Origin of the sequence: Nakamurella sp. (assembly GCF_044224575.1) — a bacterium.
GTDB lineage: Bacteria > Actinomycetota > Actinomycetes > Mycobacteriales > Nakamurellaceae > Nakamurella.
Genome location: NZ_JBGAKE010000003.1, coordinates 344,306 through 392,302 on the forward strand (window position 1 = coordinate 344,306; position 47,997 = coordinate 392,302).

Here is a 47,997-nt window from a genome sequence, read left to right on the forward strand (position 1 = left end):
CCGCGGGGCCGGCGCGCCCGCGATGCTATGGCGGGCGCCGGTTCACCGGGCGGGCTCGGGCCGGACTCGGGAAGATAGGACTCTCCCGGGACCCGGACGTGGGCGGAGTGGCGATGACGCACAGCGGCGGCTGGCTGGACGACTCCTTCACCGGGCACTCGGTGATCCAAGCCTTCCTGCACAACCAGGCCGACGTCGCCGACCTGCTCGCGGCGGCAACCGGCGGCCGGCACGTCAGACGAGACGGTCTGGCCCTGGCCGACTCCGGTGGGCCGGTGATGTACACGAACCAGGCCACTCTCCTGCGGCCCATTCTGGGGCCCGACGACGCCCTGCTCGATGAGATCGAGGCGTTCTTCACCGGCGCCCATCCGGCAATGGTGCTGTCGGCGTGGCCCACCCCGAACCTGACGACGCGCGGCTGGACGCTGATCGGGCACCCGATGTTCGTGGTCCGGGCGCCCGGACCGCACGAGACGCCGTCGCCGCCGGGGGTGACCGTGGTGCGGGTGGACAACGCGGTCGAACTGGCGATGGCCGAGCGGGTCGCCATCGACGGCTACCCGCTGCCCGAGGCCGAGGGTCTGCCGGCCTACGCGCTGCTCGGCACCTCCCTGCTCGACGGGCCGCTCCGGATCCGGGTCGCCTACGTGGACGGGCGGCCGGCCGCGCTCGGTTCCGGGCACACCGGGCACGGCCTGGTGAACCTCTGCCTGGCCGCGACGTTGTCTACGGCCCGCCGGCGGGGAGCCTGGCGGTCGCTGGTCTGGGCGCGCGTCGACGACGCCGCCGACCTGCCCGCGGCCGCGTTCACCAGCGACGACAGCCGGCCCGGCTTCTTGCGTTTGGGGTTCCTGCCGATCACCCGGTTCACTCTCTGGCTCAAGCCGGGCGTCGCCGCCTGATCAGCGCACCCCGAGCTCCGGGGCGGGCCCGGGTTCGAGCCGGGGCACGCCGCGGCCCCTCCGGTTGCCGGCCACGCGACCGGCGCGCCACCGGCGCACGCGAACCGGCCACGCGCCACTCGCTCGGCCGATGTCGACCGGGCCAGGCGCGGCTCCCATGCGCCTCGAAACGAGTTCAGCCCAGCGTGCCCAGCACGGCGGCAGCCGCCGCGGACAACTGGTCGGCGGTGAGCCCGGACGGAATGGGCGCGATGCCCGTGGCCGGCCGTCCACCGACCTCCACCTCGTACCCGCTGCCGTACGCATAGACGGACAGGTTGCCGGAATCGTTGGACACGTACTGGTCGCCGCCGCGGGCGACGCAGCGTGCCCCGGTCTCGCTGGCCGACTGGGCACACGCCCCGGGGTCGGCACGGGTCACCCGGACCACGAGTTGGGTGTCCGGCGCGGTGCCGGCCAACTGGGCGCCGCCGACCGGGTCGGCCGGGCAGCCCAGGCCGAGCGCGCCGGGCGCCCCGAACGCACCCGCCGGGAGCGCGCCGACCAGCGCTGCGGACGCAGCATCGGACAGGGCCGGCCAGCAGCTCGCGACCGCGCCCCCGCCGGCGTCCGGACCGCCGGCCGCGGCGCCCTCGCCCGGCGCCGTCACCCCCGGAACCGGCACCGTCTGGCTCAACGCGCTCTCGCCGGGCGGCGGACGATTGGCGTCCGGGTTCGACGGGTCGACGGTCGGCGCCGCCGCGGCGCCGCCCGCACCCGCATCCGCGCCGGCCGGCGCCTCGGCATCGCCCGACGCCTCGGCATCGCCCGACGGCGCCGCGGCCGCCGCACCCGCGCTCTCCGCCCGGGCCGCGGTCTGGTCGGCCGCGGAGCCTGCCGACGTCGTGCTCGACGAGTTCGACACTGCGATCGGGATGACGACCGCCGCCACTGCCACTGCGCAAGCGGCCGCGAGGCCCCCGAAGATCATCGTCCGGCGCCGTTTGGCCCGCCGGTCGGCATCCTCACGGACCGACAACACGTGCAGCTCACCGACCGACGCACCCCGCTCCGGCACGGCGGTGGGCCCGGCGGATCGGACGGCCGGCACCCCGCCGGCCGGCACCCCACCGGCCGGCACCGAACCGGCCGACGACGGGCCCGCCGTTGCCCGGTCGGCCGGTGCCTTCGCCGCCGCGATGACCGACAGCGCGGACACTGACGAGGGCGGCGCGTCGGGATCGTCGGCCAGGTCGGTCAGCAACCGGCCCAGGCCGGCCCCGTCCACGTCTTCCGGATCGGTCATGGCCGGCTCCCGCCGCTGCCGACCGCACCCTGCCGGACCAGCGCCTGCTTCATGGCCGCCAGCCCTCTGGCGGTCTGCGACTTCACGTTGCCCTCCGAACACTCCATCGCGGCCGCCGTGGCCGCCACGTCCAATCCGTCGAAATACCGCAGCACCAACATCGCCCGCTGCCCCGGCGGCACCTCGTCCAGCGCACTGCGCACCAACTGCCGGTCGGCCACTACCGACGCCAGGTCCAGACCGGGCGACGGCGCATCCGGCACCGCGTCGACGGCCCGTTCCCGATGCCACGGCCGGCGCGACTCATCGACCGCGGCCCGCATCAGGCAGCGCCGGACGAAGGCATCGAGCGCCGCGTAGTCGCGAATGTCTGCCCAGGCTCCGTAGAGCTTGACGAAGGCGATCTGGGTCAGGTCGTCGGCCCGATGCCAGTCACCGCACAACAGGTACGCGATGCGACGCACCCGATCCCGGCGCGCGTTGACGTACACGGAGAACTGCGCCTCCTCCTCCGGGCTCACCCGACCTCCAACTCCAACAGTCCCAAGACGGACAGTGACCATTGAATGGTTGCACGAGTTCCGAAGGTCGGTCGTCACTCTTTCGGCTCAAGGACAGTGTCCGATCGGGCCCTGATTGACCGGTGTCAGGAAGTCAGGTCGGTCATCCAGACGATCGGGAGGGTCGGCGAGGCCGATCCACCGGCCGGTTCGGCGGTGATGGCCACCGCGTTCTCACCCGGCTGCGTCGGCTGGGTGACCGTCTGCGATTGCCCGGCCGCGGCTTCCGGCAACACGCCGAGCGACCGCGGTGTCGTGGTCGGTTGTTCGGACAACGCCCACAGCTGATAGGTGCGGTCGGCCGGCAGCGCCGGCAACCCCGTGACATCGACGGTCACCGCGGCACAGGACGGGGCGTAGAACACGGTGCCCGGGCCGCTCTCCGGCGTCAGTTGAGTCCGGTCGGTGGCGGTGGCGACGCACTGTTCCGGCGTCTGCGCCACTTGCTGCTGACCGCGGAACTGGTTGATCGCGACCAGCCCCCCGCCGAGGATCACCGCGGCCGCGGCCGCGGCGATCCACCTGGCCGGACGCCGGTACCAGGGCCGCAACGGGCGGACGTTGTCCGGCACGACCTGATCCGGCCCGACGATGTCCGGCCACTCGTCCGGCGTGCGGACATCGTCCCGGGACGGGCCGGGGTCACCGGGGTCCGGCGGCAGGTCCGGAGCGCGGTCGCGCCCGACGGTGGTCTGCGCCGACGTCCCGCTCGACCGGTCGACCGGCGGCAGCTGTGGCGTCACCGCGATCGCGGCCATCACCGCCTGCCGCAACGATGCCGGCGGCGCCTCGGCCGCCACCGCGGCGAGACGGATGACGGTCTCCCGGAATCCGGCGAGCTCCTCGCGGCAGGAGTCGCAGGTGCCGATGTGCTCCTCGATGGCGGGCAGCTCGTCCGCCGGCAGCGCCCCCAGGGCGAGCGCGCCGGTGTCCAGATGCATGTCCGGTGTGGTCACGCCGTCACCCCCTTCGGAGTCGCCGCGCCGGATCGGCCACCCCACCGGGGGCGCCGCCGACTGCGCTGATGGTTCATTCGGCAAGCCTCATTCACGACGTCACCCCCAGGCAGTCCCGCAGCCGGATCAGACCGTCGCGCAGCCTGGTCTTGATGGTCGGCAGCGGTGCGGTGAGCAGTTCGGCCACCTCGCGGTAGGTGTAACCGCTGAAGTAGGCCAGCGTGATGGATTCACGCTGCAGCTCGGTCAGCGTGCCCAGGCAGCGCTGGACGGCGCGCCGCTCGAAGTTCGATTCGACCGCTTCGACGACGGTGTCGACGTCCCGCTCGGTCGAGGCGTGGGCGACCTTGATCTCCCGGTCGGTCGACGCCTGCGCCGATCGCACCCGGTCGACGGCCCGGGCGTGGGTCAGCGTCATGATCCAGGACGTCGCCGACCCCTTCGTCCGGTCGTAGCGGCTGGCCCGCCGCCAGATCTCCAGGAACACCTCCTGGGCGACCTCCTCGGCCTGGCTGGGGTCCCGGACCACCCGGCGGGCCAGCCCGAACACGCGGGCGGCGAAAGCGTCGTACAGCTCTTCGAACGCGTCCTCCCGTCCCAGCGCGGTGAGCCGCAACAGCTCCTCGGGGGTTCGGTCGCGCTCGACCGTGTCGTCCGGCACCGCGGCCAGCGGCCGGCCGGGTCGAGCGGGTTCGGAATCAGGCATCGGCGGTTCCTTGCGCGGGGGTGATCATCGTCCGCCGGTGATTCGGCGGGCGGACCTCACCGGATGGGTCCGGACCGCCGGTTGCATCGGGTGATCGTACGTGTCCGCTGCGTGATCCGAAGTTCTTACGACCCGATGACGAGACGTTGCTTTCATCGTGGTGTTCGCCGTCGGGGGGCGGACCATGGAGGGCGTGGTCGTGTCCAATGAGTTCTCCGCCGGTCGGGCCGAGCCCGCCGCACCCCCGCCGACCCCCGGCTGGCGACCGGGCGTCGCCCTGTCCGGGCTGATCGGGATCGTCGCGCTCGGCCTGACCCTGGCGGTCGCCGAACTGCTGTCCGCGGCCGCGCAGCTCCTCGGGTGGCTGAACCCGGAGTCGTCGCCCTTCGGCTCGCTGGGCCAGACGTTCATCGCGCTCACCCCGGAATGGCTCAAACAGTTCGCGATCAGCACCTTCGGCACGAACGACAAGACCGCCCTGCTGGTCGGCATGGGCCTGACGCTGGTGGTCGTCGGGTTCGGCATCGGCGTCGTCGGACGGGACCGGCCGCGGGTGGCCGTCGGCATCGCCGGGATTCTCGTGGTGGTCACCGCGGTGGCCATCCTGGCCCGGCCCGGCTCCTCGGTGATCGACCTGCTGCCGCTGCTCGCCGGGGCGGTCGGCGGCCTGTGGTTCCTGGTCAACGCCTTCCGCCGGCAGACCGCGCCGACCGCGCCGACCGCGCCGACCGCGCCGACCGCGACGGTGTCCGCGGACCCGGTGGCCGCCGAGGACCCCGTCGACCCGGACAACCCGAAGCCGGACCGGACGGGGGCCGCCCACCCGATGGCCCGGGCGACCGCGGCCGAGGGTTCAGCGGGCGCGACCCGCCGGGACTTCTTCCGCTTCGCCGGGATCGGCGCGTTGCTGGCGGTGGCGGCCGGTGCGGTCGCCCGCTGGATTCCCAGCACCGCCGAGGTCGCGGCCAACCGCGGCGCCGTCGCGCTGCCCGCGGCCACCACGATCGACGCGGCGATCGCCCCGGCCGACACCCTCGACGACGTGACCGGGATCAGTTCGTTCGTCACCCCCAACGCCGACTTCTATCGCATCGACACCGCGTTCGTGGTGCCCCGGCTGACCACCGATCAGTGGCAGTTGCGCGTGCACGGTCTGGTGGACAAGGAGATCACGCTGTCCTGGTCCGACCTGCTGGCCATGCCCGCGGTGCAGCACATGGTGACGCTGACCTGCGTCTCCAACCCGGTCGGCGGTGACTACATCAGCAACGCGGTGTGGCAGGGCGTCCGGATCGCCGATGTGCTCGCGCTGGCCGGACCGCAGGCCGGCGCCGACTGCGTCTACTCGACGAGTGTCGACGGTTTCACCGTGACCACCCCGGTGGCGGCCCTGACCGATGGTCGGGAGGCGCTGCTCGCGTACGCGATGAATGGTGAGCCGCTACCGGTGGAGCACGGCTACCCGGTGCGGATGGTGGTGCCCGGGTTGTACGGGTTCGTCTCGGCGACGAAGTGGGTCGTCGACCTGGAGCTGACCCGGTTCTCGGAGGTGAGCGCCTACTGGACCGACCGGGGCTGGTCGGCCCAGGCGCCGATCAAGACCTCGTCCCGGATCGACGTCCCGCGGACCCAGGAGTCGGTGTCGAAGGGCCGGGTCGCGATCGCCGGGGTGGCCTGGGCGCAGCACACCGGCATCACCGGCGTCCAGGTGCAGATCGACGACGGCCCCTGGCAGGACGCCACCCTGTCCGGCGACGTCGGCGCGGACACCTGGCGGCAGTGGGTCTACTACTGGCCGGACGCGGCCTCGGGCAAACACACCGTGCGGAGCCGGGCGATCGACGCCACCGGGGCGGTGCAGACCGACGCCGTGCAGGGCGTCGTGCCCGACGGAGCCACCGGCCTGGACGAGCGCTCGTTCATGGTGACCGCCTGACCGCTGTTGATCATGGGCTGGCGGCCGTTCCGCCTCGGGCCGAACGGCCGCGAGCCCATGATCAACTTCGGTTGGGGTACGGGCTCAAGGCGGAGTGATCACCGGCAGCCGCCCGCCGTGCGTCCGCTCCAGCACCGCGGTCAGGTCGGCCCGCAGCGATTCCACGGCATCGGTGCCGATGAGCGCCGCCCAGGATGCCTCGAGCTCGGCGTAGATCTCCTCCACCACGGCCAGCAGGGCGACACCGCGTTCGGTGAGCCGGATCAACTTGGCCCGCTCGTCGTTCGCGTGCGGCTGCCGGATCACGTATCCGGCCTCCTGCAGGCCGTCGACGAGCTTGGACGCCGCCTGTTTGGACACCCCGAGCAGAGCGGCCACGTCGGCCCCCCGCAGCTCGCCGGACCGGGCGGCCAGCAGGACGAAGCCGTAGGTGACGCGGACATCCGTCCAGCCCCGCTCGGCCAGCCGCCGGTGCAACCCGTCGACCAGGACGCGGTAGCCGATGGCGAACAGCCGGGCCAGCGGGATCCGCTCGGTCGCCGGCGCTCCCGCCGGATCGATCATTGTGCCCAGGGCGGGGTGAACGGCTCCCCGCCCGGCAGCTGCGCCTGACCGCCCACCGGCAGCACGCACAGCGCCCGCATCGGCGCGTCGCCGGCCGCGGCCAGCTCGAACGGGACCCCGGGCGGAACGACGATCGACGCGCCCGGCCCGGCGATGTGCTCGGCGCCGCCGATCCGGACCCGCGCCGTGCCGTCGAGAACGACAAAGACTTCCTCCCGGGTCACCTGGTGCGGGGTCGCCGGCGTGGTCGGGTCGATCTCCACCCGCCAGACGCTGGTGTCGGTGCTGCCCCGGCTGGGCGTGGCCAGGGCGGTGAAGCGGGCCCCGGGCAGCTCATGGGTGGGGGCCGGCGGTGCGGCGATGACGGGCATGAAGCCTCCTCGGCGATGGTCAACCTGTTTGACCATCTTGTCCCCGACCGGTGCCTATAGTCAACCTCTTTGACCACCCACCCCCAGTTGATCATGGGCTGGTGGCCGGAAAGCGACAGCGAGAACGGCCGTGATCCCATGATCAACTGCGGAGCAGGGGCGGCCGAGGGGCCCGCACGGTGCCGGTGCGGTGCCGGTGGCGGACACGGCAGCGACACGAACCGCGTGTAGCGTCAATGACTTGCCACAGTGACTTGTGGGGCCGGCTCACCGATCGCGACCGGCCACATCCGTCCCGGGGAGGGCATCGTGTGCGGGCTGAGCGGTGAGTTCAGGTTCGACGGCGAGCCACCCGACCTCGAGGGGCTGGCCCGCATCTCCGCGGTGATGGAACCGCGCGGACCCGACGGGCACGGCCTGTGGCACCACGGGCGGGTGGCCCTCGCCCACCGCCGGCTCAAGATCATCGATCTGACCGAGGCCGGCGCCCAGCCGATGGTCGACGACGAACTCGGCCTGGTCACCGTCTTCAACGGTTGCATCTACAACTACCAGCAGCTGCGCGAGGAACTGTCCGGGTATGGCTACCGGTTCTTCTCCACCTCCGACACCGAGGTGATCGGCAAGGCCTACCACCGGTGGGGGGTCGAGTGCGTCGACCGCTTCATGGGGATGTTCGCGTTCGCCGTGTTCGAGCGCCGGACCGGCCGGCTGATCCTGGGCCGGGACCGGCTCGGCATCAAACCGCTCTACCTGGCCCAGTCCGCCGAGCGCCTGCGGTTCGCCTCGTCCCTGCCGGCACTGCTGGCCGGCGGCGACATCGACACGTCGATCGATCCGGTCGCCTTGAATTTCTATATGAGCTTTCACGCGGTGGTCCCACCGCCGTACACGATCCTGACCGGCGTCCGCAAGCTCCCGCCGGCCACCGTCCGGGTCGTCGAGCCGGACGGCACCAGCACCGACCGGCACTACTGGTCACCGGCCCACCAGCGGACCGATCGGTACGCCGGGCTGACCGAGAACGACTGGCAGGACCTCGTTCTGGACACCCTGCAGACCGCGGTGGAGCGGCGGATGGTCGCCGACGTGCCGGTCGGTGTCCTGCTGTCCGGCGGGATCGACTCCTCCGTCATCGTTGCCCTGCTGGCCAAGGCCGGACAGCATGACCTGCAAACGTTCTCGATCGGATTCGAGCGGGTGGGCGACCGGGAGGGCGACGAGTTCGAGTTCTCCGACATCATCGCCAAGGAGTTCGACACCCGGCACCACAAGCTGATGATGCCCTCGAGCACCGTGCTGGACGGGCTCGACGGCGCCGTCGGCGCGATGGCCGAGCCGATGGTCAGTCACGACTGCATCGCGTTCTACCTGCTGTCCCAGGCGGTCTCCCAGCACGTCACCGTCGTGCAGTCCGGGCAGGGGGCGGACGAGCTGCTCGCCGGTTACGACTGGTACCCGCCGCTGGCGGACGTCCAGCCGGAGCGCGCCCTGGAGGTCTACTCCGGCCGGTTCTTCGACCGGGACAAGGCCACCATGGACGGCATCCTGCAGCCGCGGTGGACGATCCCGGACGACGCCCCGCGCGGCTTCGTCGAGGCCCACCTGAACCGGGCCGGTGCGGACACCGCCCTGGATCGGGTGCTGCGGCTGGATTCCCAGGTGATGCTGGTCGACGATCCGGTCAAGCGGGTCGACAACATGACCATGGCCTGGGGTCTGGAGGCACGGACGCCGTTCCTGGACCACGAGTTCGCCGAGCTGGCCGCCGCCGTCCCGCCCGCGCTCAAGCTGGCCCAGGGCGGCAAGGGTGTGCTCAAGGAGGCATCCCGCAAGGTGCTGCCGTGGCAGATCATCGACCGGAAGAAGGGCCATTTCCCGGTGCCGGCGATCATCAACCTGGAGGGCCCGTACCTGGCCCGGGTCCGGGACGCACTGCTCGCGCCGGCGGCCCGCGACCGCGGCCTGTTCAACCCGGACTACGTGGCCACGCTGCTGGCCGACCCCAACCGGCGCCGCACACCGCTGGGATCGAACCAGCTCTGGCAGCTCGGCCTGCTCGAGATGTGGCTGCAGCGGCACGGAGTGGGCTGAGCGGTGCTGGACGCACGCCCCGGGCTGACCCCACTGCTACGGGAGAAGATCGAGAGCATCGCCGGCGTCGTCGGCTCCTGGTGCCCGTCGATCTCGCCGGACGGACGGCAGATCGCCTACGTCACCGACCGGTCCGGGCTGCCCCGGCTCGAGGTCGTGCATCTCGACCCGACCGGTGACGACGTCGACCTGCCCCCCCGCCAGGTCTCGCTGCCCGAGCAGGAGGTCATCTCGGTGGCCTGGTCCCCGGACGGGCAGTGGCTGGCCTACCTGGTCTCGCCGAACGGCTTCATCCGCGCCCAGCTGCATGCCATCCGGCCGGACGGGACCGACCACCGGGCGCTGGCCGGGATGGCCGAGCAGGAGACGGTGTTCGCCGGGTGCTGGACGAACCTGCCCACCACCTACGCGTTCTCCCTGGCCGATGGGCGCTCCCCGGACGCCGACATCTGCTTCGTCGACGTGCTGAGCGGCCACGTCCGGCGCGTGGCGACCGGCGGATTCCTGCTGATCACCGGTGTCTCACCGGACGCCACCCGGCTGGTGGCCCGGCGCGGCCCCCGGGGCTTCCGGCACCTGGTACTGGCCGACGTCCCCTCGGACCCGGACGCGCCACTGCCGCCGCCCCGCCGGCTGCTGCACGCCGACTTCCCGGCCGGCGGCGACCAGTCCGAGGACGGCCGGTTCGCCGTCGACGGCTCGGCGGTGTACCTGCGGGTGGGCGCCGGACGGGAACATCCGGCCCTGGCCCGGGTCCCGCTCGATGCGGACGGCACCCCCGGCCGCCTGCGGGTTCTCGCCGAACGGGACGATGCCGACCTGGACGCCTACGCGGTGCTCGACCAGGGCGCCCGGGCGATGCTGGTGTGGAACATGTCCGGGCACAGTGCCATCGAGATGCGGGACCTGGAAACGGGAGCCGGGCATCGCGTGGATATCGGCCGGCGGGTGATGCCCGGCTGGTCGGTCCTGCCGGACGGCCGGTCCGGCGTCCTGGAGCTGACCGAACCGGTCGCCCCGCGCAGCCTGTACCACGTCGACCTGGTCGACCACCCCGACGACGCCCCACCCGTCGCCCGGCGGATCAACGGGCTGCCGGTCCCGCGCCTGCCGGACGAGGAACTCTGTGTGCCGCAGCGGCGCCGCTACCGGGCGCCGGATGGGCTGCCGCTGCACGGGCTCCTGTACCGGCCGGCCGGCGAACCGCCGTTCCCCACCGTCGTCCTGCTGCACGGCGGTCCGGAGGCCGAGGAACGACCCGCGTTCTCGATCCTGATCCAGTCGCTGGTCGCCTGCGGGTTCGCCGTCTTCGCGCCGAACGTGCGCGGCTCCACCGGCTACGGCGCCACCTTTACCGCCCTGGACGACCTGGACCGGCGCGAGGGATCGTTCCCCGACGTCCGGACGAGCGTCGAGTACCTGATCGCGCAGGGTGTGACGAGCCCCGGCCAGGTCGCCGTCCACGGCTGGTCCTACGGCGGTTACCTGGCGATGATCGCGCTGACCCGGTTCCCGGACCTCTTCTCGTCCGGATCCAGCCACGCCGGGATGTCAGACTTGCGCACCTTCTTCGTGCACACCGAGCCGTGGATGGCCGCCGCGTCGATCACCGAGTACGGCGACCCGGTCACCGACGCCGAGCTGCTGGCCGGGCTGTCCCCGCTGGTTCGGTTCGACCGGATGCGGGTACCGACGTTCTTCATGCATGGCGAGAGCGACACCAACGTGCCCGTCATCGAGTCGGTGCAGGCCGCCCGCGCGCTCGCCGCCGCGGGGGTGCCGACCGAGCTGATGCTGCTGCCCGGGGAAGGACACACCATCGTGGGACGCGAGGGTCGGATCGCCTCGACCGAGGGCATCGTCGACTGGCACCTGCGCTGGACGAGCCGGACGGGAGACGCCAGGTGAACCTGCTCGACGGGTACGAACCCGGCCCGCTGGACGAGGCCGTCACCCCCGACGGGTCGGTCCGGCCCGGCTACGCCGCCATCATCGACGCCCTGACCCCGGGCGGCATCGACGGGTTGCGGGCCACGGCCCGGGATCTGGACCGGTGCCGGGTCGAGGAGGGCATCTCGTTCATCGCCGAGATCGACGGGGTGCCGACCGAGCAGCCGTTCCCACTCGACCCGATCCCCCGGGTGATCGGCCCGGCCGACTGGGATGCGATCCGCGCCGGCCTCCGGCAGCGGGCCCGGGCGCTCAACGCGTTCCTGGATGACGTCTACGGTCCGATGCGGATCGTGCAGGCCGGGATCATCCCCGAGGCGGTCGTCCGGGACTGTCCAGGGTTCCTGCCCGCCGCTGCCGATCTGGCCCCGGGGGGCCGACCACGGGCGACCGTGATCGGCTTCGACCTGCTGCACGCCCCGACCGGTGACTGGGTGGTGCTGGAGGACAACCTGCGGGTGCCGTCCGGGCTGGCCTACGCGGTGGCGAACCGGCGCACCGCGGCGGCGTCGCTGCCGGCGCTGCACCCGTGGCCCGGGCTGCGCTCCCCGGAGACCGTCGGTCGCGACCTGTTGGCGGCGCTGCGGCAGGCCCGCCCGCCGCGCTGCCCGCGCGAGATCCCGCACGTCGCGGTGCTGTCCGACGGCCCGGCCAACTCGGCCTGGTACGAGCACCGGCTGCTGGCCGACCTGATGGACGTGCCGGTGCTGACCCCGGACGACCTCGCCGGCGACGCCGACGGCGTCGTCGCGACGGGCCCGGCCGGGCCCTGGCCGGTCGACGTGCTCTACCGGCGGCTCGGCGACGACGAGCTGATCGCCGGTGAGCCGGTGGATGCGGCCGCCGATGCGCTGCTGGTCGCGGCCGCCCGGGCGGGCACTGTGGCGGTGGCCAATGTCCCGGGCAACGGCGTCGGTGACGACAAGGCGATCTACGCCTACGTCCACCCGATGATCCGCTTCTACCTGGACGAGGAGCCGCTGATCGGCGACGTCGGCACCTGGGTGCTGGGTCACCCTGGTCAGTACGAGGGAGTGCGCGACCGGCTGGCCGAGCTGGTGGTCAAACCGGTCGACGGATCGGGCGGTTCCGGTGTGCTGATCGGGCCCGACCTGACCGAGGCGGAGGTCGCGGCGATGGTCGAGCAGGTCGACGCCGCACCGCACCGGTTCATCGCGCAGGACGTGATCCGGTTCTCCTGCCACCCCACGCTCACCCGGGACGGACTTCGACCGCGGCACGTCGACCTGCGGGTCTTCGCGCTCGCCGGCCGGGACGGGTCCGTGGTGGTGCCGGATGTGGCGCTGAGCCGGGTCGCGCTGGAATCCGAGGGGCTGCTGGTGAACTCGTCGCAGGGCGGCGGGTCCAAGGACACCTGGCTGATCGACCCGGACGCCTGAGTGCGTGGCGCCCTCCGCGACATCCCCGGGCGGTCGGGGTCGTCCGGGGATGTCGCGCAGGGCGCCGAGCGCTACCGCCGCCCGGAGGTCACGACCCGTCGTCGGCCGCGGGGTTCCGCCCCGGGGACCCTGCGGCGCACCGCGTCGACGAGAGCCATCAACCGGCCGGACGTCGTCACCCGACGATCGCCGACGGTGCGCACCGGCCGATCGTCCCGGCCCGGTGGCCCCACGACCTTCGCCATTCCGGTTCCCCCGATCCTCGTTCCCTACCCATCAATTCCGACGCCCGCCCGCGACCGTCATGGTTCGGCCGCCGGCACGTAGCGGCCATGGGCGATGTCCTCGATGACGGTGAGCGCCAGCCGGGCCGCCGCCACCGCGCCCGACGCGGTCCCCAGCGGATAGAGCCGGTCCGGCCGGCCGATCGCCGCCGATCGGGCACGCATGACGCAGCTCCAGTGCGCGGGCGAGGCCAACTCCCCGAGGGGGAACCCGGCCCGGCGTGCGTGGAACGTCAGCCACTCCCGGACGTTGGCCGCGTTGTAGGCGAGTAGAAACTGGCTGGCCGCCGCGAACCCGAGCGTGGTCAGCGCCCAGCCGCCCGGGCTGTCGATCCGGTCGTTGGCCCGCAACCGGCCGTCCGTGTCCAGAACGGCCAGGTCGATCGCGGTCGTCACCCCGGCGGGTATCGCGATCCCCACGACCACCGCCGCCCCGGGAGTCAACACCGAACGGGCCCACCCCACCGCCTCCTGCGAGGTATGGGGCGGGGGCACCAACTCCGTGGTCAACGCCGGCCGGCCCGAACTCGTCGCCGTGGATACGCGCGGCCGACTACCAGCACAGGTTGCCGAGATCGGAATCCCGGTCGGGCGCCGGCGTCACCGCGGCGGCCGATTCCACCGGCCGGGTCTCCTCGGTCGACCACTCGTGCAGAACGATCTCGCCGACCTCGCTCCCACCCACCCCCGGGGTTGGTGCCAAGATGGACAAAAGACACTCCAAGTGATTCAACACCGATACCTCCGGTGGGTTGGGTGCGTGGCTCAGTGATCCATCGGTGCTCCTGGCAGCGCTCGCGGTCACCCCTCGTACGAATCCCCGCCGACCGTCAGATGGCGCCAGGACTCGGCGGCCGTGAACGCGCGCCAGAGCAGTCAGCCGACCGCGACCGGACCGGCCCGCGGCCAGGGTCCCGGAACGCGACGACCCGCGGCGACGCGCACCATCGGCACCCACTCCTTCCGTCCCGTCGACCAGCCCCCCGGAGCGACGGGATCATCGAACGACGGCCCGGTGGGACGCCGGTGGGACGCTCGAGCCCCACCCCCGGCGGCCGGCGATGACGGGGCCGACCTCGGCACCGGGCACCCAGGGACCGGGCATCGAAGGACCGGGCATCGACCTGCTCGGCCCGGTCCGCATCCGGGGCGGCGCCGACCTGCAGACGCTGACCCGTCGTCAGGAGATCGGCGTGCTGGCCCTACTCGCGCTCCACGCCGGCAGCGCGGTACCGGCGGCCCGGCTGGTCGACCTGCTCTGGCCCGACGACCCGCCGCGAACCGCGACCAAGACCCTGCAGGGCTACATCAAGCGGGTCCGTGGCCTGCTGGCCGACACCGGAATCGGCCTGACCCACACCGGGCCGGCCGGCTACCTGCTCGACCTGGCCCCCGCGCAGGTCGACGCGGTGCGGTTCGAGTCACTGGTCGCGTCCGCCCGGACCGGGCACGATGACGACGACCGGGTGCGTCGACTGGACTCCGCCCTGGCCCTCTGGCGCGGAGAACCGTTCGGCGGCTGCGACCTGGACGGGCTGCGTCCGTTCCGGGAATGGCTGGAGCGGCTGCGCAGCGGCGCCCGGGTGGAACGGGCCGCGACCGACATCAAACGCGGGATCACCTCCGACACCATCGGCGCGGTCCGGGGGCTGGTCACCCAGGAGCCGACCAACGAGCGGTTGTGGCTGCACCTGGTGGCGGCGCTCTACCTGTCCGGCAACCCCGTCGCCGCCCTGACGACCACGGCCGAGGCCCGCCGGGAACTCGACGAACGCGTAGGGGCGACGCCGGGTCCGGAACTGTTGGAGATCGAGCATCGGATCGGCGTGCACGACGACGTCGAGGGCTGCTACGCCCGGCTCACCGGCGTCACGCTCCGCCCGGATCGGTCCGGTGTCGCCGCGCCCCGCCCCAATTCCGCGCTGTCCCTGCCCATCTGGGCCGGCGAGCTGATCGGCCGGGACGTCGTCGTCGACGAGATCGTCCGGCTGATCGACACCGGCGCCCCGGTCCTCACCGTGGCCGGTGCCGGCGGCCTGGGCAAGACCCGCTGCGCGGCCGAGGGCGCCCGGCGGGCCATCACCAGGTGCGAGGGCCTGATCGACCTCAGCGGCATCACCACCGGCGACGACCTGGCCGTCCACCTGGCCGGATCGTTGGGCGCGCCGGGCCGGGACGACCCGGTCGCCGCGATCGCCGACCAGCTCGCCGGCCGGCGGTGCTGCGTGCTGCTGGACAACGCCGAGCAGGTGGCGGGCGGCGCCGCCGTCATCGGACGGTTGGCGCTGCAGTGCCCGACGGTGACGTGGTTGGTCACCTCCCGTGCCGAACTCGGTCTCGCGGCGGAGCAGGTGGTGCGACTGGCGCCGCTGCCGTCGGATTCGACCGCGGACCGGCCCAGCGCGGCCGCCCGCCTGCTGACCGCCGCGGCCGGCCGCCGGGGCGTGGAACTGTCGGCCGAGGCCGCCCCGGTGATCGATCGGGTGGTGGCCGCGATCGGCGGGATCCCGCTCGCTCTGGAGCTGGCCGCCTGCCAGCTGCAGGCGTTGAACCCGGCCGCGCTGCTGCGATCGCTGGACGAGCCGCTGACCACCCTGGTCGACCGGCGTCGCGAGGTCGACCGGCACCGGTCGATGCGGGCCTGCGTCCAGCTCGGCCTGGACCGGTTGTCCCCGGCGGCGGTCACCCTGATGGCCCTGCTCTCCGAGCGGGCTGGCGGTGCCCCCTACGACGACCTGGCAACGGCCTGGGAGTCGCCGGCCGCCCTGTCCGGGGTGGTCGCCGAGCTCGTCGAGAACGGTTTCGCCGAAACCACCACCGATACGGCAGGGGCGATCCGGGTCACCCAGCTTCCGTTGATGCGGGCCTTCGGCCGGGAACTCACGCCGCCGGATGACCCGATGCCGCTGGCGGGCGCGCTGGATGCCGCCGTGCTGGCCCGCGCGGCGGCGGTGGCCACCGGCGCGTCGACCGCGAGCGTCGAACCCGACCTGGCCGACGTCCGCCGGCTGCTGCAGTTCGGGATGGACGACGACGCCGGGCTGGAAACGGCCCTCGGCCTGGCCGCCGGTCTGGTCATCTACTGGTGGTCGCACCGGCTGCTGGAAGGCCGCGGCTGGCTCGACGCACTGCTGAAACGGCCGGTTCCCCCGGCGCCCTCGGTCAACCGGTTGCTGGCCCTCAACGCGGCAGTGTTCCTGGACTACGGCATGGGCGATGCCAAATCGGCACAACGGCGGGCTGCGGAAGCGCTCGCCTGCGGCGCTCCGCTGGTGCCCCCCATCCATTCCATGCTGCTGTCCCGCATGGCCGTGCTGGACGCCGCGGACGAATCCACCGAACTCGCCAGGTCGCGGGCGGCGGAATCGATGGCGATCGCACGGGCCGTCGGTGCAGGACAGGTCCTCTGGTCGGCATTGGGCAATTGCGGTGACGTGGCCGCCGCTACCGGCGATCCGAATGGTGCGCGCGAGCTGTACCTGGAATGCATCGACCAGCTCCGGCGCGCCGGGATCACGTGGTTGTCGGCGGCGCCGTGCGCACGGTTGGGTGACCTGGAGCTCAGCGCCGGGCACCTGCGGGAAGCGCGTATGTGGTTCGACCGGTCGCTCGCGCTCTGGCTGGATCGGGAACTCGGCGCCGGCGCGGGTCAGGCGCTGGCCGGGGCCGCCCGGCTGGAGGTCCTGGAGGGCCGGTTGGACGAGGCCCGCAACCACCTGACGACCGGTCTGGCCGCCGCCGAGCGATCGGGTAGTCGCGTCGAATACCCGTTCCTGGCCATCGGCTCTGCGGCGCTGGCCGCCGCCCAGGGCGATGCGCCGGCGGCCCGCGCACTTTTCGCGATGGGTCTATCGCATGGGAAGCGATCTGGCGTGACCCTCCGGCCAATGGTCGAAGCGGAACTGGCGACGCTCTACCGCGCAACCGTGGGCGGGCATCCCGAACGATCCGACGAGGCGCTGGCTCTGGCGACACCTCTGGAAGACCTGCCGGCCGCGATCCGCAAGATCATCGCCTTGTAGCTGCCGTCCGGCTGTTGCGTCCCCTATGCTCGCATTCCGCATCAACCGCGTTTCTCGTCTGCAGGGGGATCCGGTGACCGACAGTTCGTCACGCGAAGCGCATTATCGCTCCATCCGGAGCCGATTTCTCGAGGACCCCGAGTTCCGCGATCAGCTGACCAAAGACCCGGCGGGCACGCTGGAGTCCATTCTCGGACCGTTGACCGAGCAGGAACGCGACCGGGTCATCGCCGCCCCCACCGGAGCGGATGAGTTGCTCGACCAGGTCAAGCAGAACCCCCCACCGCTGGGTTACTGGTAATCGACGTGACCGTCGAGTGATCGGCCAGGTACTGCCAGCCCTGGTCGGTGGTGCGCCCGAACACCTCGAACGCGGACACCGTCATGGTGAGCCGCTCACCGGTCGCCTTCACCGTCATGGTCGATTCGAACGTCCCCACCCGGGCGGCCTGATCGGGTCCGTGATACTCGAACGGAGCTGCCGGCACGGTCTGGTCGTCGACGGTGTACGTCGCCATCGCCTCGGCGATCATGGCGACGATCTGGTCCCGGCCGACCACCCAGGACGAGCCGAAGGGCCCGCCGGTGGTGGTCAGCACCGCCGACTCCACATAGAGCTCGCCCAGACCGCCGGCGTCACCGGACTTCAGCCGGTCCAAATAGACGGCCGAGAAATCGTCCAGCGACCGCACCGGTGTCCCCATGGCGATCACTATGACAGGCCGGGCGCCCCGGGTGAACGGCACTGACGATGGGCGGGTGGGCTCGGTGAGCGCCGACCGCGGGGACCTCGACGAGTGGCGAGGGATGGCCACCGACGCCCTGCGCGGGGCGTTGCTGGCCTGGCGCGGCGAACTCCGCCCGCTGGCCGAGGAACTCGTGGAGCACCTCGGTTCGATGCTCCGACGCGGTGACGGTTCCCAGATCGCCGCCCTGGCCCTGCCCCGAGCCGTTCACATCGGGCTGCGCGGAACCGACCCGCCGGACTGGCTCATGGCCGCGGCGAGCGCGACCTACCTCGCCTGGGACCTGCTGGACGACGACATGGACGGTGACCCGGTCAAGTTCTGGTGCGCGCGCCCGGCCGCGGATCGCACGATCGGGGCGCACCTGCTGCTCGCGACCGCTGTCGCGCAGGCGCCGTTGCACGCGGGCCCGGCCGGCTCGGCCGGCCTGACCCGGCTGTACCTGGACATGGTCTCGACCGTGACCGAGGGGCAGCTCCGGGCCGAGGTGCCGCTCCACGTGGGGACGACGCCCGAGGCCGTCGCCGCCGGCAACGACGCACGCAGCGGTGCCATGCTGGCCGGCCTGGCCGAGCTGGCTGCGAATGTGGCCGGTGCGGACGGACCGACCTGCCGGGCGGCCGCACGATTCGGCCGAGAATTGGCCCTGGCTCGGCAACTGGTCAACGACCTGACCGAGCTGGCGTCCCCACGAACCTCCGACCTGCGCAACCGGACAGCGACGATGCCGGCCGCCTTCGCCCTCCAGCGCACCCCGCCGGCCGACCGGGCGGCGCTGGTCCGCCGCCTCCATGCCGCCGCGACCGACGCCGACCTGCGACGCCGGATGGTCGATCGCGACCTTCGCCCGGCCCTGGCTGACACCCGGATGCTGGCCCGGCTGCACCTGGCCGAGGCGATCCGGCTGGCCGGGTCCTTCGCCCGCCGGGCCCGCGGCCGCGCGGCCGTCCGGAGCCTGATCGACTACACGGCCAGCGGTTTCCCGGTCTCCGGGGACGGACGGTCGGCACCGGCCGGTAGCGCGGTGGCCTGGAAATAGATCAGCCGCGGGCCGTCCGGCGTCGCCCGCCACACGGCCACCGCCCGGCTCCGGTAGGGCTCGGGCACCCCGGATCGGACCAGTTCCGCGCGCATCTCGTGCGGAACGAGCATCGCGTCACCGGCCCGGATGAAGATGTGCTCGGCGGTGCCGATCCACGTGTAGGCCAGGGCACCCGACTCGATGGCTGCCAGGTAGCTGTCCTTCGTGTCGCTGACGCCGGTGGAGTGCACGTACCGGCAATCGTCGGCGATCAGCTCACGCAGGGTGGGCAGGTCACCCGCGACCATGGCCGCCGTGCGCCGGTCGTCGACGGCCCTGATCTGTTCCTCGTCGATCACCCGGTCCACCCTAGGGTGCCGTCCTCAGTTCGCGCCCCAGATGTCCTCCAGGTACCGATGTTCGCGACGCAGCCCGGTCAGCCAGTCGTCGGCCGCCGCCCCGCCCAGACCCTGCTTGTCGGCGGCGATCTCGGTGAGCGCCGCGCGTACGCCGGGCGCCAGGGTCCGCGCGTTGCCGCACACGTACACCACCGCGCCGGCCTCCACCAACGGCCAGATCTCGTCGGCGTGGGTGCGCATCTCATGCTGCGCATATCGCCGCGCGCGACCCGGCTCCCGCGAGAACGCCGTGTAGGTGGTCAGATTCGCGGTGTTCGCGAAGTCGGCGAGTTCGTCGACGTAGAGCCGGTCCTGCTCCGTCCGGCACCCGAAGAACAGCAGTGACGGTGCCACCGGGGCCCCACCGGCGGCCTGCGCGGCCCGCTCCTGCAGGAACCCGCGGAACGGCGCGAGCCCCGTCCCCGCCCCGACCATGATCATCGGCACGGACGGGTCGGCCGGCCGGAACGGGATCGTCGGTTCCCGCCGGAACACGAACACCGTGCTGCCGGCGTCCATCTGCGCGAGGTAGGTGGAACACACCCCGTCGAACCGCCCGGTGCCCGAGCGGGCCGGCCCGGCCAGCACACCCTCGGTCACGCACACGGCGCCCGGGCTGACCAGCGGCGACGACGAGATCGAGTAGTAGCGCGGGGCCAACGCGGGCAACAGGTCCAGGAAGACCGGGAACGGCACCGCGCACGCCGGGAACCGGTCGAGCAGGTCGAGCACCGACAGGTTCGGCTCCCGGACCCGCGTCCGGTACTGCTCGTCGTCGGCGGCGAGGGCGCGCAGCGCGGCCTGCTGCTCCGGGTCGCCGGTGTGGCCGGCGAGCACCTCGATGTCGGCCCGGGTTGCGGTGGCCTGCAGTTCCACGCAGCTGCCGAGCACGCCGAGCAGCGGCGACGGTTCATCGACCGGCAGATGGGTGTGCGTCCCGCTGTTGGCGGTGATCGTGACGTACGTCCCCATGTCCAGACCGAACCGCCGCATGACGCGGCGGATCTGCGCCTGACTGTTGCGTGGCAGCACGCCCAGGTGGTCGCCGGCCCGGTAGGTCACCCCGGCCGGCAGCGCGACCTCGACGTGCCGGGTCGACCGGACGCCGGCCGCCCCGGTGGCGGTCAGCTCGACGTTGCGGGTGACCAGCGTCGGGGTCGCGTCGTAGGAGACGATGACCGGGTTGGTCAGCTGGCGGTTGACCGTGGCGATCGTGAGTCGCGGGCCGCCGGCCGTCACCCTCGCCTGCTGTTCCGAAAGGCCCAGCGCCGCCGCCACATCGGACCACAGGTCGGCGTGCCAGGCCCGGTACTGGCCGTCGAAGTCGGCCTGCGCGTCACCGGCCCCTCGGGGATGGATGCGGCTGCCGCCCAACCGTTCGAACTCGGCGTCCAGCAGGATCGGCACCGCCTGGTAGGTGGCCGCCCAGTCCGTGTCCCCGCAGCCGAACACCGTGAACTTCACTCCGGCGAACGCCCCGTCGGGCACGGCATCACTGCGCAGCTTGTCGACGAACGCGGTGGCGTTCTCCGGAGGTTCACCGTTGTACGAGGCGCTGACCACCAGGACGGCGCCCGCGGTCGGCAGATCCGGGCCGTGGTCGTCGAGCGCGGCCACCGTCACCGTGTACCCGCGGTCGCCGCCCTCCCGGCCGAGCCGGTTGGCGATGCCCTCGGCGGTGCCCAGGTTCGAACCGAACAGCACCAGCAGCGGGGTGCCGTGGGCGGCCTGCGACACGGCCGCATCGGGCTCGGCCGTGGCCTCGTCGGTCGACGCCCCGACCGATACCTGCTCCCGGCGGACTCCGGCGAATCCCGCCCGCGGGCGCAGCCGGATCCACATGTCTGCCGGCTTGACCGTCAGCGTGGCCTTGGTGTGCAGCTGGTAGTTGCGGTGATCGATGATGTCGAACCGTTGCAGCAGCATGCCGAGCACGAGAGTGGCTTCCTGCAAGGCGAACTGGCGGCCGATGCACGCGCGCAGGCCGGTACCGAAGGGCCGGTAGGCCAGGGGCGGGACGTCCTTGAACATGTCAGCGTCGAAGTGGTGCGGGTTGAAGTCCTCCGCATCATCGCCCCACACGCTGCGGTCCCGGTGCAGCGTGGGCAGCAGTACCGAGATCCCGACATCCTTGGGGGCCAGGTACTTCCCACCGATCACGGTGTCCTCGCGGGCGGCCCGGGTGAACATCGGCGCGGTCGGCCAGAGGCGCAACGACTCGTCCAGGATCTGCCGCACGAACGTGAGCCGGTGGACCTGCTCGTACGTGGGCGCCGCGGTGTTGCCCAGCACCTCGTCGATCTGCACCCGCGCCTCGTCGATGTACTGCGGGCTCTTCATCAGGTAGTGGATGGCGAACGACAGCAGGCCGCTGGTTGTCTCGTGCCCGGCAACCAGGAACGTCATGCACTGCGCGATGATGTTGTCGTCCGGCAGGCTCTCGCCGCTGGACTTGTCGACTCCGGTCAGCATCCGGCCGAGCAGGTCGGTGTTGTCGGCCGCGTCGCCCTGCCGGCGGCGGTCCTCGATCAGCCCCTTGACCAGATTGATCTGGAACTCGCTGTCCTCGCGGGACTGCCGGCGGGCCTGCACCCGAAGCTTGCGCTGGATCGGTAGCTCCTTGGCTTCCTTCTGCGCCTCCAGCAGGTTGCGGACCATCGCCGCGACGAACGGGTGCGGGGTATCCCGGTACAGCGAGTTGAAGCGGTAGCCGAAACCGCACAGCGCGATGGTGTCCAGCGTCAGCGCCGTCATGTCGGCCGGCACGTCGACCTCGTCGTCGGGATTCAGCCGCGACCACTTGTCCATCAGCTGCCCGGCTATGTCCACCATCCGCGGCAGGTACCCGCGCATGCTGGATTGACTGAACGGCGCCATCAGGATGTTGTGCGCGCGGCGCCAGAGCGGGTCGCTGGTCTCGGACAGGAACAGCCCGGGGGTGCCGGTGCCGCGCGCCGCGACCAGGCCGGGGCCGAGTTGCTTGTCGAAGCGGTCGTCGTCGCAGATGTCCGGCATCAGATCGGCCGCGGACACGATGATCCGGGTGGTGCCCGGGACGGCCAGCTTGTAGATCGGGCCGTACTCCCGGGCCCAATCCATCAGGGTGTCGATGGGGTGCGGATTGTTCAGGTCCAACAGGTTTCCCAGGATCGGGACGCCGTGCGGCCCGGGCAGTTCATCGACGGTGATGGGGGCGGGCATACGTCCTCCGCAGGGCGCGAGTGACCTGACCGCCTGGGTCGGTTCTCGGTGGGCGGGACTGCGGCGCACCGCCCAGCCGGGCACGAATACCCTACGACCGGACCGGCCGTCCGAGCGAGGGTTCGACCGGACAAAGCACCCCAGGTGACGGGCGACTCCGGTCAGCCCACCAGCCCGCCGGCCACGGTGCCCAGCAGGTAGGTGACGCCCATCGCCAGCAGGCCCCCGCCGACGTTGCGCAGCACCGCCCGCAGCGGCGGCGCGCCGCCCAACCGGGCGCTGACCGACCCGGTGACCGCCAGCGCGATCGCGACGGCGACCACGGTGATCCAGGCGGCCGGTGTGATCACCACGCCCAGCAACGGGATGGCCGCGCCGACGAGGAAGGCCAGGAAGCTGGCCCCGGCGGCGTGCCACGGGTTGGTCAGGTCGTCCGGGTCCAGGCCGAGTTCGGCCTCGGCGTGGGCGCGCAGCGCGTCCTTCGCGGTGAGCTGCTCGGCAACCTCGCGGGCCAGCGCCGGTTCGATGCCCTTGGCCTCGTACAGGCCGGCCAGCTCCTCGAGCTCCTCGTCCGGCGTCTCGGCCAGCTCGCGCCGCTCCCGATCCAGCACCGCCTTCTCGGTGTCCCGCTGGGTGGAGACGGACACGTACTCGCCGGCGGCCATCGACATCGCGCCGGCCATCATGCCGACCAGCCCGGCGAGCACGATGGAGCCGCGGTCGTCGGTCGCGCCGGCCACGCCGAGCACGATCGCCGCGGTCGACACGATCCCGTCGTTGGCCCCGAGGACACCGGCCCGCAACCAGTTCAGCCGGCTGGCCAGCCCGGTGTCGTGCGGCTCATGATGGTCTGCCCGCGCGGCGTCGGTTTCGCTCACACGGCTCAGCTTGACCCCCTGACCTGCGCATTTCCAGCCAGCCAAGCCTTCCCTCACCGCCGCCCACCTCCCCCGGCCGGGCGCAACCCCACCCCTCCCCGCGCGGATCAACTAGGCCGGCGCGGATCAAATGACGCCGAATGTGACTGGTGGGGCGGATGTCAACGACTTCATCCGCGCGTCCATCCACCCGGTGGCCGGTGGACAACTGCGCGGATCAACCGACGCCGGATGTGACCGAAGTGACACGAGTTGCCGACTTCGGACGCGCCGGCCTAGTTGATCCGCGCGGGGGGACGGACCTCGGGTGGCGCGCGGCCCGGGGCGGGAACGGGGGGCCGGGAGCCGGTCAGGGCCCGGTGGGGTCGGGGTGGATCGGTCCGGGAACCGGGAACGGCGAGCCCGGGTTGGGGTCGCCCGGCACCGGGTCGACCGGCCGCGGCTCCGGGTTCGGTGGGGGCTCCAACGGCACGGGCGGGCGATCCGGTGCGGGGGTCGGTGGATCCAACGGATTCGGCGGCGGCGGTGGCGACCCGGGTATCCCCGGCGACCCGGGCGGCGGTGTCCCCGGCGACCCGGGTATCCCCGGCGACCCGGGCGAACCCGGCGACCCGGGCGGCGGCGACCCGGGCCCGGTGGGGTCCGGGACGGTCATGCCGGCACGGTCGACGGAGCGGGCCCGTCCGGTCGGGCCGGTGACGGGTCCGTCGGCACCGGCGGACCCTGCGGGTCGGTCGGGCCGGGATTCGGGTAGGGATCGGGCTGCGGCTGGGGTGAGCCGGGGGCGGTGGGATCCGGGATGGTCATGCAAGCTCCTCCTTGGCGTACGCCTCGGCGCGTCGACGATGACGACAACGCCGAGTCAGTGCCCCCGCCGGCAGGTGCGCACACATCCGGCCGGCGATGTCGACCACCGCCGAGGTTGCTGTTTCGCCGCCGACCCCCCGGGTACCCCCACTGCACGGTGCGGGAACCGCCACCGGCAACGACATCGGGAGGTGCGGCGCAATGACTGCAGCCGGCCGCGGGGGCCCCCAACCGAATCACGATCCGTACGACATCGCGGGCGCGCCGACCCCGCCCGGTGGCATGCCGGGCGCCGCACCCGGCATGGCCGTCCCCGGCATGACTGCGTCGACAGCCGGGGGGCCGGCCTTTCCGGAGCAGTACACGGAGCCGGTGCCCTCGGCGACCGGCACCTGGGACCCGACCGCCGGGCCATCGGCCGGCGTGATCGCGTCACCGCCTGCGCCGGGCGAATCCGGAACCAACCGCACACCCGCGACCAAGAAGCACTCGCGCACGGGCGCCGCCTGGGTGGCCCTGGTGGTGGCCGCGATCGTGATGATCTTCCTGCTCATCTTCATCGTGCAGAACTCGGACCCGGTCCAGGTGCGGTACTTCGGCTTCGAAGGCACCCTGTCCCTCGGCGTCGCCATGCTGTTCGCCGCGATCGCCGGCGCGCTCACCGCCGGCCTGCTCGGCACCGTTCGCATCCTTCAGCTCCGCGCGCGGGCCCGCCGGGCGACCGCGGGCTGACGGGCCCCGCCGGGAGCCACCCCGGCATTGACCCCCATGACCACCGCAGGACCGACAGAAAGTAGGGAAACCGACAATGAGCCAGCCCGGATCCACCGACCCGGCCGCCGACGAGACCACCTCGCGCGCACAAGAGGCCCTCACCTCCGACGAAGGGGTCGGCGCCACCACGACCGCCGAGCCGGACACCTTCGAGCCGGAGGAGCCGACGGACTGACGCACATCGCCTCCGGCGCCGCCGGCCTCGGGGCTCTGCTGCGCGCCGCGCACATCGGCCCCGCGGTCGCCGTCACCGTCCTGTCCGGCGCGCTCGCCGTCGCCGCCGGCACGTCGCCGGCGCGCACCGTCCTGATCGTCGCCGCGGTGCTGTCCGGCCAGCTCACCATCGGCTGGACCAACGATCTGCTCGACCGCGGCCGGGACCGGACCGTCGGCCGCTCGGACAAGCCCCTGGCCACGGGTGAACTGTCGGTCGGCCGGGTGCAGGCTGCCTGCGGGATCGCCGTCGCGGCCACCGTGCTGCTCTCCTTCATGTGTGGGCTGGCCGCCGGCCTGGTGCACCTCGGTTGCGTGGCCGCGGGCTGGGCCTACAACCTGGGCCTGAAGTCGACCGTGTGGTCGTGGGTTCCGTACGCGGTGGCCTTCGGCGGCCTCACCGTCTTTGTCGCCCTGGCCGGGCCGGCCGGCGCGCTGCCGCCGGCGTGGATCCCGATCGTGGCGGCGCTGCTCGGGGTGGGCGCGCACCTGGTCAACGTCCTGCCCGATCTCGACGACGACGAAGCCACCGGCGTCCGCGGCCTGCCGCACCGCCTCGGTGCGCGGCGGACCCGGGTCGCCGCGGTCGTCGCGCTGGGCGGTGCGTCGCTGATCGTGGTGATCGCCGGCGATGCCCCGACCGGCCTGCGGCTCGGTGCGTTGCTGCTGGTGGCGGCCCTCGGCGTGGTCGCCCTGGTCACCCGGGGCCGGGTCCCGTTCTGGGCGGCGGTGGGGATCGCCCTGGTCGACGCCACCCTGCTGGTGCTGGCCCGATGACCCACCTGCTGACCGTCCGCGGCGCGCTGCCCGCGCACCGCCGCGACCAATCGGACATCACCGACGCCTTCGCCGCGGCGGTCGCCGGCCGCGGCCTCGACGAGCGGGTTCTGCGCACGCTGCACCGCAACTGCGGAGTCCGGCAGCGTCACCTGGTGCTGCCCCTGGCCGAGTACGACCATCTCGATACCTTCGACCGCGCCAACGACCTGTTCCTGGAACACGCGGTCGCCCTGGGGGCCCGGGCGCTGGAGGACGCGCTCAAGGCGGCCGGGCTGACGCCGAGCGACGTCGACCTGATCATCTCGACCACGGTCACCGGCCTGGCGGTGCCGTCCCTGGACGCCCGCATCGCGTCGGTCGTCGGGCTCCGACCGGATATCCGGCGGGTGCCGCTGTTCGGTCTGGGGTGCGTGGCCGGCGCGGCCGGCATCGCCCGGCTGCACGACCATCTGGTCGGCCATCCGGACCAGGTCGCGGTCCTGGTCGCCGTCGAGTTGTGCTCGTTGACCGTGCAGCGCGACGACGTGTCCATGCCCAACGTCGTCGCCAGCGGGCTGTTCGGGGACGGCGCCGCCGCGGTCGTCGGAGTCGGGGCGGGCCGCGCGCCGGGCCCGGTCGACGGATCGGCCGCGGTGCAGGTGCTGGACAGTCGTAGCCGGCTGTACCCGGACTCCGAACGCACCATGGGATTCGACATCGGGGCCCGCGGCCTGCGCATCGTGCTCGACGCCCGGGTCCCGGAGATCGTCGGCCGCTACATCCGCGACGACGTCGACGAGTTCCTCGCCGGGCACCGATTGACCCGGGCCGACATCGGTTTCTGGGTCTGCCATCCCGGCGGCCCGAAGGTGATCGACGCGGTCCGCGACGCCCTCCAGGTCGGCGATGACGAGGTCGCCCTGACCCGGTCCTCACTGGCCCGGATCGGCAACCTGTCCTCGGCGTCGGTGCTGCACGTGCTGGCCGACACGCTGCGCGAACGGCCGCCGGCCCCGGGCAGCCACGGGGTGCTCCTGGCGATGGGGCCGGGGTTCTGCTCGGAACTGGTGTTGCTGCGGGCGGACGGGGATCCGTCGTGACGTCGCTGGCCGCGTTCGTCGTCCTGGTCGGGCTGGTCGCCCTCGAGCGGCTGGCCGAACTGGTGGTGTCCAAGCGCAACGCCGCATGGAGCCTCGCGCACGGCGGGGTCGAGTCGGGCCGCGGCCACTACCCGGTGATGGTCGTCCTGCATACCGGTTTCCTGGTGGCGATGCTGGTGGAGGCGGTGGTGCGCCGGCCCGTCGTTCCCGGGTGGTTGGCCTGGTCGATGCTGGCCCTGGTGCTCGGCGCGCAGGGTCTGCGCTGGTGGTGCATCGCCACGCTCGGCCGGCGGTGGAACACCCGGGTGATCGTCGTGCCCGGCCTGCCGCCGGTGCGCACCGGCCCGTATCGCCGGCTGGCGCATCCCAACTACGTGGCCGTCGTCGTCGAGGGGGTTGCGTTGCCCCTGGTGCACGGGTGCTGGATCACCGCGGCGGTGTTCACCGTCGCGAACGCCGCGTTGCTGACGGTCCGGATCCGGATCGAGAACGACGCGCTGGCGGCCCTGCCGCGGGCGGGGGCGCCCGCGCGTGCGTGACGTCATCGTGGCCGGCGGCGGGCCGGTCGGGCTGGCCGCGGCCTTGTATGCACAGCGGGTGGGCCTGGACGTCGTCGTTCGCGAACCGCGGACCGGGCCGATCGACAAGGCCTGCGGCGAAGGGTTGATGCCCGGCGCGGTCGCCGGCCTGCACGATCTGGGTGTGGCGCCGGCGGGGCATCCGATCGCTGGCATCCGCTACCTCGATGGCCGCCACCAGGTCGACGCCCCGTTCGGCCGCGGGCCGGGCCTGGGTGTGCGGCGCACCACCCTGCACGCCGCGCTGCTCGACGCCGCCGACCGCGCCGGCATCGCCGTCTGCGGCCCGGCGGTGCGTCAGGTGCACGACCGGGGCGACCACCTGCTGGTGGACGGCGAGCCGACCCGTTACCTGCTCGCCGCCGACGGCCTGCATTCCCGGGTCCGCCGCCTGGTGGGGCTGGATGGCCCGCAACGACCCGGCGGGTATCGGCGGCACGGCCTGCGCCGGCACGTCGCCTGCCGACCATGGACCGATTTCGTCGAGGTGCACTGGTCGGCCGTTGGCGAGGCCTACGTGACCCCGATCGCCGAGCGGCAGATCGGGGTTGCTCTGCTCACCACCCGGACCGGCCGGTTCGAGGACCTGATCACCGGCTTCCCGGGCCTGGCCGAACGACTGGCGGGCCTCGATGCCGGCCCGGTCCGCGGCGCCGGACCATTGCGGCAGCGGGTGCGGGGCCGGGTCCGCGGACGGGTGCTGCTGATCGGTGACGCCGCCGGCTATGTCGATGCGTTGACCGGGGAGGGGCTGGCCCTCGGCCTGGCCCAGGCGCGCGCGGCGGTGGCCAGCGTCCGGACCGGCCAGGTCGAACGGTATGAGGCTGCGGCCCGCCGTCTCGGCCGCCGGCACACTGCGCTGACCCTGGGCCTGCTCACCGCCACGCGACTGCCGGCCGTCCGGCGTGGGCTGGTGCCCGCGGCCCACCACCTGCCCGCGGTGTTTCGCGCCGCTGTCGATCAACTGGCCCGGCCGGCCTGAGCCGGCTGGCAGGATCGACGGCATCCTCGATCAGGAACTTCATTCAGGGAGGAATCATGCCCAGGACGATCGCCACCGCCCGCTCGGTGGCCCGCGACGAGGTGCTGGACTTCGCCCGGGCCCGGCATCATCACGTGCTGCTGACCACCCGCTCGGACGGGTCGGTCCAGGCGTCCCCGGTGACCGCGGGCGTCGACCCGCAGGGCCGCGTGGTCATCGCCAGCTATCCCGAGCGGGCCAAGGCGCGCAACGCCCGCCGCACAGGGACCGCCTCCGTGCTCGTGCTGTCCGACGACTTCGACGGCGCCTGGGCGCAGATCGACGGCGACGCCGAGGTGCTGGACATCCCCGATGCGATCGAACCGCTGGTCGAGTACTTCCGGTGCATCTCCGGCGAACATTCCGACTGGGACGAGTACCGCCGGGCAATGGTCGACCAGGGCAAGTGCCTCATCCGGATCACCCCGACCCGCTGGTCACCGATCGCCACCGGCGGCTTCCCGCCCCGGCTGGCGAACGGCTGAGGCGGATCCGCCGCGCCGCGGACCAACATCCACCGGCCTCAGCCCGGCCGACCGGCCGCCCGGCCCGCCGCGCGGCGGGCGCGACCCCCGCCGCACCCGGTCAGCGCTTGTAGCCGACCTGGTTCTTCCGCTTGTTGCTGATCGCCGCGACGGCCCAGATGGCCCCGCCGATGACGGCGACCCAGAACAACAGGCCGATGGTCTTGCCGATCAGCCACAGCACCAGGCTGATGCCGATCCAGATCACCACGACGGCGCCCACGATCTTCAAGAACTTGTCCATCGAACTTCCTCCACTGTCCTCGACTGCCCTGCTCGACTTCCACTGTCCGCCTCGGGACCGTGGACCGCCTCAGGTGAGAACCCTGATCTTCGCCTCGGGGTACCCACTGGGTTCAACGCTCCGGCGCCGCGCATCGTTCCGGCGTCAGGGCCGGAGAAACTGCTCAAGCGCGACCAGCGCGCCCTCGATCGTGCGGGTCGACCCGGCGAACGAGAACCTGATGTACCGGTGGCCGTCCACCACGTCGAAGTCGACGCCGGGGGCCGCGGCCACCCCGGCCTGGGCCAGCAGCCGCGCGGCGAACTCCGCGGAGTCGTCGGTCAGGTGCCCGATGTCGGCGTACACGTAGAACGCGCCGTCGGCCGGCGCAAGCCGGTCGATGCCCAGCTCGCGCAGCCCGTTCAGCAGCAGTCCCCGGTTGTGCGCGTAGCGGTGCACGTGCGCGTCGCACTCGGCGTAGCCGTCGAACGCGGCCACCGCCGCGTACTGCGCCGGCGCGGGCGGGCAGATGGCCAGGTTGCCGACCAACGCGTCGACGACATCGATCAGGTCGTCCGGCACCAGCAGCCAGCCGATCCGCCAGCCGGTCATCGAGAAGTACTTGGAGAAGGAATTCACCACGAACCCCGAGCGGTCCGTCTGCCAACTGCTCGACGTCCGACCGGCATAGGTGATGCCGTGGTAGATCTCGTCGGACACCAGCCGCACCCCCTGACCGGCGCACCAGGAGGCCAGGGCGTCGAGTTCGCCCGGTTCGAGCATGGTCCCGGTCGGATTCGCCGGGCTGGCCACGATCAGGCCGTCCAGGCCGAGGTTCTCGACCATCCCGACGGTGGGCTGGTACCGGGTCCCGGGGCCGCAGGGCAGATCGACGACCTCACAGCCCAACGCGTGCAGGATGTTCCGGTACGCCGGGTAACCGGGCCGGGCCAGTCCGATCCGGCTGCCGACGTCGAAGGCGGCCAGGAAGGCCAGCAGGAACCCGCCGGAGGATCCCGTGGTGACGACGACATTGTCGACGTCGACATCCATCTCGTATCGATTCCGGTAGTGGCCGGCAATCGCCCGGCGCAGCGGTTCGATGCCCGGCGCCTCGGTGTAGCCCAGGATGTGCCCGTCGAGCGCGGCATGCGCGGCCCGCCGCACCGGCTCCGGCGCGGCGGTGGACGGCTGGCCGGCCGCCAGATCCCACACGACGCCACCCGCTCGACGCCGCCGGGCCGCCGCGGCGAGCACCTTCATTACATAGAACGGCGCCACCCGGGACCGTACCGACGGCTCGAAACCCTCCGCGGCAGTGCGGGCCCCACCGATGGCCACGGCTCAGGCCGTGCCGGGCACGTGCACCCGGCCCTCGGCGGCCGCCAGGGCGATATCGGTCCGGTAGTGCGAACCGCGCAGGTGCACCGATTCGGCCAGGGCGTAGGCGTTCTCGCGGGCCTTGGCCAGATCCGCGCCGGTGCCGACGACCGAGAGCACCCGACCGCCGGCCGAGACCACCAACCCGTCGTCGGCGAGTTTCGTTCCGGCGTGCAGGATCCCGTCGCCATCGGCGCCGGTGATCACGTCGCCCGTGACGGGTGGGCCGGGATAGTTCTCCGCGGCAATCACCACGGTGACCGCGGCCGCGCCACGCCAGCTCAGCAGCACGTCGCCCAGGCTGCCGGCGGCGGCTGCGGCCAGCAGCCTGCCCAGCGGGGTGTCCAGCAGTTCCAGCACCACCTGGGTCTCCGGGTCGCCGAACCGGCAGTTGAACTCGATGACCTTCGGTCCGGCCGCCGTGATCACCAGCCCTGCGTACAACAGACCGGCGAAAGGCGTTCCACGAAGGGACATCTCGGTCAGCACCGGGTCCAGGACGGTGCGCTGTACGGTGTCCACCAGGCCGGCCGGCGCCCACGGCAGCGGGGCGTACGCACCCATGCCACCGGTGTTCGGCCCGCTGTCGCCGTCGCCGACACGCTTGAAGTCCTGGGCCGGCAGCAGGGGCACCGCCGTCCGGCCGTCACACACCGCGAACAGGGAGACCTCCGGCCCGGCCAGGAACTCCTCGACCAGTACCGGGTGGCCGTGATCGAGCACCGCCCGGGCGTGTGCGGCGGCGACCGACCGGTCCTCGGTGACGACGACTCCCTTGCCGGCCGCCAGCCCGTCATCCTTGACCACGTACGGCGACCCGCAGGCGTCGAGCGCGGCGTCGATCCCGTCCCGGTCGGTGACCGCGACCGCCCGGGCGGTCGGCACACCGGCGGCGGCCATGATGTCCTTCGCGAAGGCCTTCGATCCCTCGATCCGGGCCGCCGCCGCGCTCGGCCCGAAGACCGCGAACCCCTGCTTGCGCAACGCGTCGGCCGCGCCGTTGACCAGTGGCACCTCCGGGCCGATCACCACCAGGTCGGGTTGCACCTGCTGGGCAAGCCCGGCGATCGCGTCCGGGTCGGCGACGTCCACCGGGTGCGCCTGGGCGAGGGCAGCGGTGCCTGCGTTCCCCGGCGCGATGTGAAGGTCGGCGACGTCCGGGTCGCGCCGCAGGGCCCGGAGCAGGGCGTGCTCGCGGGCGCCCGAGCCGATGACGAGAATGCGCACGTCGGGAGAGTACTGCCTCACCGGCGACCCCTGGGCATCCACCGAACCGACCCGTGCGACGCTGAGGTCCATGCCTCATCGGTTGCCCCAGGCGGACCTGCTCGCAACACTCGACACCGAGGCCGCCCGGTTGGCCCTGGAGGCGGACCGGGTACTGCCGTCGGACCCCGTTCCGACCTGCCCGGGATGGACCGTGCGCGACCTGGTGACGCACATCGGCGGCGTGCACCGGTGGGCGGCCGCCATCGTGACGCAGCGACGGACCGCGCCGACCGACGACGTCGACGAATTCTTCGAGGCCCCGGATGACGACGATGGGCTGCTCCCCTGGTTCGTCGACGGCAGCAGCACCCTGATCCGCACGCTGCGCGCGGCGCCCGATGACCTGTCCGCGTTCGTGTTCCTGAAGAACGCCCCGCCGGCCAAGACGTTCTGGACCCGCCGGCAGGCGCACGAAACGACCATCCACCGCGTCGACGCCCAGTCCACCCGACTCGGTCGGATGCCGACGACCGCCGAAGCCGGCATCCCGACCCCGCTGGCGGTCGACGGGCTCGACGAACTGCTCACCGGGTTCGTCCCGCGCCGGAGCAGCCGGTTACGCACCGACGAGCCGTTCCGGACGGTCGTCGCGGCGACCGACGCACCGGCCGCCTGGACCGTGTCCGTCTCCGCCGATCCGCCGGTCGTCGTGGAGGGCGAGGATCCGGCCGCCCACTCCCGGCTGACCGGCACCGCCGCGGCGCTGTACCTGGGACTGTGGAACCGCGGCGACGACGTCGCCGAGTTCGGGACCGTCGACCTGCTGGGCCACTGGCGCGAGCAGGTCCGGGTCACCTGGGCCTGAGCGCATCCCTGCCCGCGCCCCACGCTGCGGTCGCCCGCCCTGCGCTCGCCCCGCCCACCCCCGAATCCTGTTGATCATGGGCCGGTGGCCGTTCTGACCGACGGGGAACGGCCACCGGCCCATGATCAAGTGCGGATGGGTACGCCCGACAGATGCTTCTGCCAGCCGACCGCGCTGCACACCACCCGGTACCCCAGGGCCTCGTTCACCGCGATCATGGAGGAGTTCGAGGCGGCGTTCCACGTCGCCAACGTCCGCACCTGCGGCTCCGCATCGGCCAACTCGCGCAGCATGGCGATCTTGAGGGCCAGCCCGAGGCGGTGCCCACGATGCCCCTTCACCACGCTGGTGTCGAGCTGATGCGCGTACCAGGGCTGCACGGCCGGGACGACGACGATCGTCTGTCCGGCCAGCTCACCGGAACGGCGGTGGCGGGCAACGAGCCGGTACATCCGCCGGTCGTAGGCGAACTGGGATCGCTCCAGTGCGAGCACCCGGTCCGGGGTGAAGACCTCGTCCTCGACGTCCAGGTCGTCGGTCGGCGCGTCGTTGATCGCGGCGGTCATCAGGGCGATCGACTCGAGCAGGTCCGGCGGTGTGGGGTAGCCGATCGGCACGATCTCGTAGTCGGCGTGACGTTCGGCGGCCTCGGCGGCGAGGACGTCCAGCCCGGCCCGGTCCAGGGACCACAGGTTCTGGACGCGCCGGACCTCCACGCTGGCCCGATCGAGTCCCATCGCCGAGGCGAATCCCATCCCGGCACCGCCCTCCTGGCACGAAGCGGTGATCAGCGTTCGCCCGTCGGCGACCGCCCGTTCCACGCCCGCCTCGAACAGCCGGCGGCCAAGCCCCTGGCGGCGCACGGACGGATCGACGGTGATGCCGAGGTCCGCAACATGATGGTTGTCGTACTGCGACGAGCCGACGTCGAGCACCCCGACCGCCCGTCCGTGGCCGTCCCGGAGGACGGCGGTCTGCGCGGGATTCAGCTCCCAGCCGTCCGCGAGAGTGGTGCGGACGGACAACGCGGTCAGCGGCAGATCGTGCGGGGCGTCGGCCGCGCGGGACATCTCCCACACCGCGGTGACGGCGTCCACGTCGCGGCGATCGAGTGCGTGCGGGTCGAGCCAGTGCAGGTGCATGCGGCCCACGCTCCACCCGCAGGCGCCGGACGCGCCACCGATTTTCCCCCACCCCTCCACCCTGTTGATCATGGCCCCGAGGCCGTTCTGAGCGCCGCGGAGCGGCCGCGACGCCATGATCAACAGGGGTGCGGGATTGGTCCGGGGCGCCACCCGGCATCGATCAGCGCGCGCCGCACACGCCCGATGCACGCCTCCCGATCACCGAAGAACGACCGTTTGGCGATGCGGACCACCCGCCAGCCCGCAGCTGCGAAGTCATCGAGCCGACCGATATCGCGGTCGAACTGCACGCTGTCGACCCGATGGTGATCGCCGTCGTATTCGATGGCCAGCCGGTAGCGGCGATAGAGCAGGTCGGCGCGGCCGACGAAGATCCCGCTGGAGGAGTAGACGTCCACATTGAGTTCGGGCTCGGGGAGGCCGGCCGCCAGGATCGCCAGTCGGACCAGACTCTCCGGTCGCGACTCCGCACCGGGCCGGACCAGCTGCAGGGCGCGGTCGGCGCGGGCCTTGCCCCGTCCGCGGAAGCGTTCCACCCGGTCGCGGAGCGTCGGCAGATCGAGCCAGGGCCGGTCGCCGGAGTCCGTCGCCCGGCGCGGCGCGAGGACCAGGGCATCGCCGACCGCGACCAGATCCTCGACCTTGAGAACGGCACCGAGCTGGCAGAACAGGGTGGCCGGATCGATCAGCAGATGGTCGTCGCGCCGCACCGTGAACGCGAGCGGGTCGGAAATCGCGTGGCCCACCACGTCGGACCGCCGGGGTGGGTGCTCGGGCAGCATCACGCCGATATGGATCGGTTCGTCGGCCGGCAACGTCGGCAACGCCGGCAGCGGGAGGGGCCACAATCGGGCCGCGGTGCGGTGGGTGAAGAAGGCGCCGGGCGGCACGATCAGTCCGACGGCGACGCATCGGTCGCGAAACCGAGCCTCGGCCGTCCGACGGGCGTCGGCTGACCCGTCCTGATCGAGCGACTCGGCGCCCGGCTGCGCAGGCGCCGCGGCCTGCCGGACTCCGGGGAACGGTCGATCCAGGTCGTTCGCTCGCATCCGCCGCCTGGTCAGGCCCATCCGTCGCCCCTGATCGACGGTGAAGGCAACCTTGCCCAGATCCGGCGGTAGCTCACTCGGTATTCGGGTCATCGACGAATGGTGAAGGATTTCCGGGAATCGGCCGCGGAGTTATCCACAGGGCATCCCCAACGCCCCTTTTTTGGAGTGGTTATTGCCGGGTGGTTATTGCCGGGTGTTCGCGGCGAGCACGTCGTGCAGCACGATGGTCTGATCCCGCCCGGGCCCGACGCCGATGGACGAGACGCGGGCCCCGGACAGCTCCTCCAGCCGGCGCACGTAGGCCTGCGCGTTCGGCGGCAGCTGCTCGAAGGTTCGGCAGCTCGAGATGTCCTCGAACCAGCCGGGCATCATCTCGTAGATCGGCTTGGCGTGGTGGAAACCCGATTGGGTGGGCGGCATCTCGTCGCAGCGGGTGCCGTCGACGTCGTAGGCGACACAGATCGGCACTTCTTCCAGCGAGGACAGCACGTCCAGCTTCGTCAGAAAGATGTCAGTGATCCCGTTCACCCGGGATGCGTACCGGGCAATGACCGCATCGAACCAGCCGCAGCGGCGCAACCGCCCGGTCGTCACCCCGACCTCGCCACCGGTCTTGCGCAGGTACTCGCCCCACTCGTCGTGCAGCTCGGTCGGGAACGGGCCCGAACCGACCCGGGTGGTGTAGGCCTTGAGGATGCCGAGCACCGCGGTGATCGACGTCGGCCCGATCCCGGCGCCGACTGCGGCCCCACCGGCGGTCGGGTTGGACGAGGTGACATACGGGTACGTGCCGTGGTCCACGTCCAGCAGAGTGCCCTGCGAGCCCTCCAGCAGGATGTTGTCCCCACGGACGACCGCCCGGCCCAGCTCCAGCCGGGTGTCGGCGATGCGGTGCTTGAACCCCTCGGCCTGCTCCAGGACGTCGTCGACGATCCGGTCGGGATCCAACGACTTGCGGTTGTAGATCTTGACCAGGATCTGGTTCTTGATGTCCAGCGCGGCCTCGACCTTCTGCCGCAGGATCGACGGGTCCAGCAGGTCCTGCACCCGGACCCCGAGCCGCGCGACCTTGTCTCCGTAGGCCGGCCCGATGCCGCGGCCGGTCGTACCGATCTTGGCCTTGCCCAGGTAGCGCTCGGCGACCTTATCGATGGCCACGTGGTAGGGCATGATCAGGTGCGCGTCGGTGGAGATCATCAGCCGGCTGGTGTCCACGTCACGAGCGTCCAGCCCGCCCAGCTCGGTCAGCAGCACCCCGGGATCGATCACCACCCCGTTGCCGATCACGTTGGTGACACCGGGCGTCAGGATCCCCGACGGGATCAGGTGCAACGCGAACGACTGACCGTCCGGCAGGACGACGGTATGCCCGGCGTTGTTGCCACCCTGGTAGCGAACGACCCATTGCACCCGCTCGCCGTAGAGGTCGGTGGCCTTGCCCTTGCCCTCATCCCCCCACTGGGCGCCGATCAGCACCATCACCGTCATGGCACACTCCCATCCGTCGACGGCATGCCACCCGACGCCGGACCGAAGCCGTCGGGCGCCTCGAACCACGACGGTCCGGCCGCGATGCGCCAGAGAGAAAGGGTAAACGGTGGGCGAACGCGATGCGGTCACCCTGCTGTGGTGCGGCGAGGATTCTGCCCCGCCCGAGCGGTTTGCCCCGATCTTGACCGCTTTCCCCCCTGCGCAGATCCGGCCCGTCGGACCGCGCCCCGGCACGCAGATCGATGCGTTGCTGACCGGGCGGGTGCTGGTCGTCGGCGACGACGCCGATCTGGCCGCGGTGACCCTGCGCCTGCTGCGCCGGGACCTGCTGGGATCGGTGGAGTTGGCCTACGCGACCCCGGCGGCGACCTCGTTCACCCGGTTGCACGGGTTGCCGACGGGTGCCGCCGGAGCCGATCTGGCCCGCCGGGGCACGGCCCACGAGGTCACCCTGGTGCGCGACGACGTCGGCGGCGTCCTGGTCGGCGCCGGCGAGCTGGGCCCGATCACCAGCGGCACCGTGTACGTGGATGAGCAACGGGTGCTCCGCGGCGGCGCCGAACGGATCCGGGTGGTCCCCGACGCCGCGAAGGGCCTGACCGTCACCGTGGTCCAGCGGCGGGTCGCCGGGGTCTTCGGTCCCCGCCCCCGCACCACCGCGGGGCGGGCCGTCCAGCTGGGCATGGCCCCGACGACCGTCCGGTCGGACGGCCGCGACTACCCCCGACTGATGGACCGGTGGACGTTCTACAAGCACACGGCGCCGCTGCGACTGGTCTGCCTGCCGGGCTGACCGATGCGGGTGGCACCCTTGGACCATGCGCCTCGTCACCCAGAGTCTCAAGCTTCGCGGAGTCCGCTACGACGTCCGGGGTCCGATCCTGGAAGAGGCCGAGCGGCTCGAGGCCCAGGGCCACAAGATCCTCAAACTCAACATCGGCAATACCGCACCGTTCGGGTTCGACGCCCCCGACGCGATTCTGGCCGACATGATCCACAACCTGCCGGAATCCCAGGGCTACAGCGACTCCCGCGGCATCTACTCGGCGCGCACCGCGGTCGCCCAGTACTACCAGTCGCACGGCCTGCGGCAGATCGACGTCGAGGACGTCTACATCGGCAACGGGGTGTCCGAGCTCATCTCGATGGTGTTGACGACGTTCGTCGACGAGGGCAATGAGGTGCTGGTGCCGGCGCCCGACTACCCGCTGTGGACGGGGGCGGTAACCCTGGCCGGCGGAACCGCCGTGCACTACCGCTGCGACGAGGCGAACGGCTGGATTCCCGACCTGGCCGATATCGAGGCCAAGATCACCGCGAACACCTTCGCGATCGTGCTGATCAACCCCAACAACCCCACGGGCGCGGTGTACGGCGCGGACGTCGTGCGCGGCCTGATCGACATCGCCCGCAAGCATGACCTGGTCGTGATGGCCGACGAGATCTACGAGAAGATCATCTTCGATGATCACGTGCACCACCACGCTGCGACGTTCGCCGGCGACGACGTGCTGTGCCTGACGTTCAGCGGCCTGTCCAAGGCGTACCGGGTGTGCGGGTACCGGGCCGGCTGGGTCGCGGTGTCCGGCCCCAAGCACCTGGCCACCGATTTCCTCGAGGGCCTGACCCTGCTGGCCAACATGCGGATGTGCGCCAACGTCCCCGGTCAGCACGCGATCCAGACCGCGCTCGGCGGCTACCAGTCGGTGAACGAGCTGATCGTGCCCGGCGGCCGGTTCTACGAGCAGAGCAAGCTCGCCTGGAACCTGCTCAACAAGATCCCCGGCGTCAGCTGTACCGAACCGCAGGGCGCGCTGTACTGCTTCCCCAAACTCGACCCGGACGTCTACCCGATCGAGGACGACCAGGAGTTCGTCATCGACCTGCTGCGGGCCAAGAAGATCCTGGTCACCCACGGCACCGGGTTCAACTGGTTCGAGCCGGACCACTTCCGCCTGGTCACCCTGCCGAATGTGGAGATCCTTGAGGAGGCGATCGGCCGGATCGCCGCCTACCTGGAATCGCTGCGCGAGTAGTGGCCGATCCGGCGGTGCCGCTTGGAAACGGTCGACCCGGGTGCCGCACCGGCCGGAGAAGCACCCGGACAGGGCCGCTCCGTCGGTCCGCTCGCGCCGGGGTGGCCGGACCACCGGCCGCGTCCTGATCAGTCGACACCATCGGCGACCTATATGCCCGAAATGCGCCGTTGTTGCGCGTTCGTTGTGGTAACGGGCTGATCAGTCGAAACCAAAGGCGACCGATATGCCCGTAATGCACCGTTGCTTTGGGCTGGGCCGACCGGTGCGCTGATCGAAGTCTCGAATTGACGCCCGATTTATCCGTATTGATGGGACTTGGACGCTTCTATGTTTGTCAAGCCCTGTTGATGATCTTGTTCGCGTTCGGCTTGGCGTCGGGTGCGCGCGCCGGCGTCTCCGGACGCGCGGCTCCGGGGCCAAAGAGCGGGCATGGCTGAGCAGCCCCTGCCCGGTCCGTGGAACGAGGGGGCGTCGTCATCCCGACGGCCGGGCTTGGCCTCGGCTCGCCAGGCCCGCTGGGGGTGGGTCAGGCGGCCAGCGGGGCCCGCTCGCCGGTCGGGTTCAGGGCGTCGACGGTGCGCAGGATCTTGAACATCTCCCGGGCGATGTACCGCTTGAGCATCCGGCGGATCTCCTTGGCCGTCAGCTGGCCGCTGCGCCGACGGATGTAGGCCTGGGTTCGCTCGTCCCACTGCGCGCGGGTAACCGCGACGGTGTGCAGGGCCCGGTTCAGTTGGCGGTCGCCGCCCCGGTTGAGCCGGTGCCGCACGATCCGGCCGCTGGACGCCGGGACCGGGCTGACCCCGGCCAACGCCGCGAACGCCGCCTCGTCCCGGCAACGGCCGTGATGGCTGTAGGACACGATCAGCTGGGCAGCGACGACCGGGCCGACGCCGACCTGCTCGAGCAGCTGCGGAGCGACCTCGGCGATGATCGTCTTCAGGCTCTTGCCGTTGTCCCGGATCTGCTGATCCAGCCGCACGATCTCGCTCGCCTTGCGGCGCAGCACGGCCACCCGGGCCTGCTCATCGATCGGTCGCCCGCTCCGGCAACGGGCCTTGGCCAGCTTCTCCAGATCCGTTCCACTCAAACTCTTCCGGCGCATCGCCTGGTGCTCAGCGGTGCCCGTCAGCAACTCGGCCAGCAACTGGTTGTTCAGCTGGGTCCGTTGCCGGGTCATCTGTTCCCGGTCCACCACCAGCAACCGCAACGCCTCCCGCACCCCGTCCCCGGTCCGCGGCTCCGGCACCCGCTCCACCGCCATGGCCAGCACCTTCCGAGCGGCCAGCACCGCATCACCCGGATCGGACTTGCCCCGCCTACCCCGCTCCCCACGAGAGGGCCGCTCGACCTCGACGACCCGGACCCCGACCGCTTCCAACGCCCGGCACAGCCCCGCCCCGTAGCTGCGAGTGCCCTCCAACCCGACCAGGAACCGCCCCGACGGCACCACCCGCAGGATCCAAGTCACCACCTCGGCGTAACCCTGCTCGTCGTTGTCGATCGTGATCTGGTCCAGCACCGCCCCGACCGGGGACACCACACACAAACTCGTCGTATCCACATGCGTGTCACCGCCGACGACAGCGTCGACAGAATCTGCCACAGTAGGCATCAGCTCGCGCTCTCCTTCCAGAGCTCGGGTCAACAAGTCGACGCCGGCCTGGAGGACCCACCCACGGCACATCTGTGACGGGTCACCCAGTTCCCCGCCTGAACGGGGAACCAGGGACAGGCTTCTAATCAGGCCAACAGGTGAGCAGGCCGGCGTCGGCGCCCGGGACGACACGTCCAAATGAAGGCACACAGAAGTGGCCGAATCAGCGCCGAGCCAATCCCGAACACCAACCCCGAATCCTGGCTCTTGATCCACCAGAACCGGCCCACCAACACTCACAGATCAGCGCAGCCGGCCCGGAGGCGCGAGGCCCCAGCCGCACATGGGTTCAGCCCGAGGGGACGGCCCCTGCGGGGCCGACCGCCGTTCATCTCGGCACCAGGCGCCCGAAATGTCGGACTTGGTGCCGAGTTGATCAGCCTGACGCAGATTCGCCGACCCGCAGACGGTTTCAACCCGAGCGGACGGCCCCGGCGGGGCCGACCGCCGTTCAATTCAGCAAGAAGCGCCCGATATGTCGCATCTCCCGCCGAGTTGATCAGCCCGAGGCCGCGGCGGCGACGCGCCGAGACGGCCGGGATACCGGCGGACGACGCGAAGGACGGGGGTCCGGGTCAGGGCAACAGTTCGGCCGGAATTTGCGGATCGGCGTCGAGCAGGAACGCCTGCACCCGGGCGACCTCGTCCTTCTCCTCGAACAATGCCGCGGCCTGACCCAGCGCGGACAACGAGCGGAGGAAGCCGCGGTTGGGCTCGTGCGTCCACGGGATCGGCCCGGCCCCCTTCCACCCGTTCCGCCGCAACATGTCGAGCCCACGGTGGTAGCCGACCCGGGCGTAGGCGTAGGCGGCGACGTCGTCGCCCCGATCCAGCGCGGCTTCGGCCAACTCCGCCCAGGCGAGCGACGACGTGGGGTTCTGGCGCGCGACGTCGCCCGGCGGCTCGCCGGCGGCCAGCAGATCGGCCGCCGGATCGGCCGGCAGTTTGACCGGTGGCGGACCCAACAGGTTCCCGGAAGTCATGTCCTGATCCTGCCATCGGCGCCCGATGCGGCGGACGGCGGACGCCCCGCTCCCCCGAGCTGATCGAGCGAGGCGTCCGCCCGCCCCGGACGGTCGGTCTGCGAAGCCCCACGGGACCCGGACCGGCGTCGCCCCGGACCGACGGGCCCCGGACCGACGGGCCGGGACCGACGGGCCTGGACCGACGGGCCTGGACCGGAACCGCCGGCCGGTCCCGGGGTCGATGTCGGCCGGCGGACCGGGCGCGCGCCGGGTGGCCGGCGCCGGGCACCGGGCGGCCGGCGGCGGGCACCGGGCGGCCGGCGGCGGGCGGCCGGCGGCGGGCGGCGGGTGGCGGGTGGCGCGTCAGCCGAACTGGGCCGCCATGGTCGCGTCGACGGTCCGGTACTGCTCGCCGGCCCGGCCGACCAGGTTGGCCAATCCCTGCAGAACCAGCTGCCGGTCCTGGGCGGCGGCGTCCCACCGCGCCTTGAGCGCCCAGTAGCTGGTCAACGTCTCGGCGTCCATGTCCGCCGTCGCCGCGATCCGGGAATCGAGTTCGGCCAGGTGACCCTCGATCCGGTTCCAGGTGGCCACCAGGCCCTGTTGACCGTCGGCCAGCGCTGCGTAGTTGACCGCGATCGTCGTCATCAGATCGCCGCCGGGATGGCCTGGGCCAACGCCACCTCGGCCTCGCCGAACCGGGAGGCCACCGCGGTCAGCGCCGACCCCTGACCGACGAGCGCTTCCTTGAGGCTGGTCGCATCGGCCAGATGCTGCTCCATCGCCGCGACGAACCGCGGGGCAGCGTCGCTGGACTGCCAGCCGGCCCGAATCTGATCCAACTGCTCGCGCATCGAGGAGATCTCCCTGGTCAGCGCGCCGGCCACCTCGGTGACCGCGTTCCCGGCCCCGGCGATCCGCTGGGTGTCGATCGTCAATCCCGCCACGGGTTCCACCTTTCTTCGCTGTGCCGGCCGCAGCGGCCGGGCATCTGGATCCTCGCCCGGCCGGCCGCTCGTCGATGCGTCGTCTTCGCCGAATGTGGACACAATTCGGACGTGTGGACAAAGTGCCGGGTCAGTTGCCCGGCCAGGATTCACCGTCACCAGGGGCGGGTACCGTCCGTTCCGACGGCCCGAACACGGTCCCGGTCCACGAACGAGCTGAGCAGGGGTGGGTCATGGCACTACCGCCGTCATCCGATACGGGCGCTTCCGCCGGTAGTCGCAGCATGAACTCCACCGTCCTGGTGACCGGCGCGTCCGGCTTCATCGGTTCCCACCTGGTTCCTGCACTGATCGAACGCGGCCGGCAGGTGCGCGCGATGACCCGCCATCCCGACACGTACTCGGGGGCGGGCGAGCCGGTCTACGGGGACGTCGCCGACCTGGACAGCCTGCGCACTGCGCTCGACGGGACCGGGGCCGCCTACTACCTGGTGCACTCGCTGGCCGACGACGATTTCGAGCAGCGGGACGCCGAGGCCGCCACCGCGTTCGGGCACGCCGCCGCCGATGCGGGGGTTCAGCAGATCATCTATCTCGGCGGTCTCGGCGACGTCGACGACCACCTGTCCCCGCACCTGCAGTCCCGTCGCGACGTGGAGCAGCTGCTGGGTCTGGGCGGGGTACCGGTGACGGTGCTGCGGGCGGCCGTGGTGATCGGGCACGGCGGGATCTCCTGGGAGATCACCCGGCAGCTCGTCGACCACCTCCCGGCGATGGTCACACCGAAGTGGGTGAGCACCAGGACCCAGCCCATCGCCCTGCTGGACGTCATCCGCTACCTGGCCGACGTGCTCGACAACCCCGGCGCCATCGGCGAAGTGTTCGAGATCGGCGGGCCCGAGGTGCTCAGCTACGCGGAGATGATGCGCCGGGCGGCCCGGATCCAGAACCACCGTTCCCCGCCGATCGTCCCGGTACCGCTACTCACCCCGCGACTATCGTCGATGTGGTTGGCGTTGATCACCGACGTCGACCAGGGCACCGCCCGCAACCTCATCGATTCGATGAACAACGAGGTGATCGTCCGGGACGACTCGATCCGTCAGCTATTGCCGGGTGAGCTCACCGGTTACGACGAGGCGGTGCGCATTGCGCTGGAGGACCGCGCCGACGACCCGTCGATCCGCCAACCGGAGCGATCTCCGGGCGCCGCGCGGTCGTGAGCGGCTCCGAACCCGGGGCCCCGGAGCCGCGGGCCCGGCGGTCGCGGCTGAAGGACTGGACCGACCGGGCCGGCCGGCTGGTCCGTCCGGCGCTGGTCGACCGGGTCGATCGTGATCACCGGCAACCGGACCACGAGTTCCGTCGGCGCCGGATCGTCGTGGCGATCACCCTGGTGGTCGGCGCGACACTGCTCGGCATCTCGCTCAACGTGCCCCCGGACAGCGTCGCGTTCTACCCGTTGACCTTCGCCCTCGCCGCGACCTGGGTGGTCGGCGGATTCGCGTCCGGCCCGCTCCATCTGGGTCGCATCCGCTTCCGCGGCGAGCTGCGTCGCCCCATCGTCATCCCGATCCTGCTCGGGTTGGCCGCCGCCGCGGTGTTCATCGTCGGCGCCGTGGTGGTGCGGGAGATCGAACCGCTACGCGAGACGACCGAGAACGTGCTCGCCTTCGCCCGCTACGGCTCGCTGCCACTGATAGCCCTGATCACCGTGGTGAACGGCATCGCCGAAGAGATCTTCTTCCGCGGCGCGCTGTTCGCGGCCATCGGCACATGGCACCCGGTCGCCATCTCGACCGCCGTCTACGCGTTGACCACCGTCGCCACCGGAAACGTCATGCTGGTGTTCGCGGCGGTGCTGCTCGGGTTGCTGCTGGGCCTGCAACGCCGGGCCAGCGGCGGCATCCTCGGACCGATCCTGACCCACTGCACGTGGTCGCTGACCATGCTGCTGGTGCTGCCGCCGGTGTTCGCCGCGGCCGGGTAGCGCATCCGCGGACGCGGATCGGTCCAGGCAACTCCCAGGCGGCGCACCGAACTCCGCATTGATCGGGAGTTGGGTTCGCCGCAGTGGAGTTGCCTCACGGGGGTGACCCTCGAATACGCCTCGGCGAGAACAACTCCTCCGACGCAGAGAGGCCCGGGGCGGCGTGCCCCGGGCCTCTCTCAGGCGCCATACGCGCGAGCTTCACGCGAGGCGGGTGCCGGTGAAAGGCATTCCGATGCCCTGCCGACAACGCTGTCATCATCCCTCCGATCGTCGGGATAATGCGAGCGACTTTGACAAAGTGTTATTCGAGGTGCCCCGAACGAGACCGCGGCCTGGACCGTTCCCTGCCGGGGTGACCGGAATGCGACGACCCGACCGGCCGATGCAGGTGCATCGTCCCGGTCGGGTCGCCCATTGGTGCCGGCCTCAGCCGACTACTGGCCTTCCCACGCCGCCTTCCAGGTCTGCGGACCCAGGATTCCGGACGGGTTGATGCCATTGCGGGTTTGCAGCGCCACCACCGCGGTCTTGGTGGCCGGCCCGTAGTACCCGGTACCGGTCAGCCCGTAACCGCGGCTGCCCAGCTGCTTCTGGAAGCACTGGAGTTCGCGCGCGGTGTCGCCCTGGACGAAAGTCTTGCCGGGCCACTCCGGCGCTGTCGACTGCCCCACCCCGCACGACTCGTTGGTCTGCGGGGAGTAGCCGGCGCCCGCAGCCGGCGCCGCCGGAGCCGGTGCCGGTGCCGGGGAGCCGGCCCAGGCCGCCGCCCAGGTCTTCGGGCCGATGTAGCCGACGACGTTCAGCCCCGCCTTGGCTTGCAGATCCAGCACCGCGGCCTTGGTCTTCGGACCGAAGTAGCCGGTCCCGACCAGGTCGTAGCCACGCGTGCCCATCTGCTTCTGCCAGGCCTTGAGGTCGTCGGAGTAATCGCCCTCGAAGAACTGGCGACCCGGGTAGGCCGGGGCGGCCGATCCGGAGGATTCGGAACCGGTGGACCCTTCGCTGGCCCCGCCGCCCGAACTCTGATTCCCGGGCGCCGGCGGCGCCACCCCCGACCGGGCGTCGCCGTCCTCGGTCAGTCCGACCAGGTAGGCGCAGACCCACGGATTCCAACCCCGCTTGCGGTAGAGCAACAGCGCCCGGTAGTCCTGTTCGGACGCCGACGCCTGGTCCGGTCGGCCTTGCCCACCGACCGACCGCCACGTCGACTGGTCGAACTGGTAGGCACCGTAATAGCCGTTGCCGGTGTTGATGTCATAGCGATTGGACGACTCGCACATCCGCAGCTGATACCAGTCATTCGCGGACGGGTCGGCCGCAGCCGGCCCGGCGAAGGCGACGAGTGCCGATGTGACGACCGCCGCGATGGTGGCCCCGATGGCCAACGAACGCCGCACAAGGCGCCCTTTCCTGGTCGCGTCGCCCGCCGGGCACGCCTCACGGCGCGCCGAAATCGCCGATCGTCCCGCACCGACAAACGGGTGCGCGACACCGGCGATCGATGACGACGTCCCTTCCCCTTGCTCAACGCCGTCACGCGAATTGCGCCTCGCTCGACCATTTCTCGTGTTCGGCGGATCGGCAACGGAGCAGAGCGAGGAGCTGCGCCGGAGCCGGACCGCGATCCGCGCGATCCTTTGCTTACCGTAGAGCACCAGTCACACGAGTCACAAGAGTCTCAGGGGACGCTCCAATACCAGAAAGCGACACCGGCCCCAATAGGACACGCCGAAAGTCGCCTGACCGGGCGATGGGCCACCCATTCGTCAGCAGCGCTACCGGATCCGGTGCAGAAACTCTCGCCGATGCTGATCGGCCACCCGGGAAGTCGCCGTGGGAGTGTGACGTTGGCGTCAACGGCGGGCGGTGCGGCCGGCCGGACGGCAAGAGAGCGAGGTGCGGACGTGACGCGACGAGGGTGGCTGCTGTTCGCCGCGATGAGCCTGATCTGGGGCATCCCGTACCTGCTCATCAAGATCGCGGTGACGGACGTCGACCCGCTCATCGTCGCCTTCGGCCGGACCCTGATCGGCGCGCTGCTGCTGCTGCCGATCGCGCTGTACCGGCGCGCTCTCGGCCCCGTTTTCCGCCGCTGGAAGGTGCTGCTGGTCTACACGCTGGTCGAGATCAGTGGACCGTGGCTCCTGCTGGGACATGCAGAGACGCGACTCAACAGCTCGACCGCCGGCCTGCTGCTGGCCGTCGTCCCGATGATCGCCGCCGTCATCCTGACGGTGATGGGCCACGACCGGTTCGACGTCCGCCGGGTCGCCGGCCTGCTCATCGGCTTCACCGGGGTCGGGTTCCTGGTCGGGCTGGACATCCACTTCGACGACCTGATCGCGGTCGGCACGATGATGCTGGTGGCGGTTGGCTATGCGGTCGGGCCGATCATCATCAACCGCCGGTTGTCCGACCTGCCGCCGATGGGGGTCGTCACCGCCTCCCTCATCGTCGCCGCGGTGGTGTACGCGCCGTTCACCCTGCTGGTCGGGCCGGTGCAGCTGACCGCCGACGCCGCGTGGTCCATCGCCGGCCTCGGCGTGATCTGCACCGCCGTGGCGTTCCTCGGGTTCTTCGCCCTGATCGCGGAGGCCGGACCGGCCCGGGCCACCGTGATCACCTACATCAACCCGGCCGTGGCCATCACCCTGGGCGTGCTGCTGCTCGGCGAGCCGTTCACCGCAGGTATGGCGATCGGCTTCCCGCTGGTCATCCTCGGCTCGGTCCTGGCCACCGCACGGGTGCGCCGCCGGCGTCCGGACGCTGGACCGGACGCCGCGATCGCGGCCGCCGACGGAACCACCCCAGCACGGCCGAGCGGGCCCGCCGAATCCGACGAGCCCGCCCCGCGAACTGCTTAGGGTCGGCCGAGCTTGCGAGGCCGCCATGGAGGCAGGAGGACCGGGCGCAGGCAATCTGGCGACGCAGGAGCCGGATTGTTCAGCGTGGTCCTCCTTGGCCGAGCGTGCGCGGCCGCCATGTAGCCAGTAGGACCGCCGGTCAGGCGCCCAGCGACTTCCCGGCCGAGCCCAGCTGCTCGCAGGCCTCGACGATCCGATCGGCCATGCCGACCTCGGCCAGCTTGTTGTACACCCGCGGGTCGTAGGCCTTCTTGTTGCCGACCTCGCCGTCCACCTTCAGCACACCGTCGTAGTTGGAGAACATGTGCCCGACGATCGGCCGGGTGAAGGCGTACTGCGTGTCGGTGTCGATGTTCATCTTCACCACGCCGTAGGAGACTGCCTCGGCGATCTCCTCGGCCGATGAGCCCGACCCGCCGTGGAAGACCAGCGAGAACGGCTTGGCGCCGGCGGCCAGACCCAGCTTCTCGACCAACGCATCCTGGCCGTCCCGCAGCACCTTCGGGCGCAGCTTGACGCCACCGGGCTTGTAGACCCCGTGCACGTTGCCGAAGGTCGCGGCCACGATGTAGGAATTGTCGACCGGCGCACCGAGCGCGTCGAGGGTCTCGAGGAAGTCCTCCGGCGAGGTGTACAGCTTGTCGTTGATCTCGGCGACGACACCGTCCTCCTCGCCACCGACGACGCCGACCTCGATCTCCAGGATGATATTGGCGGCCCTGGTCAGCTCGAGCAGCTCGGCGGCGATCTTCAGGTTCTCGTCCAGCGGCACGGCGGAGCCGTCCCACATGTGCGACTGGAAGATCGGCAGCCCGCCGGCCTTGACCCGCTCGGTCGAGGCGGCGATCAGCGGCTTGACGTAGGTGTCGAGCTTGTCCTTCGGGCAGTGGTCGGTGTGCAGGGCGACGGTGATGTCGTACTTCTCGGCGACGACCTTGGTGAACTCGGCCATCGCGATCGCCCCGGTGACCATGTCCTTGACCTTGGTCCCGGACGCGTGCTCGGCACCGCCGGTCGACGCCTGGATGATGCCGTCGCTGCCGGCCTCGGCAAAGCCGCGAAGCGCGGCGTTGATCGACGTGGACGAGGTGACGTTGATCGCCGGGTAGGCGAA

General features: G+C 71.6%; 47 protein-coding genes (1 of these 47 running past the window's edge). 22 read left to right on the forward strand and 25 right to left on the reverse strand.

Annotation, left to right across the window (positions count from 1 at the left end):
- A protein-coding gene (locus ACILSK_RS05455; protein WP_395726167.1) for a WhiB family transcriptional regulator crosses the window boundary here: on the forward strand, nucleotides 1-78 show its end. It extends 276 nt beyond the left edge of the window; the window shows 78 of its 354 coding nt (coding positions 277-354); the start codon falls outside the window, past its left edge; its stop codon occupies nucleotides 76-78.
- A gap of 35 nt (nucleotides 79-113) precedes the next feature.
- The gene (locus ACILSK_RS05460; protein WP_395726109.1) at nucleotides 114-905 is read left to right on the forward strand and encodes a hypothetical protein; all 792 of its coding nucleotides are present in this window, start codon (nucleotides 114-116) and stop codon (nucleotides 903-905) included.
- A 175-nt stretch (nucleotides 906-1,080) separates the two neighbouring features.
- Here ACILSK_RS05460 and ACILSK_RS05465 read toward each other — a convergent pair whose 3' ends face one another.
- The 4 genes from ACILSK_RS05465 to sigK all read right to left on the reverse strand — a co-directional run bounded on the left by ACILSK_RS05465 (nucleotide 1,081) and on the right by sigK (nucleotide 4,412).
- Nucleotides 1,081-2,190 carry a hypothetical protein gene (locus ACILSK_RS05465; RefSeq protein WP_395726110.1) on the reverse strand — a complete coding sequence of 370 codons (1,110 nt, stop codon included), beginning with the start codon at nucleotides 2,188-2,190 and terminating at the stop codon, nucleotides 1,081-1,083.
- The gene (locus ACILSK_RS05470; protein ID WP_395726111.1) at nucleotides 2,187-2,711 is read right to left on the reverse strand and encodes a SigE family RNA polymerase sigma factor; all 525 of its coding nucleotides are present in this window, start codon (nucleotides 2,709-2,711) and stop codon (nucleotides 2,187-2,189) included. The genes ACILSK_RS05465 and ACILSK_RS05470 overlap by 4 nt, the downstream gene beginning before the upstream one ends.
- A gap of 125 nt (nucleotides 2,712-2,836) precedes the next feature.
- A complete protein-coding gene (locus ACILSK_RS05475; RefSeq protein WP_395726112.1) occupies nucleotides 2,837-3,706 on the reverse strand; it encodes an anti-sigma factor domain-containing protein in 870 nt (289 codons plus the stop codon).
- 91 nt (nucleotides 3,707-3,797) lie between these two features.
- On the reverse strand, nucleotides 3,798-4,412 hold the full coding sequence (gene sigK, locus ACILSK_RS05480) for an ECF RNA polymerase sigma factor SigK (RefSeq protein ID WP_395726113.1): 615 nt from the start codon (nucleotides 4,410-4,412) through the stop codon (nucleotides 3,798-3,800).
- A gap of 184 nt (nucleotides 4,413-4,596) precedes the next feature.
- Between sigK and ACILSK_RS05485 the strand changes: the two genes are divergently transcribed.
- On the forward strand, nucleotides 4,597-6,348 hold the full coding sequence (locus tag ACILSK_RS05485; RefSeq protein ID WP_395726114.1) for a molybdopterin-dependent oxidoreductase: 1,752 nt from the start codon (nucleotides 4,597-4,599) through the stop codon (nucleotides 6,346-6,348).
- An 84-nt stretch (nucleotides 6,349-6,432) separates the two neighbouring features.
- Here the strand turns inward: ACILSK_RS05485 and ACILSK_RS05490 are convergent, their stop codons facing one another.
- Both ACILSK_RS05490 and ACILSK_RS05495 read right to left on the reverse strand, forming a co-directional pair.
- Nucleotides 6,433-6,912, reverse strand: coding sequence for a MarR family winged helix-turn-helix transcriptional regulator (locus ACILSK_RS05490; RefSeq protein ID WP_395726115.1), 480 nt, complete (start codon nucleotides 6,910-6,912; stop codon nucleotides 6,433-6,435).
- Nucleotides 6,909-7,283: a cupin domain-containing protein gene (locus ACILSK_RS05495; protein ID WP_395726116.1), complete on the reverse strand. Its 375-nt coding sequence runs from the start codon at nucleotides 7,281-7,283 to the stop codon at nucleotides 6,909-6,911. Before ACILSK_RS05495 ends, ACILSK_RS05490 begins: the two co-directional genes overlap by 4 nt.
- A gap of 309 nt (nucleotides 7,284-7,592) precedes the next feature.
- Here ACILSK_RS05495 and ACILSK_RS05500 point away from each other — a divergent pair, with 309 nt between their 5' ends.
- Genes ACILSK_RS05500 through ACILSK_RS05510 form a run of 3 tightly spaced genes read left to right on the forward strand, consistent with a single transcriptional unit; the run spans nucleotide 7,593 to nucleotide 12,727 of the window.
- Nucleotides 7,593-9,377, forward strand: a complete 1,785-nt coding sequence (locus tag ACILSK_RS05500; protein ID WP_395726117.1) for an N-acetylglutaminylglutamine amidotransferase — start codon at nucleotides 7,593-7,595, stop codon at nucleotides 9,375-9,377.
- A gap of 3 nt (nucleotides 9,378-9,380) precedes the next feature.
- Nucleotides 9,381-11,285 (forward strand): S9 family peptidase, encoded by a 1,905-nt coding sequence (locus ACILSK_RS05505; RefSeq protein ID WP_395726118.1) that lies wholly within the window; start codon nucleotides 9,381-9,383, stop codon nucleotides 11,283-11,285.
- Nucleotides 11,282-12,727, forward strand: a complete 1,446-nt coding sequence (locus tag ACILSK_RS05510; RefSeq protein WP_395726119.1) for a circularly permuted type 2 ATP-grasp protein — start codon at nucleotides 11,282-11,284, stop codon at nucleotides 12,725-12,727. Before ACILSK_RS05505 ends, ACILSK_RS05510 begins: the two co-directional genes overlap by 4 nt.
- Nucleotides 12,728-13,029: 302 nt before the next feature.
- Here ACILSK_RS05510 and ACILSK_RS05515 read toward each other — a convergent pair whose 3' ends face one another.
- Entirely contained in the window at nucleotides 13,030-13,506 is a 477-nt protein-coding gene (locus tag ACILSK_RS05515) for a hypothetical protein (protein WP_395726120.1), read from the reverse strand.
- Nucleotides 13,507-13,564: 58 nt separating this feature from the next.
- Nucleotides 13,565-13,696 (reverse strand): hypothetical protein, encoded by a 132-nt coding sequence (locus ACILSK_RS05520; RefSeq protein ID WP_395726121.1) that lies wholly within the window; start codon nucleotides 13,694-13,696, stop codon nucleotides 13,565-13,567.
- Between the two features lie 376 nt (nucleotides 13,697-14,072).
- Here ACILSK_RS05520 and ACILSK_RS05525 point away from each other — a divergent pair, with 376 nt between their 5' ends.
- On the forward strand, nucleotides 14,073-17,033 hold the full coding sequence (locus ACILSK_RS05525; RefSeq protein WP_395726122.1) for an AfsR/SARP family transcriptional regulator: 2,961 nt from the start codon (nucleotides 14,073-14,075) through the stop codon (nucleotides 17,031-17,033).
- Between the two features lie 73 nt (nucleotides 17,034-17,106).
- A complete protein-coding gene (locus tag ACILSK_RS05530) occupies nucleotides 17,107-17,334 on the forward strand; it encodes a hypothetical protein (RefSeq protein WP_395726123.1) in 228 nt (75 codons plus the stop codon).
- On the opposite strand, the gene ACILSK_RS05535 is transcribed toward ACILSK_RS05530, so the two are convergent.
- Nucleotides 17,300-17,737 (reverse strand): YybH family protein, encoded by a 438-nt coding sequence (locus ACILSK_RS05535; RefSeq protein ID WP_395726124.1) that lies wholly within the window; start codon nucleotides 17,735-17,737, stop codon nucleotides 17,300-17,302. The genes ACILSK_RS05530 and ACILSK_RS05535 overlap by 35 nt on opposite strands.
- Nucleotides 17,738-17,792: 55 nt before the next feature.
- Here ACILSK_RS05535 and ACILSK_RS05540 point away from each other — a divergent pair, with 55 nt between their 5' ends.
- Nucleotides 17,793-18,818: a hypothetical protein gene (locus ACILSK_RS05540; protein WP_395726125.1), complete on the forward strand. Its 1,026-nt coding sequence runs from the start codon at nucleotides 17,793-17,795 to the stop codon at nucleotides 18,816-18,818.
- Here ACILSK_RS05540 and ACILSK_RS05545 read toward each other — a convergent pair.
- The 4 genes from ACILSK_RS05545 to ACILSK_RS05560 all read right to left on the reverse strand — a co-directional run bounded on the left by ACILSK_RS05545 (nucleotide 18,743) and on the right by ACILSK_RS05560 (nucleotide 24,084).
- On the reverse strand, nucleotides 18,743-19,159 hold the full coding sequence (locus ACILSK_RS05545; RefSeq protein WP_395726126.1) for a nuclear transport factor 2 family protein: 417 nt from the start codon (nucleotides 19,157-19,159) through the stop codon (nucleotides 18,743-18,745). The genes ACILSK_RS05540 and ACILSK_RS05545 overlap by 76 nt on opposite strands.
- Nucleotides 19,160-19,183: 24 nt before the next feature.
- The gene (locus ACILSK_RS05550; RefSeq protein ID WP_395726127.1) at nucleotides 19,184-22,399 is read right to left on the reverse strand and encodes a bifunctional cytochrome P450/NADPH--P450 reductase; all 3,216 of its coding nucleotides are present in this window, start codon (nucleotides 22,397-22,399) and stop codon (nucleotides 19,184-19,186) included.
- Between the two features lie 161 nt (nucleotides 22,400-22,560).
- A complete protein-coding gene (locus ACILSK_RS05555) occupies nucleotides 22,561-23,277 on the reverse strand; it encodes a VIT family protein (RefSeq protein ID WP_395726128.1) in 717 nt (238 codons plus the stop codon).
- A gap of 651 nt (nucleotides 23,278-23,928) precedes the next feature.
- The gene (locus tag ACILSK_RS05560) at nucleotides 23,929-24,084 is read right to left on the reverse strand and encodes a hypothetical protein (RefSeq protein WP_395726129.1); all 156 of its coding nucleotides are present in this window, start codon (nucleotides 24,082-24,084) and stop codon (nucleotides 23,929-23,931) included.
- Nucleotides 24,085-24,285: 201 nt separating this feature from the next.
- Between ACILSK_RS05560 and ACILSK_RS05565 the strand changes: the two genes are divergently transcribed.
- The 7 genes from ACILSK_RS05565 to ACILSK_RS05595 all read left to right on the forward strand — a co-directional run bounded on the left by ACILSK_RS05565 (nucleotide 24,286) and on the right by ACILSK_RS05595 (nucleotide 29,014).
- Nucleotides 24,286-24,816 (forward strand): lipopolysaccharide assembly LapA domain-containing protein, encoded by a 531-nt coding sequence (locus ACILSK_RS05565; protein ID WP_395726130.1) that lies wholly within the window; start codon nucleotides 24,286-24,288, stop codon nucleotides 24,814-24,816.
- 76 nt (nucleotides 24,817-24,892) lie between these two features.
- The gene (locus tag ACILSK_RS05570) at nucleotides 24,893-25,033 is read left to right on the forward strand and encodes a hypothetical protein (protein WP_395726171.1); all 141 of its coding nucleotides are present in this window, start codon (nucleotides 24,893-24,895) and stop codon (nucleotides 25,031-25,033) included.
- 80 nt (nucleotides 25,034-25,113) lie between these two features.
- Nucleotides 25,114-25,848 carry a UbiA family prenyltransferase gene (locus tag ACILSK_RS05575; protein WP_395726168.1) on the forward strand — a complete coding sequence of 245 codons (735 nt, stop codon included), beginning with the start codon at nucleotides 25,114-25,116 and terminating at the stop codon, nucleotides 25,846-25,848.
- Nucleotides 25,845-26,930: a type III polyketide synthase gene (locus tag ACILSK_RS05580; protein ID WP_395726131.1), complete on the forward strand. Its 1,086-nt coding sequence runs from the start codon at nucleotides 25,845-25,847 to the stop codon at nucleotides 26,928-26,930. The genes ACILSK_RS05575 and ACILSK_RS05580 overlap by 4 nt, the downstream gene beginning before the upstream one ends.
- Nucleotides 26,927-27,469 carry an isoprenylcysteine carboxyl methyltransferase family protein gene (locus ACILSK_RS05585; RefSeq protein ID WP_395726132.1) on the forward strand — a complete coding sequence of 181 codons (543 nt, stop codon included), beginning with the start codon at nucleotides 26,927-26,929 and terminating at the stop codon, nucleotides 27,467-27,469. Before ACILSK_RS05580 ends, ACILSK_RS05585 begins: the two co-directional genes overlap by 4 nt.
- Nucleotides 27,462-28,490, forward strand: coding sequence for an NAD(P)/FAD-dependent oxidoreductase (locus tag ACILSK_RS05590; protein WP_395726133.1), 1,029 nt, complete (start codon nucleotides 27,462-27,464; stop codon nucleotides 28,488-28,490). Before ACILSK_RS05585 ends, ACILSK_RS05590 begins: the two co-directional genes overlap by 8 nt.
- Before the next feature lie 56 nt (nucleotides 28,491-28,546).
- The gene (locus ACILSK_RS05595) at nucleotides 28,547-29,014 is read left to right on the forward strand and encodes a PPOX class F420-dependent oxidoreductase (RefSeq protein ID WP_395726134.1); all 468 of its coding nucleotides are present in this window, start codon (nucleotides 28,547-28,549) and stop codon (nucleotides 29,012-29,014) included.
- A 100-nt stretch (nucleotides 29,015-29,114) separates the two neighbouring features.
- Here the strand turns inward: ACILSK_RS05595 and ACILSK_RS05600 are convergent, their stop codons facing one another.
- The 3 genes from ACILSK_RS05600 to purD form a co-directional block, all read right to left on the reverse strand.
- A complete protein-coding gene (locus tag ACILSK_RS05600) occupies nucleotides 29,115-29,297 on the reverse strand; it encodes a hypothetical protein (RefSeq protein WP_395726135.1) in 183 nt (60 codons plus the stop codon).
- Nucleotides 29,298-29,441: 144 nt separating this feature from the next.
- Nucleotides 29,442-30,539: an aminotransferase class I/II-fold pyridoxal phosphate-dependent enzyme gene (locus ACILSK_RS05605; RefSeq protein ID WP_395726169.1), complete on the reverse strand. Its 1,098-nt coding sequence runs from the start codon at nucleotides 30,537-30,539 to the stop codon at nucleotides 29,442-29,444.
- 81 nt (nucleotides 30,540-30,620) lie between these two features.
- On the reverse strand, nucleotides 30,621-31,883 hold the full coding sequence (purD, locus tag ACILSK_RS05610) for a phosphoribosylamine--glycine ligase (protein WP_395726136.1): 1,263 nt from the start codon (nucleotides 31,881-31,883) through the stop codon (nucleotides 30,621-30,623).
- A 70-nt stretch (nucleotides 31,884-31,953) separates the two neighbouring features.
- On the opposite strand from purD, the gene ACILSK_RS05615 reads away from it, so the two are divergent.
- Nucleotides 31,954-32,730, forward strand: a complete 777-nt coding sequence (locus ACILSK_RS05615) for a maleylpyruvate isomerase family mycothiol-dependent enzyme (RefSeq protein WP_395726137.1) — start codon at nucleotides 31,954-31,956, stop codon at nucleotides 32,728-32,730.
- 125 nt (nucleotides 32,731-32,855) lie between these two features.
- Here the strand turns inward: ACILSK_RS05615 and ACILSK_RS05620 are convergent, their stop codons facing one another.
- From ACILSK_RS05620 to ACILSK_RS05630, 3 genes are all read right to left on the reverse strand, one after another.
- Nucleotides 32,856-33,872, reverse strand: coding sequence for a GNAT family N-acetyltransferase (locus tag ACILSK_RS05620; RefSeq protein WP_395726138.1), 1,017 nt, complete (start codon nucleotides 33,870-33,872; stop codon nucleotides 32,856-32,858).
- A gap of 119 nt (nucleotides 33,873-33,991) precedes the next feature.
- Nucleotides 33,992-35,017, reverse strand: coding sequence for an endonuclease domain-containing protein (locus tag ACILSK_RS05625; protein WP_395726139.1), 1,026 nt, complete (start codon nucleotides 35,015-35,017; stop codon nucleotides 33,992-33,994).
- Between the two features lie 93 nt (nucleotides 35,018-35,110).
- Nucleotides 35,111-36,415, reverse strand: coding sequence for an adenylosuccinate synthase (locus tag ACILSK_RS05630; protein WP_395726140.1), 1,305 nt, complete (start codon nucleotides 36,413-36,415; stop codon nucleotides 35,111-35,113).
- Between the two features lie 109 nt (nucleotides 36,416-36,524).
- Between ACILSK_RS05630 and ACILSK_RS05635 the strand changes: the two genes are divergently transcribed.
- Together ACILSK_RS05635 and ACILSK_RS05640 are read left to right on the forward strand one after the other, a co-directional pair.
- Nucleotides 36,525-37,211, forward strand: a complete 687-nt coding sequence (locus tag ACILSK_RS05635; protein WP_395726141.1) for a hypothetical protein — start codon at nucleotides 36,525-36,527, stop codon at nucleotides 37,209-37,211.
- Nucleotides 37,212-37,236: 25 nt separating this feature from the next.
- A complete protein-coding gene (locus ACILSK_RS05640) occupies nucleotides 37,237-38,454 on the forward strand; it encodes a pyridoxal phosphate-dependent aminotransferase (RefSeq protein ID WP_395726142.1) in 1,218 nt (405 codons plus the stop codon).
- Between the two features lie 529 nt (nucleotides 38,455-38,983).
- Here the strand turns inward: ACILSK_RS05640 and ACILSK_RS05645 are convergent.
- The 4 genes from ACILSK_RS05645 to ACILSK_RS05660 all read right to left on the reverse strand — a co-directional run bounded on the left by ACILSK_RS05645 (nucleotide 38,984) and on the right by ACILSK_RS05660 (nucleotide 42,026).
- Complete coding sequence (locus ACILSK_RS05645) at nucleotides 38,984-40,072, reverse strand: IS110 family transposase (RefSeq protein WP_395726143.1); 1,089 nt, start codon at nucleotides 40,070-40,072, stop codon at nucleotides 38,984-38,986.
- 617 nt (nucleotides 40,073-40,689) lie between these two features.
- Entirely contained in the window at nucleotides 40,690-41,097 is a 408-nt protein-coding gene (locus tag ACILSK_RS05650) for a DUF3151 domain-containing protein (protein ID WP_395726144.1), read from the reverse strand.
- Between the two features lie 345 nt (nucleotides 41,098-41,442).
- Nucleotides 41,443-41,727 carry a WXG100 family type VII secretion target gene (locus ACILSK_RS05655; RefSeq protein ID WP_395726145.1) on the reverse strand — a complete coding sequence of 95 codons (285 nt, stop codon included), beginning with the start codon at nucleotides 41,725-41,727 and terminating at the stop codon, nucleotides 41,443-41,445.
- A complete protein-coding gene (locus tag ACILSK_RS05660; RefSeq protein ID WP_395726146.1) occupies nucleotides 41,727-42,026 on the reverse strand; it encodes a WXG100 family type VII secretion target in 300 nt (99 codons plus the stop codon). The genes ACILSK_RS05655 and ACILSK_RS05660 overlap by 1 nt, the downstream gene beginning before the upstream one ends.
- Before the next feature lie 284 nt (nucleotides 42,027-42,310).
- On the opposite strand from ACILSK_RS05660, the gene ACILSK_RS05665 reads away from it, so the two are divergent.
- Together ACILSK_RS05665 and ACILSK_RS05670 are read left to right on the forward strand one after the other, a co-directional pair.
- The gene (locus ACILSK_RS05665; protein WP_395726147.1) at nucleotides 42,311-43,249 is read left to right on the forward strand and encodes an NAD(P)H-binding protein; all 939 of its coding nucleotides are present in this window, start codon (nucleotides 42,311-42,313) and stop codon (nucleotides 43,247-43,249) included.
- A 47-nt stretch (nucleotides 43,250-43,296) separates the two neighbouring features.
- On the forward strand, nucleotides 43,297-44,016 hold the full coding sequence (locus ACILSK_RS05670) for a type II CAAX prenyl endopeptidase Rce1 family protein (RefSeq protein ID WP_395726170.1): 720 nt from the start codon (nucleotides 43,297-43,299) through the stop codon (nucleotides 44,014-44,016).
- Between the two features lie 437 nt (nucleotides 44,017-44,453).
- Here ACILSK_RS05670 and ACILSK_RS05675 read toward each other — a convergent pair whose 3' ends face one another.
- Entirely contained in the window at nucleotides 44,454-45,416 is a 963-nt protein-coding gene (locus ACILSK_RS05675; RefSeq protein ID WP_395726148.1) for a peptidoglycan-binding protein, read from the reverse strand.
- 507 nt (nucleotides 45,417-45,923) lie between these two features.
- On the opposite strand from ACILSK_RS05675, the gene ACILSK_RS05680 reads away from it, so the two are divergent.
- Nucleotides 45,924-46,883, forward strand: a complete 960-nt coding sequence (locus ACILSK_RS05680) for a DMT family transporter (RefSeq protein ID WP_395726149.1) — start codon at nucleotides 45,924-45,926, stop codon at nucleotides 46,881-46,883.
- Between the two features lie 139 nt (nucleotides 46,884-47,022).
- On the opposite strand, the gene fbaA is transcribed toward ACILSK_RS05680, so the two are convergent.
- The coding region (gene fbaA, locus ACILSK_RS05685; protein WP_395726150.1) for a class II fructose-bisphosphate aldolase at nucleotides 47,023-47,997 on the reverse strand (975 nt) is incomplete at its 5' end.

Coding starts and splice junctions, on each gene's coding strand:
- ACILSK_RS05460 (WP_395726109.1), top strand. CDS start 114: ATGACGCACAGCGGCGGCTGGCTGGACGACTCCTTCACCGGGCACTCG.
- ACILSK_RS05465 (WP_395726110.1), bottom strand. CDS start 2,190: ATGACCGATCCGGAAGACGTGGACGGGGCCGGCCTGGGCCGGTTGCTG.
- sigK (WP_395726113.1), bottom strand. CDS start 4,412: ATGCCTGATTCCGAACCCGCTCGACCCGGCCGGCCGCTGGCCGCGGTG.
- ACILSK_RS05485 (WP_395726114.1), top strand. CDS start 4,597: ATGGAGGGCGTGGTCGTGTCCAATGAGTTCTCCGCCGGTCGGGCCGAG.
- ACILSK_RS05490 (WP_395726115.1), bottom strand. CDS start 6,912: ATGATCGATCCGGCGGGAGCGCCGGCGACCGAGCGGATCCCGCTGGCC.
- ACILSK_RS05495 (WP_395726116.1), bottom strand. CDS start 7,283: ATGCCCGTCATCGCCGCACCGCCGGCCCCCACCCATGAGCTGCCCGGG.
- ACILSK_RS05525 (WP_395726122.1), top strand. CDS start 14,073: ATGACGGGGCCGACCTCGGCACCGGGCACCCAGGGACCGGGCATCGAA.
- ACILSK_RS05535 (WP_395726124.1), bottom strand. CDS start 17,737: ATGGGGACACCGGTGCGGTCGCTGGACGATTTCTCGGCCGTCTATTTG.
- ACILSK_RS05550 (WP_395726127.1), bottom strand. CDS start 22,399: ATGCCCGCCCCCATCACCGTCGATGAACTGCCCGGGCCGCACGGCGTC.
- ACILSK_RS05560 (WP_395726129.1), bottom strand. CDS start 24,084: ATGACCATCCCGGATCCCACCGCCCCCGGCTCACCCCAGCCGCAGCCC.
- ACILSK_RS05565 (WP_395726130.1), top strand. CDS start 24,286: ATGACTGCAGCCGGCCGCGGGGGCCCCCAACCGAATCACGATCCGTAC.
- ACILSK_RS05570 (WP_395726171.1), top strand. CDS start 24,893: ATGAGCCAGCCCGGATCCACCGACCCGGCCGCCGACGAGACCACCTCG.
- ACILSK_RS05580 (WP_395726131.1), top strand. CDS start 25,845: ATGACCCACCTGCTGACCGTCCGCGGCGCGCTGCCCGCGCACCGCCGC.
- ACILSK_RS05595 (WP_395726134.1), top strand. CDS start 28,547: ATGCCCAGGACGATCGCCACCGCCCGCTCGGTGGCCCGCGACGAGGTG.
- ACILSK_RS05600 (WP_395726135.1), bottom strand. CDS start 29,297: ATGGACAAGTTCTTGAAGATCGTGGGCGCCGTCGTGGTGATCTGGATC.
- ACILSK_RS05605 (WP_395726169.1), bottom strand. CDS start 30,539: ATGAAGGTGCTCGCCGCGGCGGCCCGGCGGCGTCGAGCGGGTGGCGTC.
- ACILSK_RS05615 (WP_395726137.1), top strand. CDS start 31,954: ATGCCTCATCGGTTGCCCCAGGCGGACCTGCTCGCAACACTCGACACC.
- ACILSK_RS05620 (WP_395726138.1), bottom strand. CDS start 33,872: ATGCACCTGCACTGGCTCGACCCGCACGCACTCGATCGCCGCGACGTG.
- ACILSK_RS05625 (WP_395726139.1), bottom strand. CDS start 35,017: ATGACCCGAATACCGAGTGAGCTACCGCCGGATCTGGGCAAGGTTGCC.
- ACILSK_RS05630 (WP_395726140.1), bottom strand. CDS start 36,415: ATGACGGTGATGGTGCTGATCGGCGCCCAGTGGGGGGATGAGGGCAAG.
- ACILSK_RS05640 (WP_395726142.1), top strand. CDS start 37,237: ATGCGCCTCGTCACCCAGAGTCTCAAGCTTCGCGGAGTCCGCTACGAC.
- ACILSK_RS05645 (WP_395726143.1), bottom strand. CDS start 40,072: ATGCCTACTGTGGCAGATTCTGTCGACGCTGTCGTCGGCGGTGACACG.
- ACILSK_RS05650 (WP_395726144.1), bottom strand. CDS start 41,097: ATGACTTCCGGGAACCTGTTGGGTCCGCCACCGGTCAAACTGCCGGCC.
- ACILSK_RS05655 (WP_395726145.1), bottom strand. CDS start 41,727: ATGACGACGATCGCGGTCAACTACGCAGCGCTGGCCGACGGTCAACAG.
- ACILSK_RS05665 (WP_395726147.1), top strand. CDS start 42,311: ATGAACTCCACCGTCCTGGTGACCGGCGCGTCCGGCTTCATCGGTTCC.